The 43446-nt window shown below is 74.1% G+C and carries 38 protein-coding genes; 19 read left to right on the top strand and 19 right to left on the bottom strand.

From position 1 onward, the window contains the following. The 8 genes from KDL28_RS24785 to KDL28_RS24750 form a co-directional block, all read right to left on the bottom strand. Positions 1 to 1178, bottom strand: a 1178-nt coding sequence (locus KDL28_RS24785) for a glycosyltransferase family 4 protein (protein WP_252441983.1), incomplete at its 3' end; no start/stop codon positions are given. Positions 1179 to 1248: 70 nt separating this feature from the next. Then, positions 1249 to 2376: a glycosyltransferase gene (locus KDL28_RS24780; protein ID WP_252441981.1), complete on the bottom strand. Its 1128-nt coding sequence runs from the start codon at positions 2374 to 2376 to the stop codon at positions 1249 to 1251. Beyond that, positions 2373 to 3827, bottom strand: a complete 1455-nt coding sequence (locus KDL28_RS24775; protein WP_252441977.1) for an oligosaccharide flippase family protein — start codon at positions 3825 to 3827, stop codon at positions 2373 to 2375. Before KDL28_RS24775 ends, KDL28_RS24780 begins: the two co-directional genes overlap by 4 nt. Before the next feature lie 73 nt (positions 3828 to 3900). Next, positions 3901 to 5244 carry a glycosyltransferase family 87 protein gene (locus tag KDL28_RS24770; RefSeq protein ID WP_252441974.1) on the bottom strand — a complete coding sequence of 448 codons (1344 nt, stop codon included), beginning with the start codon at positions 5242 to 5244 and terminating at the stop codon, positions 3901 to 3903. Beyond that, positions 5241 to 7256 carry a glycosyltransferase gene (locus tag KDL28_RS24765; protein WP_252441973.1) on the bottom strand — a complete coding sequence of 672 codons (2016 nt, stop codon included), beginning with the start codon at positions 7254 to 7256 and terminating at the stop codon, positions 5241 to 5243. Before KDL28_RS24765 ends, KDL28_RS24770 begins: the two co-directional genes overlap by 4 nt. Beyond that, entirely contained in the window at positions 7253 to 8527 is a 1275-nt protein-coding gene (locus KDL28_RS24760; RefSeq protein WP_252441972.1) for an O-antigen ligase family protein, read from the bottom strand. The genes KDL28_RS24765 and KDL28_RS24760 overlap by 4 nt, the downstream gene beginning before the upstream one ends. Before the next feature lie 73 nt (positions 8528 to 8600). Further along, positions 8601 to 9584, bottom strand: a complete 984-nt coding sequence (locus KDL28_RS24755; protein WP_252441971.1) for a polysaccharide deacetylase family protein — start codon at positions 9582 to 9584, stop codon at positions 8601 to 8603. Beyond that, the gene (locus KDL28_RS24750; RefSeq protein ID WP_252441947.1) at positions 9581 to 10558 is read right to left on the bottom strand and encodes a DMT family protein; all 978 of its coding nucleotides are present in this window, start codon (positions 10556 to 10558) and stop codon (positions 9581 to 9583) included. Before KDL28_RS24750 ends, KDL28_RS24755 begins: the two co-directional genes overlap by 4 nt. 245 nt (positions 10559 to 10803) lie before the next feature. Here KDL28_RS24750 and KDL28_RS24745 point away from each other — a divergent pair, with 245 nt between their 5' ends. From KDL28_RS24745 to wecB, 3 genes are all read left to right on the top strand, one after another. Continuing rightward, positions 10804 to 11706, top strand: coding sequence for a YveK family protein (locus tag KDL28_RS24745; protein WP_252441945.1), 903 nt, complete (start codon positions 10804 to 10806; stop codon positions 11704 to 11706). Positions 11707 to 11849: 143 nt separating this feature from the next. Beyond that, positions 11850 to 13061 carry a heparan-alpha-glucosaminide N-acetyltransferase domain-containing protein gene (locus KDL28_RS24740; protein ID WP_252441943.1) on the top strand — a complete coding sequence of 404 codons (1212 nt, stop codon included), beginning with the start codon at positions 11850 to 11852 and terminating at the stop codon, positions 13059 to 13061. A gap of 29 nt (positions 13062 to 13090) precedes the next feature. Then, positions 13091 to 14284 carry a non-hydrolyzing UDP-N-acetylglucosamine 2-epimerase gene (gene wecB / locus KDL28_RS24735; RefSeq protein WP_252441941.1) on the top strand — a complete coding sequence of 398 codons (1194 nt, stop codon included), beginning with the start codon at positions 13091 to 13093 and terminating at the stop codon, positions 14282 to 14284. A gap of 85 nt (positions 14285 to 14369) precedes the next feature. Here the strand turns inward: wecB and KDL28_RS24730 are convergent, their stop codons facing one another. The 5 genes from KDL28_RS24730 to KDL28_RS24710 all read right to left on the bottom strand — a co-directional run bounded on the left by KDL28_RS24730 (position 14370) and on the right by KDL28_RS24710 (position 19194). Next, on the bottom strand, positions 14370 to 15725 hold the full coding sequence (locus tag KDL28_RS24730) for a sugar transferase (protein ID WP_252441939.1): 1356 nt from the start codon (positions 15723 to 15725) through the stop codon (positions 14370 to 14372). 229 nt (positions 15726 to 15954) lie between these two features. Next, entirely contained in the window at positions 15955 to 16587 is a 633-nt protein-coding gene (locus KDL28_RS24725) for a TetR/AcrR family transcriptional regulator (protein ID WP_252441987.1), read from the bottom strand. Positions 16588 to 16663: 76 nt separating this feature from the next. Beyond that, positions 16664 to 17089, bottom strand: a complete 426-nt coding sequence (locus KDL28_RS24720; protein WP_252441937.1) for a Zn-ribbon domain-containing OB-fold protein — start codon at positions 17087 to 17089, stop codon at positions 16664 to 16666. Beyond that, a complete protein-coding gene (locus tag KDL28_RS24715; RefSeq protein ID WP_252441935.1) occupies positions 17089 to 18276 on the bottom strand; it encodes a thiolase C-terminal domain-containing protein in 1188 nt (395 codons plus the stop codon). Before KDL28_RS24715 ends, KDL28_RS24720 begins: the two co-directional genes overlap by 1 nt. 69 nt (positions 18277 to 18345) lie before the next feature. Next, positions 18346 to 19194, bottom strand: a complete 849-nt coding sequence (locus KDL28_RS24710; RefSeq protein WP_252441934.1) for a MaoC/PaaZ C-terminal domain-containing protein — start codon at positions 19192 to 19194, stop codon at positions 18346 to 18348. A gap of 192 nt (positions 19195 to 19386) precedes the next feature. Here KDL28_RS24710 and KDL28_RS24705 point away from each other — a divergent pair, with 192 nt between their 5' ends. The 12 genes from KDL28_RS24705 (at position 19387) to KDL28_RS24650 (ending at position 33989) form a co-directional block, all read left to right on the top strand. Next, positions 19387 to 21642, top strand: a complete 2256-nt coding sequence (locus tag KDL28_RS24705; protein WP_252441932.1) for an acetate--CoA ligase family protein — start codon at positions 19387 to 19389, stop codon at positions 21640 to 21642. 14 nt (positions 21643 to 21656) lie between these two features. Continuing rightward, the gene (locus tag KDL28_RS24700) at positions 21657 to 22946 is read left to right on the top strand and encodes an acyl-CoA dehydrogenase family protein (RefSeq protein ID WP_252441931.1); all 1290 of its coding nucleotides are present in this window, start codon (positions 21657 to 21659) and stop codon (positions 22944 to 22946) included. Continuing rightward, the gene (locus KDL28_RS24695) at positions 22943 to 23851 is read left to right on the top strand and encodes an SDR family NAD(P)-dependent oxidoreductase (RefSeq protein WP_252441929.1); all 909 of its coding nucleotides are present in this window, start codon (positions 22943 to 22945) and stop codon (positions 23849 to 23851) included. Before KDL28_RS24700 ends, KDL28_RS24695 begins: the two co-directional genes overlap by 4 nt. A gap of 11 nt (positions 23852 to 23862) precedes the next feature. Continuing rightward, positions 23863 to 24987 carry an acyl-CoA dehydrogenase family protein gene (locus KDL28_RS24690; protein WP_252441927.1) on the top strand — a complete coding sequence of 375 codons (1125 nt, stop codon included), beginning with the start codon at positions 23863 to 23865 and terminating at the stop codon, positions 24985 to 24987. Between the two features lie 47 nt (positions 24988 to 25034). Beyond that, positions 25035 to 26552, top strand: a complete 1518-nt coding sequence (locus KDL28_RS24685; RefSeq protein ID WP_252441925.1) for an MFS transporter — start codon at positions 25035 to 25037, stop codon at positions 26550 to 26552. A 23-nt stretch (positions 26553 to 26575) separates the two neighbouring features. Then, positions 26576 to 27373, top strand: a complete 798-nt coding sequence (locus tag KDL28_RS24680) for an SDR family NAD(P)-dependent oxidoreductase (protein ID WP_252441923.1) — start codon at positions 26576 to 26578, stop codon at positions 27371 to 27373. Next, complete coding sequence (locus KDL28_RS24675) at positions 27370 to 28095, top strand: PHP-associated domain-containing protein (RefSeq protein WP_252441921.1); 726 nt, start codon at positions 27370 to 27372, stop codon at positions 28093 to 28095. Before KDL28_RS24680 ends, KDL28_RS24675 begins: the two co-directional genes overlap by 4 nt. 109 nt (positions 28096 to 28204) lie before the next feature. Continuing rightward, positions 28205 to 29281 carry an ABC transporter ATP-binding protein gene (locus tag KDL28_RS24670; protein WP_252441919.1) on the top strand — a complete coding sequence of 359 codons (1077 nt, stop codon included), beginning with the start codon at positions 28205 to 28207 and terminating at the stop codon, positions 29279 to 29281. Next, positions 29281 to 30330, top strand: a complete 1050-nt coding sequence (locus KDL28_RS24665; protein ID WP_252441917.1) for an ABC transporter ATP-binding protein — start codon at positions 29281 to 29283, stop codon at positions 30328 to 30330. Before KDL28_RS24670 ends, KDL28_RS24665 begins: the two co-directional genes overlap by 1 nt. Continuing rightward, positions 30327 to 31277, top strand: a complete 951-nt coding sequence (locus tag KDL28_RS24660; RefSeq protein WP_252441914.1) for an ABC transporter permease — start codon at positions 30327 to 30329, stop codon at positions 31275 to 31277. The genes KDL28_RS24665 and KDL28_RS24660 overlap by 4 nt, the downstream gene beginning before the upstream one ends. A gap of 90 nt (positions 31278 to 31367) precedes the next feature. Further along, the gene (locus KDL28_RS24655) at positions 31368 to 32270 is read left to right on the top strand and encodes an ABC transporter permease (protein ID WP_252441912.1); all 903 of its coding nucleotides are present in this window, start codon (positions 31368 to 31370) and stop codon (positions 32268 to 32270) included. A 57-nt stretch (positions 32271 to 32327) separates the two neighbouring features. Continuing rightward, positions 32328 to 33989, top strand: a complete 1662-nt coding sequence (locus tag KDL28_RS24650; protein WP_252441910.1) for an ABC transporter substrate-binding protein — start codon at positions 32328 to 32330, stop codon at positions 33987 to 33989. A 447-nt stretch (positions 33990 to 34436) separates the two neighbouring features. Here the strand turns inward: KDL28_RS24650 and KDL28_RS24645 are convergent, their stop codons facing one another. The 3 genes from KDL28_RS24645 to KDL28_RS24635 are packed head-to-tail and all read right to left on the bottom strand — an operon-like array spanning position 34437 to position 37358. Then, positions 34437 to 35570, bottom strand: a complete 1134-nt coding sequence (locus KDL28_RS24645) for a cystathionine gamma-lyase (protein ID WP_252441909.1) — start codon at positions 35568 to 35570, stop codon at positions 34437 to 34439. A gap of 38 nt (positions 35571 to 35608) precedes the next feature. Further along, a complete protein-coding gene (locus KDL28_RS24640) occupies positions 35609 to 36622 on the bottom strand; it encodes an NAD(P)H-dependent glycerol-3-phosphate dehydrogenase (protein WP_252441908.1) in 1014 nt (337 codons plus the stop codon). Positions 36623 to 36647: 25 nt separating this feature from the next. Further along, on the bottom strand, positions 36648 to 37358 hold the full coding sequence (locus tag KDL28_RS24635; RefSeq protein ID WP_252441907.1) for a lysophospholipid acyltransferase family protein: 711 nt from the start codon (positions 37356 to 37358) through the stop codon (positions 36648 to 36650). 116 nt (positions 37359 to 37474) lie between these two features. Between KDL28_RS24635 and cofC the strand changes: the two genes are divergently transcribed. The 3 genes from cofC (at position 37475) to KDL28_RS24620 (ending at position 41543) form a co-directional block, all read left to right on the top strand. Further along, on the top strand, positions 37475 to 38143 hold the full coding sequence (gene cofC, locus KDL28_RS24630; protein ID WP_252441985.1) for a 2-phospho-L-lactate guanylyltransferase: 669 nt from the start codon (positions 37475 to 37477) through the stop codon (positions 38141 to 38143). A gap of 192 nt (positions 38144 to 38335) precedes the next feature. Beyond that, complete coding sequence (locus KDL28_RS24625) at positions 38336 to 40603, top strand: RNA degradosome polyphosphate kinase (RefSeq protein ID WP_443698377.1); 2268 nt, start codon at positions 38336 to 38338, stop codon at positions 40601 to 40603. 25 nt (positions 40604 to 40628) lie between these two features. Continuing rightward, entirely contained in the window at positions 40629 to 41543 is a 915-nt protein-coding gene (locus KDL28_RS24620) for an NUDIX hydrolase (RefSeq protein ID WP_252441904.1), read from the top strand. A gap of 183 nt (positions 41544 to 41726) precedes the next feature. Here the strand turns inward: KDL28_RS24620 and KDL28_RS24615 are convergent, their stop codons facing one another. After that, the gene (locus KDL28_RS24615; RefSeq protein WP_252441903.1) at positions 41727 to 42041 is read right to left on the bottom strand and encodes a calcium-binding protein; all 315 of its coding nucleotides are present in this window, start codon (positions 42039 to 42041) and stop codon (positions 41727 to 41729) included. Between the two features lie 109 nt (positions 42042 to 42150). Next, positions 42151 to 42852 (bottom strand): TetR/AcrR family transcriptional regulator C-terminal domain-containing protein, encoded by a 702-nt coding sequence (locus KDL28_RS24610; protein ID WP_252441902.1) that lies wholly within the window; start codon positions 42850 to 42852, stop codon positions 42151 to 42153. 75 nt (positions 42853 to 42927) lie between these two features. On the opposite strand from KDL28_RS24610, the gene KDL28_RS24605 reads away from it, so the two are divergent. After that, positions 42928 to 43146 carry a hypothetical protein gene (locus tag KDL28_RS24605; protein ID WP_252441895.1) on the top strand — a complete coding sequence of 73 codons (219 nt, stop codon included), beginning with the start codon at positions 42928 to 42930 and terminating at the stop codon, positions 43144 to 43146. 122 nt (positions 43147 to 43268) lie between these two features. Here the strand turns inward: KDL28_RS24605 and KDL28_RS42195 are convergent, their stop codons facing one another. Continuing rightward, entirely contained in the window at positions 43269 to 43436 is a 168-nt protein-coding gene (locus KDL28_RS42195; protein WP_372496859.1) for an HNH endonuclease, read from the bottom strand. Between the last annotated feature and the right edge of the window lie 10 nt (positions 43437 to 43446).

Raw genomic sequence — 43446 nt, 5'->3', positions numbered from 1 at the left:
TGGGGGGGGTGTTTTGGGGGGTGTTGTTGTTGGTCCCCGGGGGTCTGGTCGTTCCACCCCCCCCACGACCCGAGCAGGCGCTGGTAGAGGCGCAGGTGCTCGGTCGCGCAGACGGCCGGGGCGAAGCGGGCGCGGGCCCGCTCGGCCAGCAGCCGCCCGGTGCGGCCCGGGTCGGGTTCGGCGAACAGCTCGCCCAGCGCCGCGGCGAGCCCGGCGGTGTCGCCCGGCTCGGCCAGCCACGACCCGGCGCCGGGCACGTCGAGCATGTCGGCCACGCCGCCGCAGTCGGTGGCCAGCACCGGCTTGCCCGCCGCCATCGCCTCGGCGACCACGAGCGGCTGCTGCTCCATCCGCGAGGGCAGCACCAGGGCGTCGGAGCGCGCCAGCAGGTCGGGCACGTCGGAGCGGAAGCCGAGGAACTCGACCCTGGCGCCCAGCCCGGCCTGCGCGGCCTGCTTCTCCAGGCGCTCGCGCTCGGGCCCGTCGCCCGCGACGACCAGGGTGGCGTCAGCGGGGAAAGCTCCCGGGCGCTCCAGGGCGGCCAGCAGGTCGGCCACGCCCTTGCGCTCGACGAGCAGCCCGACGAACAGCAGACGGCGCACCGGCCCCGTCGGCGCGCTCTCGGCCGGCAGGGTGACGGCGTTGTCGATGTGCACGATCCGGCGGGCGGGCACGCGCAGGCGCTCGCGCAGGAACCGCCCCATCGACGGCGACGGCACGACGGTGGCGCCGATCGACCGCGCCACCACGGCGTCGGCCCCCAGCACGACCTTCGTGTAGCGCGACGGCCCGGCCGCGCCCGCGCGGCCGCGGAACCACGGTTCGGCGACGTCGTCGGGCACGCCGTGGTAGGTGTGCACGACCGCCCGGGGGTTCCCGCGACCCGCGGCCATGCCGGCCACCACCAGCCCGGAGCGCCGGTCCTGGGCGTGCACGACGTCGGGCCGCCAGGCCCGCAGCGCGGCCCGCGCGGCCCGGGTGGCGCCGACGGCGGCCTTGCTGGGCACCTCCAGCTCCTGGAAGTGCTCCCGGACCAGTTCGGCGTCGCGGGCCGGGCGCGGCCCGAACACCCGCACCTCCGCCCGCCCGGACGCGGCCAGCTCGGCGGCCAGCCGGACCGTGACGTCGACGGGACCACCGCGGTCCTGGGTGAGCAGGTACGCGACCCGCGGCGTCATCGGGCTCCTCCGGTCGGGATCGGCGTCGGGATCAGTGTCGAGATCAGGATCGCCGCGTCGGCTCGCGCCGTCACCGGGTTACTCCGGTCGGCCCTGCGGCCAACTCGGTGACCAGGTCGGCGACCCGGCCGGTGGTGGCGCGCCGGTCGAAGCGCTCGACGGCGCGGGCCCGCCCGCGCCTGCCCTCGGCCTGGGCGGTGGCGGGGTCGATCAACCGGGCGGCCAGCTCCTTGGCCAGGGACTCGACGTCGCCCGGGGTGACGACGGCCCCCGCCGCATCGGCCCCCTCGCCCAGGCTCTGGCGCACCCCGCCCACGTCGAAGGCCACCACGGGGCGGGCGCTCGCCATCGCCTCCAGCGGCACCAGCGCCAGGCCCTCGGCGCGCGAGGGCAGGGCCACGACGTCGGCGGCGGCGTACCAGCGGCCCGGGCGGTCGGTGCCGCCCGCCCAGTGCACGGACGGGTGGGCGGCCATCGCCTCGCCGGCGCGCCACCCGTGCTCCGCGGGGCCGCTGCCGACCAGCTCCAGCCGGGCATCGGGCACCTGGGCCAGCACCGTCGGCCACGCCCGCAGCAGCAGGTCCTGGCCCTTCTGCTCGGCCAGCCTGCCCACGCAGACGACGGTGGGCGCGTCGGCGAGCCCGAGCTCGCGGCGGGTGTCGGTGCGGTCGGCGGGGACGAGGGCGTCGGTGTCGACGCCGTTGGGCACGACGACGGCCGCCTGCCCGATCCCGTTGGCGCGGGCCACGGCCAGCTCGTCGTCGCCGACGCAGAGCAGCCGGGTGGTCCAGCGGGCCGCGGCCCAGCGCTCCCAGGCCAGCGAGGCCCGGCCGAGCGCGCCCCCGGCCACCTGGAACGACCACATGTGCGGTTGGAAGATCGTCGGGACGCGCCCGCGCACGGCGAGCCGGCCGGCCAGCCCGGCCTTCGAGCTGTGCAGGTGCACGACGTCCGGGCGGACCTCGCGCAGCACCCGGCGCAGCCGCAGCGCCTCCGACGGCGTGGACGGCCCCGGCGAGCGCACCGCCGGCCAGGCGTGCACGCGCGCGCCCGCCGCGACGCGCTCGGCGAGCGGCCCGGGCGGGCAGGCGACGCGCACGTCCCAGCCGCGTCCGACCTGGTCGGCGACCAACTGGGCGACGACGGCGGCCACGCCCTCGGTCGTCGGCTGGCTGACGTGCAGGACGGTCGGGCTCACTCGGCCACGCTCTCGGACCGGTTGCGCAGCAGGCCGCGCATCTGGGCCACGGCGGCCCGGTCGACCAGCGAGACGACGCCGGCGTAGGTGGCCAGCAGCGCCACCCCGAGCCCGAGGGCCACCGGCAGCGACGACGGATCGTCGAGCAGGCCGATCGCGGCGGCGCCGCGGGAGACCGCGAGGCAGCCCAGCGCCCCGGCCGCCGGCCCGAGCAGCGAGCGCGCCATGACCGACACCGGCGGCGCCACCCCGGCCCCGCGCAGCGCGAACCAGGCCACCGGCAGCAGCACGATCGCCGCGGAGGCCTGCGCGATGGCCGCGGGGACCAGCCCGAAGGGCGCCGCGATCGACAGCCCGACGGCGAGCAGCACCAGGTGGGTGGCCTGCAGGGCGAGGTACCACTTGGGCTTGTCCGCCGCCCGGATCGCCTCGTACCACGTCTGCAGCACGCACAGGGCGAGCCCCCACGCGCACAGCAGCATCAGCACCGGCACCGCGGGCTCCCAGCGCTGGCCCAGCACGACGATGTGGTCGGCGAGCAGCAGCGCGACGATGTAGCAGCCGCCGACGATGACGAGCAGCAGGTGGGTGAACATCCCGACCGCGGCCGACATCCCGGCGTTGAGCTGCTTGAGCCGGGTGTAGACGGGGAACGCCACCGCGCCCAGCACGACCGCGATCATGATGTAGGGCACCCAGGCGATCCGGAACGCCAGCGAGTACACGCCCACCGCGTCCGCGCCCAGGCTCCTGGCCAGGATCGGGTAGTGCACGTTGATCAGCAGGATCGCCACCACGGCCGCCGGGCCGACGACGGCGGTCCAGCGGCCCGCCTCGGCGGCGGCGGCGCGGTCCCAGCGGGGCCGGATTCGCACCCCGGCCAGCACGCCGAGCAGCGGCTGCAGCACCGCCGTGCACAGCACGCCGATGGCCAGCGAGTACTCGCCGACGCCCGCGCCCGCGAGCGCGACGGTCACCGCCGCACCGGTCACCGCGCTGCCGGCGTCGGGCAGCATCCGGCGCTTGAAGTCCAGCGTCCGGTGCATCACGCCCATCTGCACGCCGCCGGCCGCGGTGAACGGCAGGCTCAGCGCGGTCAGCACGATCAGCGGGGCCGCCTCCGGCGCCCCGAGGAGGCCGGCGATGACGTCCGAGCCGAGGACGCCGGCCACGGCCAGCACCAGCCCGATCGCCACGCTGGCGGTGAAGATCGTGCCGGCCATCGCGTCCGGGTCGCGCCGGGTGCGGGTGATGACGTCGTAGACGCCCATCGACTGCACGACCTGCCCGATGTTCGCGAGGGACACCGCCAGCGTGACCAGCCCGAGCTCGTTCTCGGTCAGGAACGCGGCGAGCACCACGGTGACCGCCATCTGGCTGCCCTTGCTGATCAGGTTGACCAGGCCGAGCCAGAGCGTCCCCCGCGCAGCGCTGGCCCCGAGGGTGCTCACGCAGCCTCCTCGCCAAGGCTCGTCGGCAGCGCGAGCGCGGCTGCTGCGTTGGATGGTGAGCTCGCGAGCTCGCTCACGAAGAAGCCACCTCGTCCTGGCGCGTCCCCCGACGGCCGGTGTTGCGGACACGGACGACCACGTAGCCGACCAGCACCAGCCAGGCGGCGATGATGGCGATGCCGTCGACGGTGAGCGCGAACTGCTCACCGAACAGCCCACGCAGCACCGTGTCCAGCGCGAACAGGTGCGCGAACGGGAACGCGAACAGCACCAGCGCGAGCGGGAGCGGCCACGCCGGGCGCTCGGTGCGCCGGGTCCACCACCAGCCGGCCGCGCCCGCCGCCGCGGGCAGCGCGACCAGCACGTCGCCCGGCTGGTGCACGATCGCGATCGTGATCGACAGGCCGATGAGCAGGTCGGCGAGCACGGAGTCGCCGTCGTCGCCGGTGCGGTCGAGCGCGCGGACCAGCAGCGCCGCGACGACCATGACCCCGACCAGCGTCACCAGTTCGGCCATCGGCGGCAGCAGCCCGGTGGTCCGGAAGAGCACCGCGGCCACGTCGACGCGCTCGGCGACCGGCGAGTCGACCGCGCCGTAGGCCGTCTGCTCGGCCCAGTCGAGGTTGGCCCGGATGTCGGCGATGAAGTTGCCGACGCCGCCGGCGTTGGAGACCAGCACACCGACCACCGGCAGGCTGGCCGCCGCGGCGATGCCGGTGCCGCCCAGCGCCACCCGCCACGAGCCGCGCACCAGCAGGAACGCCACCAGCGGGGCCCCGAACTGGGGCTTGATCCAGGCCAGCCCGACCAGCACCGCCGCCCACACGGGGTGCTTCTTGCGCAGCATCAGCGCGCCTGCCGTGGCGACCGCGATCTCCGGGTTGATCTGGCCCAGGTAGAGCTGGGCCTTGCCCAGCTGGCTCGACAGCAGCAGCGCCGAGATGACCGCGGCGCCGGTCAGCACGGGCACCGGCACGAACCGGCGCAGCTCGATCGCGGCCAGCACCGCCAGCACGATCGTCAGCACCAGCAGCACCAGCGTGAACGCGACCGCGCCCGTCTTGTACGGCAGCGCGCCGAACGGCATGTGCAGCACCAGGTGGTAGGGCTGGTACAGGTTGAACGTCTGGCGCACCGGCCAGTTGTCCAGCATGGCCTGCGGCAGGTACGGGTCGCGCCCGGCCAGGAACTCCTGGACCGGGTAGTACAGCGCGTCCCGGAAGTCCTGCATCTGGACCAGCGCCTTGTTGGCCGCGGTCGGCTGCTCGACCTGCAGCGCGGGCAGCAGCGCGCGCAGCCCGCCCGCCACCGCGGCCAGCCCGGCCAGCACCGTCACGACCAGCGCGACCGGCACCCGCCGGCCACCGCCGGGAGCGGCCCGCCGCAGGCCGGGGTTCGTCTCCGTGTTCGAGCTCATGTGATCACCACCGCGATGAGCGCCGAGGCGTCGGGCAAGGCGGCCACGGCCGCCGTCACGTCGTCGGGACCGGTGCGGTTGCCGTCCAGCAGGGCGACGACCGCGGCGTCGCCGGCGTGCCCGTTGACCTGCATCACCGCCCCGGAGGCGCGCAGCTCCCCGGTCAGCGACCGCACCCGGTGCGCGTCGCCGGGAGCCGTGCCGATCAACCGCAGCGGCCGGGTCGAGGCGTTCTGCAGCACCGTCAGCCGGGCCACGAGGTCGGGGTCGGCCATGTCGAGCACCGTGACCGGGCGGGACGCGCCCGCCAGGGTGAGCGCGTCGGACAGCCGCGACCGCCGCGAGACGGTCGGGCGGGTCAGCCTGCGCAGGGCCAGCACGCCCACGGCGGCCACCGAGGCCGCGGTCAGCGCCAGCCCGGTGGCCAGCAGCCGGTCCGGTGCGGCCTGGCGGACGTCGGCGTGCTCGTCCAGGGTCCGCAGCCGGGCCACCGGCGCCAGCACGTCGGCGTCCACGACGCCCTGCGCCACGCGCATGGCCAGCGCGTCGGCGCCGTCCGGGGTGCCGGCGACCACGGTGATGCGGGCGACCCCGGTCTCCGGGATGTACTCGACCGCGATCGCGTCGGCCAGTGCCTCCGGGTCGGCGGGCGGGTCGACCGCGCCGACCGCCCCGGCCAGCACGCTCGGGGCGCGGACCAGCTCGTTCACCGCGGGCATGCCCAGCTGCACGACCTCGCCGAAGCTGGCCTGCGACGTCGGCGTGTCCGGCCCGGGTGTCACCGGACCGGCGACCAGGCCGATCCGCGCCTGGTAGGCGGGCGGCTGCGCGGCGATGATGCCGAACGTGACGCCGCCGACCAGCAGCGCGGCCAGCCCGGTGAGCAGCGCGGTGACCATCGTGCGCGAGCGCCGCCGACCGACCGCGTGCACCCGCTCGAACAGCTCGCCGTAGCGGTCGGCCATGGCCAGCGGGTCGTAGTGCCGGGCGACGGTCTGCCGCCCGGCCCGGCCCATGGCCGCGAGCTGGGTCGGGTCGGCCAGCAGCCGCTCCAGCGCCTCGGCCACGGCCGCCGGGTCGCCGGGCGGGACCAGCCGGCCGCCGCCGTGGGCGAGCACCTCGGACAGCCCGTCGACGTTGCTGGCCACCACCGGCACCCCGGCCGCCAGCGCCTCCAGCACCGAGATGGGCAGGCCCTCCCAGTCGCTGGTGAGCACGTTGACGTCGGCCGCGCTGAGCAGCTCGGGGATGTCGTCGCGCTGGCCCAGGAACCGCACCGAGCCGCTGACGCCCAGGTCCTCGGCGCGCTTCCGCAGCGCCTCGCGGTCGGGGCCGTCGCCGGCGAGCAGCAGCAGCGCGCCCTTCTCCGCGCGCAGCTTCGGGTCCATCCGGGCCCACGCGTCGAGCAGCACGTCGTGGCGCTTCTGCGGGACCAGCCGCGCCATGCACAGCACGACGGGTGCGTCGGGCGGGATGTCGAGCGCCTTGCGCGACTCGTCGCGCGGGGGCGACCGGCGCGGCGACACGGCGTTGCGGATCACGATCGGCGTCGGCTCCTGCAGGCCGTTCTCCCGCAGCCGCCCGGCGATCGCCGCCGAGACCGCGACGACGGTGTCCGCGCGGCGCAGCAGCTGCGCCGCGCGCGGGTAGTCCTCCTCGGCGACCCCGTGGAAGACGGTGATCACCGGGATGCGGCGGCCGACGGCCAGCCGGGCCACCACCGTGGCCCCGACGTTGTGCGCGATGACGACGTCGGGCTGCGCCTTGCGCACCGCGAGGTGCGTGGCCAGCGCGGCGCGCGCGACACCGCTCGCGGAGCGGCGCGCCATGGGCACCGGGAAGATGGCCACCCCCTCGGCGGCCAGCTCGTCGGCGCGCACGCCCCCCGCACTGGCCACCGAGGAGATCCAGCCGCGCGACCGTCCCCTCCGCACCAGCTCGCACACCAGCGACTCGGCGCCACCGACGCCCATCTCGCTGATCACGTGCAGCACCCGGACCGTTGGACTCACCGACCATCCCTCCGCATGCGGAGCTCCAGGCCGCACATGGCGGCGACCAGGGCCCACATCGACAAGTAGTACTGCTCTGACAAGAAGATCGAGGCGACCAGCACCGCGACCAGCGCGGCCTGCGAGGCCAGCACCAGCTGCCGGTCCGCCCCGATGCGCAGCGCGCGCTCGGAGGCCACGAAGCCGCACGCGATGAAGGCCAGGAACAGCACCAGCCCCGGCACCCCGAACTCGGCGGCCACCTCGAGGTACATCGAGTGCGCCACCGGCGTCTGCTCGGCCAGCTCGGCCACCCCGGACGCGGCCGCGTACTCCGAGCGGAAGCCGCCGGGCCCGACGCCGAGCACCGGGTTCTCGGCCAGCATCCGGGCGGCGGCCTGCCAGCGCAGCTCCCGGGTGTCGATGTTCTCGCCGGCGATGTGCACCTTCTCGCCGATGGCCCGGTCGACCGTCTCCGGGGCCAGCACGACGAGCAGGGCGGCACCCAGGGCCACCAGCACCCCGGCGCCGACCATCACCCGCACCGGCACGGCCCGGCGCACCGCCAGGTAGACCACCGCCGCGGCCAGCGCGAAACCGGCGCCGCGCGACAGCGTCACCGCGGCCCCGATCGCCAGCACCGCGGCCACCACCAGCGCCACCAGCGCCATCGGGTGCACGCGCCTGCCTGGTCGCGGCGGTGGGATCAGCGCCAGCAGCAGCGGCAGCGCGGTGACCAGCACGCAGGCCAGGTCGTTGGGGTCGTCCAGCGGGCCGGACGCACGCGTCTCGCCGTCGACCAGCACGCTCTGCAGCGCGCCGATGGCCGCCCAGGTGGCCCCGGCCACGGCCGAGGCCAGCACCGCGCGCATCGGCACCTCGCGGCCGATGACGTCGACCAGCAGCGCGGACAGCACCAGGAACGGCAGCCAGCGCTGCACGTACTCGCCGGCGTAGGGCTCCTCGAGGTGCACCGCGTAGGAGGCCAGGATGACCGCGGCCAGCCCGGCCAGCACCACCTGCGCGGCGTGCAGCCTGCCGATGGCCTTGACGTGGACGCGCACGATCAGCCAGGCCACGACGAAGACCACCGCGGGCAGCTTCGCCAGGTCGGGCTGGACGTCGATGAGGTAGCCCTCGACGGGCGCCAGCCCGACCACCGCGCACGCCGCGACGCGCAGCAGGTGGATGTCGGGCGAGGTGCGCTTGGGCCGGGCGGGGTCGAGCACCGCGACGGAGCTGAGGCCGACCGCGCTGCGGGCCCTCGTCGCGAGCCCCGTCGCGATGCTCATCGCTCTCCCTCGCTGCGCTCGGTCGGCGCTTCGCGCAAAGGCACTGTGCTGGATGATCCGCTCGCACGCTCGCTCAACGCTTCAACCTGCCTATCGCGCGGGTCCGCGACACCGAGGCGGCGACGCGCTCGGCGTGCACGCCCGTGCCGACCACGTCGAACGCGCGGCACAGCGCCGTGAGCGCCCGATCCATCAGCGCGGCCTTCTCAGCTCCGGGCACCCCCATGCCCGGGAAGAACTCCATGCCGGGTGCCTCCCCCAGGTCCAGCACGTCGGTCGGGTGCAGCAGCAGCGACGGTTGCACCCCGCGCAGCCGGCACAGCCGCAGCGCGGTGGCGAAGTACGCCCGCGCCACGCGCGGCGAGACCTGGTGCAGCTGCAGCAGGTACGAGCCGTGGATCGGCACCCGCAGCAGCGGCATCGTCGTCACCGGCAGCTCGACCATCCCGCCCGCGCCCTCCCAGCGGTAGGGCCGGATGGGCGCCATCACGTCCGAGACCGGGCCGAACAGGTCGCCCGGCTCGGCCTCACCGGGGCGGACGGCGCCGTCGGCGGCCGCCGTGGCCGAGCGATCGTGGTAGGCCCGCGCGAGGGGGCCGATCCAGGTGGGCAGCGTGGTGGCGTCGTAGCGGTACCCGCGCTCGTCGAGCAGCGCGAGCATCTGCCTGGTCAGGCTGAAGCCCGGGCCGCGGAACCCGACCGGCTTCGGCGCCCCGGCGGCCACCAGCGCCTCCTCGGTGCGGGCCAGCTCGTCGTCGAGCTGGGCCCGCGAGAACCGGTGCAGCCAGGGCTGGTGCAGGTAGGAGTGGTTGGCGACCTCGTGGCCCGCCGCGACGATCTCGGCGACCGCCTTGGCCCCGTCCTCGCGCTCGGCGTCGGCGCCGACGACGAAGACGGTGGCGGTGAGCCGGTGGCGCCCCAGCAGGTCGAGCAGGCGCTCGGTGGCCGGGGCGATGAAGCTCGGCATCGCCTCCCACCCCGGGTCGCCGTGGGTGCGCAGGTAGGACCAGAGGTTGTCGAGGTCGACCGAGACGCTCGCGGTGGGTCGTGCGTTCACCGGCCGCGTGCTCCTCCGGGCCGGGGCTCGGCCGGCCCGGCCGGCTCCGCTCCCACGGCCTCGTGGGCGGCGTCCTGGACGGCCTCCTCCACGATCGCCGCCTCGGTGCCGGCCGCCGGGACCGGGGCGGTGGCCCCGGCCGCGCCGGCGGGCGCGGCGGTGTGCTGGCTGGAGAACAGCCCGAAGCCGATCACTGCCAGCACCACCAGGACGAGCCCGACCGCGACCCACGCGCCCTGGCCGGCGACGATCTGGTCGCCGAGCACGGTGAGCCCGACGATCGAGGAGACGACCGCGGTCACCGCGTCCATGGAGGCCGCCGCGGCCGGCGCCGAGCCGCGCTGCAGCGCCGCGGCCAGCAGCCACTGCCCGACCAGCGCGGACACCACGACCAGGTAGAACAGCGGCTGCAGCGGGATCTCCAGCAGCGGACCCGCGGCCAGCGGGCGGCTGGCGATGGCCAGCACCGCGAACGCCACACCGGCCAGCACGCCGTGCGCGACCGCGCCGGTGGAGCCGTTCAGCTTGCCGACCGGGATGGCCGCGAGCGCGACCAGCACGACGGTGCCGACCAGCATCCAGGCGACGGCGGTGGGCATCTCCCGGGCGACCCCCGGCTCGGCCGCGGACACCAGCATGATCAGTCCGATGGCCAGCACCACCAGGATGCCCAGCTCGATCGGGCGGGGGCGCCAGCCCAGGACCAGCACGCCGATGAGCGTGGCCACGCCGACCGCCGAGGTGGACGCGGCCTGCACCAGGAACAGGGGCAGGTCGGCACGGGCCAGGAAGGCCAGGCCGAAGCCGACCACCTGGGAGGCGAAGCCGAACAGGTACACCTTCTGGCCGGCCAGTCTGACCAGCAGGCCGGGATCGACACCCGATCGTTGTTCGGTCTGGCGCGCGGCGTAGGACTGCGCCACGATTCCGGTCGCGTAGGCGAGTACGGAGACGATCAGGATCAGGTAGCTCATTACCGCTGGGGCCTCCCCCGGGCCGTGAAGATGGCGGGCTGCGCGATGCGCGCGCCGTGAAGGTACGTCGTCACGCCTACCGTCCTTGTTAGCCCACTGGTGGCGAATAGGTGTGACACTTACGACCGAACGGCGGTACGCACCGTGGTCGAGATCGGTTCGGCAGCGACCTCTATGGTGGGGGACGCCATGCCTGAACACCTAGCCACTACACCGATCAGGTGAACCGCCTGCGCGCACGCCGCTTGCGTGTTCTTGCTCTCGCCTCGATCTGCGGGCTCGCCGTCGGAGCCGTCGTCGTCGCGCTGCTGCTCAACCGGCCCGCGGTCTTCGCCGCCCAGAACAGCCTCATCGCCAGGCCGGCCGCGGCCAGCGTCGAGAACCCCGACGCCGCGGGTCAGTTCGGCGAGGTCGTGGCGCTGGGCCTGCCCGCGCTGCCCGACCTCGCGGTCAGCTCGTCGGTCCTGCAGGCCGCGGCCGACGCCGTGCCCGGCGGACCCACCGCCGACGAGCTCGCCTCCCAGGTCGAGGTGACCCTGGTGCCCGGGGCCGGGGTGGCCAAGCTCACCGTCCGCGCCGGCGATCCCGACCAGGCGGGCAGGCTGGCCACTGCCCTCGTCGGGGCCCTCGTGGCGACCGACATCCTGCAGCCGGCCGCCCGCCTCGAGCCGCTGGACGCCGAGCCCCAGGTCGTGCGGGTCGACACGTCGATCCCGACCGTCGGCGGCATCGGGCTGGTCGCGGCGCTCGTCGTCGGGGCGGCCACCTACGCCGCGCTGCGCCGCATCCGGCCCCCGGGCACCGACGTGCACGAGGTCCACACCGCGATGAGCCGGGCGGGCCGCCCGACCGTGGCCATCCTCGACGGCAAGGACCCCGCGCTCACCGACCGGCTCTGCGCGCTCCAGCGCGCCGGCGGCCTGCCGCTGCGCATCATCACCATCGGACCCGGTCAGAGCGACAAGGCCGACGAGCTGCGCACCGCGGTCAACGGGCGCGGCGTCCAGCTGTCGTCGGCCTCGACGAACTCCGCGCCGACGTCGGTCGTCGCCGTCTTCGACGCGCGCTCCACCCGGCCCGACGAGCTCACCGCGGTGGCCGCCGCGCTGCCCGAGCGCTCCCGGATGCTGGCAGTCGTCCTCACCTGAGCGGGACCGTTCGGAGCAGCACCGCGGGCGGCCGTCACGTGATCGTGTCCCGCGGTCCACCGACCCGTGACCGGCGGGGCCGGATCGTCACCGGCCGGGCACGTCGATAGCCTCGAACGGGCGCAGAGGGAGGCCGGAAGCGGATGGTCGAGACGACCCGACCCCCGCGGGTCACCGGGGTCGACGCGGCGCGCGCCGTCGCGCTGCTGTGCATGGCCCTCGCCCACATGCACGCCACCACGCTGCCCGGGGGCGGCGCGACCCCCATCGGGTCGGCCGTCGCCGGCCGGGCGTCGGCGCTGTTCGCGGTGCTGGCCGGGGTCGGGGTGGCGCTGTCGACGCGCTGGGTGCGCGACCGCCGCGACCACGCGGGCGCCGCGGCCGGGTTGCTGGTGCGCGCGGTCCTCCTCGGCGTGCTCGGGCTCGGCCTGGAGCAGCTGCTCGACACCCCGCCCGCGGTGATCCTGGCCCAGTACGGGCTGCTGTTCGCGGTGGCCGCGCTCCTCGTCCGGCTGCCCGCCACGGCCTGCTTCGCCGCGGCCGGCGCGTGGTGCGCGCTCTCCCCCGTGCTGAGCCACGTGCTGCGCGCGGGCGGGCCCGCCGAGCCCGGGCCCCAGCCCGACCTGGCCATGCTCGCCGACCCGGGCCCGCTGGTGAGCACCCTGGCCCTGACCGGCTACTACCCGGTGCTCACCTGGATCACCTACCTGCTGGTCGGCCTGGGCATCGGCCGGCTCGACCTGCGCTCCACCCGCACGGCCGTCCGGCTCGTCGTCGCCGGGGCGGTGGTCGTCGCGCTCGCCTACGCGTCCTCGGCGCTGCTGCGCGGCCCCGGCGGCATCGGCCCGGCCGGCGTCAGCGACGTCGTCGCCGGCACCCAGCGCGCCGGCACCACGCCCCCCGACGACTGGGGCTGGCTGGTGGTGATCACCCGGCACTCGGGCACCGCCTTCGACCTGGCCCACACCTGCGGCAGCTCGATGGCGGCGATCGGGCTGCTGATCCTGCTGACCGGGGTGGCGACCCGCTGGGTGGCCGCCCCGATGGCGCTGCTCGCCGCGACCGGCTCCGCCTCGCTCACCCTCTACACCGCGCACATCCTCGTCACCGGCTCGACCGGCGCGTTCGGCACGCCGTGGTGGCTGGGGCAGGCCGCGGCGATGCTCGCCGTCGGGGGTGTGCTGCTCGCCACCGGACGGCGCGGACCGCTGGAAGCCCTCGTAGGCCGGTTGTCGCGAGCCGCGCGCGACGCCGTCGCCGGGCCACGCACCGGAAACGGATCAACCCGACCGGACGACAACCGAAGTGAGCCGTTCCCGAACGGCGAGGCGCGGTCCGCGTCCGGACCGACCTGACCACCACCACCCCGCTGGAGGACCCGCCCATGCCGCTGCCGACCGTTCACCTCGTGGTCGGAACGCGTCCCGAAGCGATCAAGATGGCGCCGCTGGCGCTCGCGCTGCGCCGGGCCGGGCTGCTCGAACCCGTGGTCGTCGCCACCGGGCAGCACCCCACGATGGTCGCCCAGGCGCTGCTGGCCTTCGGGATCTCCCCCGACGTGGTCTGCCATCTGCACCGCACGACCGGCGAGCAGTCCGAGCTGGTCGCCGAGCTGGTCCCGGCCCTGGACACGGTGCTGGCCACCAGCTCCGCCGTCATCGTGCAGGGCGACACGACCTCCGCGCTCGTCGGCGGGCTGGTCGCGATGTGGCGCCGGATCCCGGTCGTGCACCTGGAGGCCGGACTGCGCTCCGGCGACCTGGCCGCCCCCTTCCCCGAGGAGGCCAACCGCAGGCTCATCGGCGTCTTCGCCGACCTGCACCTGGCCCCCACCCCGCGCTCCGCCGCCGCCCTGCGCACCGAGGCCGCCGCGGCGGCCGAGGCGGCAGGCACCGCCCTCGCGGGCGACGACCGCATCCTGCTCACCGGCAACACCGTCGTCGACGCCGTCGTCGCGGTCGCCGCCGACGTCACCGGCCCCACCGCCGCCGAACCCGACGACGAGCGCCTCGCCGCCGTGCACCGCGAGGTCACCGCGGGGCGCAGCCGCCTGCTGCTGGTCACCGCGCACCGCCGGGAGTCCTGGGGCGAACCCCTCGACCGCGTCCTCGGCGCCGTCCGCCAGGTCGTCGACGACCACCCCGACGTCCTGTGCGTGCTGCCCGCCCACGCCAACCCCGCCGTCCGCGGCCAGGTCGACACCGCCCTCGGCGACCACCCCCGCGTCCTGGTCACCGACCCCCTCCCCTACCCGGAGCTGTGCCGCCTGCTGGCCCGCGCCTCCCTGGTCCTCAGCGACTCCGGCGGCATCCAGGAGGAGGCCCCCTCGTTCGAGGTACCGGTGCTCGTGCTGCGCGAGGTGACCGAGCGCAAGGAGGCCGTCGAGTCCGGGTGGGCGCAGCTCGTCGGCACCGACCCCGACCTCATCGTCGGCGCCGCCAAGGGCGCGCTCGACGGCGACTGGCTGCGCCCGACCACCGGCAACCCCTTCGGCGACGGCAGGGCCGCGGAGCGGGGCGCGCAGGCGATCGCGTGGCTGCTCGGGCACGCTGGGCGCCCCGCCGACTTCACGCCCTGACGACACCCCGTGACATGAACCTCATGGGGCTCACCCGCGCTCCTGAGCCCCATGAGGTTCATGTCACGGGCGTGAGGACCAGCCCTCACCGTCCCCGCGCGAAGAACACCTCCGAGAACGTCCTCAGGATGATCTTGATGTCCAGCCAGAGCGACCAGTTCTCGATGTAGTAGTTGTCGTAGCGCGCCCGGTCGGCGATCGACGTGTCCCCGCGCAGCCCGTTGACCTGCGCCAACCCGGTCAGCCCCGCCTGCACCCGGTGCCGGTGGGCGTACCGGTCGAACTCCTGGGAGAAGCGGCTGACGAAGTGGGGGCGCTCGGGGCGGGGGCCGACGAGGGTCATGTCGCCGCGGACGATGTTCCACAGCTGCGGGAGCTCGTCGAGCGACGAGCGGCGCAGGAAGCGGCCGACCGGGCCCACCCGGCGGTCGTCGGCGACCGTCCAGGTGGTTGCGGCCTCGTGCTCGTCGACGGGGCGCATGGAGCGCAGCTTGAGGCAGTCGAACTCGCGGCCGTCGCGGCCGATGCGCGGCTGGCGGAAGATCACGCCGGGGCCGCCCTCGATGCGGACGGCGAGCGCGCACACGGCGATGACCGGCGCGACCAGCAGCAGCGCCGGCCCGGCCACGGCCACGTCGAAGACCCGCTTCACGACGCGGGCGGGGCCGCGCAGCGACGGCGTCCGGATCCGCATGATCGGGATGGAGCCGATCTGGTCGGACAGGCCGGTGTTGCTGTTGAAGTACCGCAGCCGCGGCACGACCAGCAGGTCGGACGGCTCGCAGGCCGGGGTGCGGACGACGTCGAGGAGGTCGCGCTCGGAGAACGCGCCGTCGGCGATGAGCAGGACGTCGGCCTCGTGGCGGCGCACGACGTCGTCGAGGTCGGCGAGCTTGCCCAGCCGGGGGGCGGCGGTGGCGGCGTCGTGCAGGTCGCCGTCGTCGACGAAGCCCTCGACGCAGAGGCCGTAGCGCTGGTCCGCGTGCAGGGCCTGGACCAGCTCCAGCGCGACCGGGCCGCCGCCGATGATCACCAGGCGGTGCCGGGTGAGGCCGCGCCTGCGGCTCCACGAGATGACCCCGGTGGTCAGCACCCGGCCGGCGACGACCAGCCCGATGGCGATCGCGACGTTGCTCAGGAACGTGGTCACCGACTCGGCGGCGTAGCGGGTGCCGATGAACAGCGCCACCGCGGCGGCCGCGGTGAGCAGCTTCCCGATGAGGGTGGGCAGCTCGTCGAGCACGCTCAGGTGCAGCCGGGCCCGGTAGCGCCCGCCGCCGGTGAGCAGCGCCAGCGACAGCGCGGTCATCGCGACCGTCGCCTTCCACTGGTGCGGCGTCCACAGCACCGGGAGCAGCAGCAGCGCGGCGTCGACCGGCAGCACGAGCATCCAGGCGCGGATGCGGCGCAGCACCGGCAGCAGCCTGCCCCGCGCGGTCACCCGACCCGCGTCGGCGCCGGCGCTCCCGGTACGACCGGGAATCGATCTCGGCGGGATCGGAACGTGACCGGCGACACGCTGGTCAGTGGCACTCACATGGGTCCCCTCAGCAGAACTCCCCGACCCTCACCCACGTTGTCGATCGTTCACCCGAAGGCGTTTCGTTGATCGAGTAACAGGGCTGTTTCGTCAGCGGGGAGTGAGCTGGGACCTCCGTTCGGGTGACTGGTCAGCCGGCGACGTCGGCCATCAGGTCGGACTCCATGACGGCGCGTAGCCGGGCCAGGACGGCCATCATCGTCTCGACCATCTGCCGGGCCTCCTTGGCCGAGCGCGCCGAGGCGATCTCCCGGCGGGCGTCGCCCATGAAGCTGGTCAGCAGGGCCACGAGCACCCGGTTGACGGGGCTGTCGGGCGCGCCGAGGAGGCGGAAGTTGTCGCGGACCCACTTCTTGCTGCTGACCCGAAGCAGCTTCTGGAAGCCGGGCGGGCTGTCGCCGTCGTAGAAGACCTTGACCATGTCGCGGTTGCCCCACGCCGCCGTCATGTACGCCCGGGCGCCCGCCTCGAACAGCTCGAACGGGTCGCTGACGCCACCGGACTTGGCCTCGGCGACGGCCGCGGCCGCGGCGGCCTGCTGCTCGTCGCGGTAGCGCTCCCAGAGCGCGGTGAACAGCTCGGCCTTGCCCCCGAAGTGGTGGTACAGGCTGCCGACGCTGGACCCGGCCCGCTCGACGACCTCCGAGACCGAGGCCTCGGCGAAACCCCGTTCGGCGAAGACTGCACGGGCGGCGTCGAGGAACTGGGCCCGGGTCTGCTCCGTGCTGCTCCACTGACGGGCCGCACGACCGTCGCTCCGCATCGCCACCGCGCCTCCTCGAACCCACGACGCAACGGGCTCTCACCCGCCACGGTACGGGGCCGCGAACCGGCCCATCCTACCCGGCAGGGGTGAACACCGGGATCGCCAGCCGCTCCGACCCGACCTCGTGATCCTCCCAGCCCACCCGCACGCGCTGTCCGATGTGGACATCGGCGGGGTCGGCGTCGACCTCGGCCATCAGCCGGAACCCCTCGTCCATGTCGACGAGCGCGACGACGTACGGCGCGTGGGCCCGGAAGAACGGGTGCCCGTGCCGGCGCACCACCGTGTAGGTGTAGACCTCGCCGAGCCCGGCCGAGTCGCGGACCCGCCCGCCGCCGTGGCGGCGCGGGAAGAACACGACGCGCCCGTCCTCGCCCTCCTGGTAGGTCAGCCGGTGCTCACCGGTGGCCCGCCAGAACGCGGCGGTGTCGGGGTCGGCGAGCGAGGGCAGCGGGCGCTGCGGGGCGGGCCCGTCCGCCGCGGTCTCGGTGCTCGTCATCAGTCCCTCCCCAGGATCACGGTGGCGGCGGCGTGGCGGGTGCCGAGCAGCCCGCCGTTGCCGTGCGCGACGGCGGTGCGCGCGCCGTCGACCTGCGAGGTCGACTCGCCGCGCAGCTGCCGGGCCGCCTCGATGAGCAGGAAGATGCCGCGCATGCCCGGGTGGTTGGACGACAGGCCGCCGCCGTCGGTGTTGAGCGCGGGGGCGCCGGGGCGGTCCCAGCGCAGCCTGCCGCCCTCCACGAACGGCCCGCCCTCGCCCTTCTTGGCGAACCCGAGGTCCTCCAGCAGCGTCAGCACGGTGATGGTGAACGAGTCGTAGATCATCGCGATGTCGACGTCCTCGGGGCGGAGACCGGCCTCCGCGAACGCGGGCGGGCCGCTGAGCACCGCGGCGCTGGTGGTGATGTCGCGGTCGTTGCCCGGGTAGCCGACGGCCTCGCCCGCGCCGAGCAGCCAGACCGGCGCCGTGGCGCAGTCGCGGGCGACCTCGGCCGAGGCGATGACGACCGCGCCGCCGCCGTCGGAGACCAGGCAGCACTCCAGCAGGTGCAGCGGGTCGGCGATCATCCGCGAGCCCAGCACGTCGTCGACGGTGATCTCGCTGGTCTTCCTGATCCCCAGCGCGGTCAGCGCGGCCACGGCCTCGGGGTTGCGGACCGCGTGCGCCCGGGTGGTCACCGCGATCTCGGCGAGCTGCTCGGGCGTGGTGCCGTACTGGTGCATGTGCCGCTGCGCGACGAGCGCGTAGTTGGCGATGAGCGGCATCCCGAAGGCCGCCTCCATGTTGGTGCCCGGCGCGGGCGCGGCCACCGGCCGCGGGCCGCCGGTGCCGATGGAGCGCGACTCGCTCTTGGCCGTCGAGCCGTAGGTCAGCAGCGCGACGCTGGCCTTGCCCGCGGCGATGTCGCGCATGGCGTGCGCGGCGTGGAACTCATACGAGCTGCCGCCCACCCCGGTGGTGTCGACCAGCCGCGGGCTGATCCCGAAGTACTCCGGCACCGCGATGCCGGCCATCGGGCCGGTCTCCCCCGCGTCGTAGACGGCGTCGACGTCGGCGAAGGTCAGCCCGGCGTCGGCCAGCGCGGCGGCCGCCGACTCGCCCTTGATCTGCCAGGGGGACAGCCCGTCGACGCGACGGGACGGGTGCTCGTGGATGCCGACGATCGCCGCGGCGCGCGGAGCCATGCGGACCTCCGGGAAGGAGTGGGGTCGTGCGAGGAGCCCCCGGACGGGGGTACGCGGGGAGGGCCCGGGCTAGTGGAAGGTGGCCCGGCCCTTGTCGATGACGACGGTGCCGTCGCCGGTGGCCGTGCGGAACAGGGCCGACCCGTCGCCGTCGCGCCAGATCGACACGACGAGCTCGTCGCCGGGCAGGACGGGCCGGGAGAACCGGCCGTACATCGAGTCGAAGCGCTCCGGGTCGGAGCCGCAGAGCGCGTGCAGCAGCGCGCGGCCGGTGAAGCCGTAGGTGCACAGGCCGTGCAGGATCGGGCGGGGGAAGCCGCCGCGGGCGGCGAACTCCGGGTCGGCGTGCAGCGGGTTGCGGTCGCCGGAGAGCCGGTAGATCAGGGCCTGGTCGGGTCGGGTCTGGTAGCGCACCACGTGGTCGGGCTCGCCGTCGGGCGCGGCCCAGGTGTCGCTCGGGCCGCGGTCGCCGCCGAAGCCGCCCTCGCCGACGATGAACACCCCGCTGCGGCTGGTGACCAGCGCCTTGCCGGTCTCCGCGTCGGCCGCCGTCGCCTCGGTGGTGACCAGGGCGCCCTTGCCCTTGTCGTACATGCCGGTGATCGTCGAGGTGACCGACACCCTGCCGTCGACCGGCAGCGGGGCGTGCAGCTCGAAGCCCTGCTCGGCGTGCACGAGCTTGGCCGGGTCGAAGTCGCCGAACTTGCGCCCGCCGCGGGCCTGGGCGGCCAGCACGGCGTAGGTGGGCAGCACCTTCAGCTCGACGCCCGCGGTGTTCTCGGTGGTGAACTCGAGCTCGCGCAGCGGGTCGTCGGCGCCCGCGCCCAGCCCGAGCGCGTAGAGCATCACGTCCTTCGAGTCCCAGGTCTTCTCGACCGGCTCGGAGGTGGCTCCCACCAGGGTGTGGTCCAGCGTCATCGCTGCTCCCGATCACAGGCTCGGTACCCAGTGGGCACGATTTGGAACGAGGTTCTAGGACAGCATTGGCGGCGCCGGGCACCCCTGTCAAGACCGTTGACAACGCCGACGACGGCGGGTGTCATGAGGACCGAACGCGATTCTAGGACGCCGATCCAGCATGCACGGACGCCGTGGTCCGGGAGGACAGACATGCCGCAGTCCACACGATCAGCGACGCTCGACGCGGGGCCTGCCGGACCCGGCGCCGGGCCCGACCCCACCACCGCCGCGGAGCTGGCCGCCGCCCGCCGCCGGCTCGCCACCCCGGAGCGGTTGAGATCCTTCTTCGCCCCCCGCAGCGTCGCGCTGGTCGGCGCGTCGGACTCCTCCGGCTGGGGCCAGTTCATCGTGGCCAGCCTGGCCACCTCCGGGTTCACCGGGCCGCTGCGCCCCGTGCACCCCACCCGCCCCACCGCCTTCGACCGCCCCACCGTGCCCAGCCTGCGCGACCTCGACGAGCCGGTCGACCTGGCCTACGTGCTCGCCCCGACCCGGGCCGTCGAGGGCGTCCTGGAGGACGCCGCCGCGGCCGGCATCCGCAACGCCATCGTGCTGGCCTCCGGCTACGGCGACGGCGGCGGCGAGCAGGGCCGCGAGGCCGAGGCCAGCCTGGTGCGCCGGGCCGTCGAGCTGGACATCACGCTGCTGGGGCCCAACTGCCTCGGCTACGTCAACGCGGCCGCCTCGGTCGCCCCGTTCGGGCTGGGCATCGTGCCCCCGCTGCGTCGCGGCCCGCTCGGGATCGTGCTCCAGAGCGGCGCGCTCACCAGCAACGTCCTCGCCTTCGCCCGCGCCCACCAGGTGGGCATCAGCCTGCTCACCTCGATGGGCAACGAGGCCGTCATCACCACCGCCGACGTCGTCGAGCACCTGATCTCCGACGACGACACCGAGGTCATCGGGCTGTTCCTGGAGTCGGTGCGCGACGCCCCGCGGTTCGTCCAGCTCGCGGCCAGGGCGCTGGAGCGGGGCAAGCCGATCGTGGCGCTCAAGGTGGGCCGCACCGAGGCCGGGCAGCGCACCGCCCTCGCCCACACCGGCGCGCTGGCCGGCGACGACGCCGTGGTCGACGCCGCGTTCCGGCAGTTCGGCGTGATCCGGGTGGGCAGCCTGGAGCAGCTGCTCATCACCTCGGGGCTGTTCACCTCCGGGCAGGTGCCCAAGGGCCGCCGGGTCGGCGTGGTGACCGCCTCCGGCGGCGCCTGCGACATCATCGCCGACCGCAGCACCGACGAGGGCGTGCGCATCGTCGACTTCGCCGAGTCCACCACGGCGAAGCTCAAGGCCGCCCTGCCGCCGTTCGCGGCGGCGCACAACCCGCTCGACGTCACCGGCATCGTGCTGGCCGAGCGCGGGTCCGCGCAGGCCGGGCTGGGCGACGTGGCGCTGGAGGCGGTGGTCGACGACCCGGGCATCGACTTCGTGTTCAACATGCTGGCCCTGCCGGCCGCCGAGCCGCCCGACCCGTCGATCATCGAGCGGCGGATGGCGCAGATCGCCACGACGACGCAGCGCTCGCCCGTCCCGATCGTCAACTTCTCGGCGACCTGCTCGGACCTCTCGCCGTTCGCGCAGTCCCTGCTGGACAAGCACGGCCTGCACACGCTGGCCGGGATCGAGTTCGGGCTGACCGCGATCGGGCAGGCCCTGCGCTGGCAGGAGACGCGCGCGCTCGACCCCCGGCCGCCGTCCACGGAGCAGGTGGCCGCACCGGCCGGGCTGCCGTCGGGCCCCTGGTCCGAGGCCCGCTCCCGGGACCTGGTCGCGGCGTCCGGCGTGCCGGTCGTCCCGGCGGAGCTGGTCGCCGACGCCGACGCCGCGGTGGCCGCGGCCGCCCGGTTCGCCCGCCCGGTGGCGCTGAAGATCTGCTCGGCGGCGATCACCCACAAGTCCGACATCGGCGGCGTCGCCCTCGGCGTCCAGGGCGACGACGACGTGCGCGCCGCCTACGAGCGGGTGCACGCGGCCGGCCGGGCCGTCGCGGACGACATCGAAGGCGTGCTGGTCAGCCCCATGCGCGCGCCGGCGACCGAGCTGTTCGTCGGCGTCACGGTCGACCCGTCGTTCGGGCCGGTGCTCGCGGTCGGGCTCGGCGGGGTGTTCATCGAGGTGCTCGAGGACGTCTCGCTGCGGCTGCTGCCGGTCGACGCCGCCGAGGTGCGCCGGATGCTCGGCGAGCTGCGCGGCGCGGCGGTCCTGCGCGGCGCCCGCGGCACCCGCCCGGCCGACCTGGACCGGGTGGCGGAGGTGGTCGCGCAGGTCGCGGCCGCGGCGGCCGGCCTCGGCCCGGCCCTGCAGACGTTGGAGATCAACCCGTTGCGCGTGGACGGCGACTCGGTCGAGGCGCTGGACGTGCTCGTCGTGACGAACCCAGTGACCCACGACCCGGCCGGCGCCGGGTCCTGACGGGAGGGAAGGACATGGAACTCGACCTCGGTCCCGAGGCGGAGGCCTTCCGGGAGGAGGTCCGCGGCTGGATCTCCACCGCGGCCCCCACGGGCCTGTCCCAGATGGTCGACTGGACCAGCACCCCGCTGACCGGTGGCGACCGCTCGGCCTTCGAGAAGGCCGAGCGCTCCGACGAGTACGCGCAGTGGACGCAGCGCGTGCTCGACGACGGGTGGATCTGCCCGACCTGGCCGGAGAGGTTCGGCGGGCGCGGGCTGGGCCCGGTGGAGAACGCCATCTACTCCGAGGAGCTGGTGCGGGCGAACCTGCCGCGCATCCGGCGCGGCTTCGGCGAGGGCATGGTCGGCCCGTCGATCATGGTGCACGGCACCGAGGAGCAGCAGCGGCACTTCCTGCCGCGGATCATCTCCGGCGAGGACGTGTACTGCCAGGGCTTCTCCGAGCCGGGCCATGGCTCCGACCTCGCCGGCGTGACCACCCGCGGCGTCGTCGACGGCGACGAGATCGTGATCACCGGCCAGAAGATCTGGACCTCCGGCTTCTACCGGGCGAACATGATCTTCATCATCTGCCGGACGGACCCGGACGCCCCCAAGCACAAGGGCCTGTCCTACGTCCTGACGCCGTTCACGGACAACAACATCGACGCCCGCCCGGTCAAGCAGCTGACCGGCTCCGCGGAGTTCGGCGAGGAGTTCATCGACGGCGCCAGGGCCCCGCTGTTCAACGTCATCGGCGGGCTCAACAACGGCTGGCGGGTCGCCATGACCACGCTCGGCCACGAGCGCGGCGGCAGCGCCACCACCGGCTACCTCAAGTACCAGCGCCAGTTCACCGAGCTGGTCGAGCTGGCCAGGGAGGTGGGCCGCGACGAGGACCCGGCCGTGCGCGACCGGCTGGCCTGGTGCCACAGCCACGTGGAGATCATGCGGTTCTCCGGCATCCGGCTGATGTCGCAGCTGGCCCAGGGCAGGGAGCCGGGACCGGAGGCCTCGATCAACAAGCTGTTCTGGAGCGAGTACGAGCAGGCCGTCGGCGAGCTGGCCGCCGACCTGCTGGGCGCGGCCGCGCTGGTCCGCCCGGACGGCGAGGGCTACCGCACCAGCAAGTGGCAGAACATCTTCCTGGCCAGCCGGGCGGGCACCATCTTCTCCGGCACCAGCGAGATCCAGCGCAACATCATCGCGGAGCGGGCGCTGGGCCTGCCGCGCGAGCCGCAGGCACCGGCGCCCGCGCGGGCCGCCGCCGCGACAGCCACCCCGGCCGCCCCGGCCGCCGCCGCCGTTGGAGGAGCGCGATGACCGCCCACCCCCTCAAGGGCCGCCTGGAGGGCCGGGTCGCGGTCGTCACCGGCGCGGGCCGCGGCATCGGCGCCGGGATCGCCAAGCTGTTCGCGGCCGAGGGCGCCGCCGTCGTCGTCAACGACCTCGGCGCCGAGCTGGACGGCAGCGGCGGCGGCGACGCCACCCCGGCCGCCCAGGTGGTCGAGGAGATCACCGCGGCCGGCGGCACGGCCGTGGTCGACGGATCCGACATCTCCGACGTCCAGGCCGCCGAGGGCATGGTCCGCGGCGCGATCGACCGGTACGGCTCGCTGGACGTGCTGGTCAACGTGGCCGGCATCCTGCGCGACCGGATGATCTTCAACCTGGCCGAGCCGGAGTGGGACGACGTCATCCGGGTGCACCTCAAGGGCCACTACGCGACGACCAAGCCGGCCGCCGCCTACTGGCGCGAGCAGCGCAACCCCGACGGCCACTACCGGATCATCAACTTCACCTCGGTGTCCGGCCTGTACGGCGCGCCCGGCCAGCCCAACTACGCCGCGGCGAAGATGGGCATCGTCGGGCTCACCTACTCCTGCGCCAACGCGCTGGGCAAGTACGGCGTCACCGCGAACGCCATCTCCCCCGGCGCGGCCACCCGGATGACCGGCTCCATCCCGACCGAGCGCAGGCGCAGCGCGATGAGCGAGAACGACGAGATGGCCGCGGACAACATCGCCCCGATCGTCGGCTACATCGCCGGTACCGCATCGGACTGGCTCACCGGGCAGGTCATCGGGGCCCGCGGCTACGAGGTGCAGCTGCTCAGCAAGCCCGCCCCGATCCGCCAGCTCAACTCCGACGCCCCGTGGGACCCGGAGAAGCTGGCCGAGCTCGTCGAACGCGTCTTCAAGCCCGCCGTCTCCGGCCAGACCCGTTAAGGAGGCACGCCATGCAACTCGTGTTCGACGCCGAGCAGGAGGAGCTGCGCCGGTCGGTGCGCCGCTTCTGCGACAACGAGATGACCAGCGAGACCGTCCGGGCGCTGATGGACACCCGCGACGCCCACGACCCGGCGCGCTGGAAGCGGATGGCCGAGCAGCTGGGCCTGCAGGGCCTGGTCATCCCCGAGGAGCACGGCGGCAGCGGCGCGACGTTCGTCGAGCTGGCCGTGGTGCAGGAGGAGTTCGGCCGGGCGATCTTCCCCGGGCCGTTCCTGTCGACGCTGTTCGCCACCTGCGCGATCCTCGACGCGGGCGACGAGGAGGCGGGCAAGGACCTGCTGCCCGGCATCGCCGACGGTTCGACGATCGCCACGGTCGCCGCCACCGAGCCCGACGGCCGCTGGGACCTGGCGGCCACCTCGACCACCGCCCGCGCGGACGGCCAGGGGTTCGCTCGGGAATTCGCACTGCACGGCACCAAGGCCTACGTGCCCGACGGCGCGCTGGCCGACCTGCTGCTCGTCGTGGCGCGCAGCGACGCCGGGCTGTCGCTGTTCGCGGTGGACCCGACCGCGGCCGGGGTCACCCGGACCGCCGTGAACACCCTCGACCAGACCCGCCCGATGGCCACCGTCGAGCTCGACGGCGCCGCGGGCCGGCTGGTCGGCACCGACGGCGGGGCCGGCGCGTCCATGGCCCGCACGCTGGAGAAGGTGGCCGTGCTGATCGCCCTGGAGCAGGTCGGCGGGGCGCAGCGGGCGCTGGACATGGCCGTCGAGTACGCCAAGCAGCGCCGGCAGTTCGGCCGGTTCATCGGCTCGTTCCAGGCCATCAAGCACAAGGCCGCGAACGTGATGCTGCGGGTGGAGTCGGCGCGGGCCGCGGCCTACTACGCGGCGTGGGCAGTGGCCGGCGGCTCCGACGAGGTGCCCGCGGTGGCCAGCCTGGCCAAGGCCTACTGCTCGGACGCGTACTTCTTCGCCGCCACGGAGAACATCCAGATCCACGGCGGCATCGGGTTCACCTGGGAGCACGACGCGCACCTGCACCTCAAGCGGGCCGAGGCGTCCAAGCTCTGGCTGGGCGACCCGACGTTCCACCGGGCGAAGCTGGCCGACGCCGTCGGCGTCTGAGCACCGGGCGGGCAGCAGTCGCTGAAGGGACGGGGGTCGGGCGATCGGTGGTCGGGGTCGAGGCGACGCGGGCGGAGCAGGGCGCGGAGGGGGACACCGAGCGCACTCGCATCCGGTACGCGTACCGGCTGCTGTCGGTGGTGTGCCTGGCGTCGTTGATGAGCGGGATCAACAACAGCTCGCTCAACATCGCGCTGCCGGCGATCGTCTCCGGCCTCGACGCCACCCCGTTCGAGGCGAGCTGGGTGCTGATGAGCTTCCAGCTCGTGCACGTCACGCTGATGATCTTCTTCGGGCGGCTGGCGGACGTGTTCGGGCGCCGCTCGATGTACCTGACCGGCGTCGGGCTGTTCACCGCCGCGAGCCTGGCCGCCGGGATGGCCCCGGGCGTCTGGCTGCTGATCGGCTGCCGGGTGCTCCAGGCGATCGGCGCGGCGATGATCATCACCAACAGCGCGGCGCTGTTGACCACGGCCTTCCCGCGCCGGCTGCTCGGGCAGGGCCTGGGCATCTACATGGCCTCGTTCTCGCTGGCCCAGATGCTCGGCCCGACCGTGGGCGGGGTGGTGGCCACCGAGTTCGGGTGGCGCTGGACGCTGCTGCTCAACGTCCCGATCGGGGTGGTGTGCCTGCTGTGGGGCCTGCGGGTGATGCGCAAGGTGCCGCGCTCCACCGAGCCGGTCAAGCTCGATCCGGTCGGCAACGCGCTGGTGCTGATCGGGCTGGGCGGGCTGCTGGTGGCGCTGTCGCTGTCGGGCACGACGGGCTGGCTGGACCCGTGGGTGGTGGCCGGGCTGGTGGCGTTCGTCATCGCCGTGCCGGTGTTCCTGGTGGTGGAGCGGCGCGTCGCGGCACCGGTGGTCGACGTGGGGCTGTTCCGCGAACCGGTCGTCGGGATCGGCGTGCTGTCGGGCTTCCTGGGCACGATGTCGCGGTTCGCGGTGGTGCTGCTGATGGGGCTGTACTTCCAGGCCGCGCAGGGCGACACGCCCAGCGAGGCCGGCATCAAGATCCTGCCGCTGGCGGTGGCCTCGATCGTGTCCTCGCCCGGCGCGGGCCTGCTCATGCGCTGGGTGCGCGCCCGCACGGTCGCGGCGATCTCGTCGTCGGTGTCGCTGGTCGGGATGGTCTTCCTGCTGGTGGTGATCGACGTGGACACGCCCTACTGGCTGGTCCTCGTCGCGGTGCTGGTGATCGGGCTGGGCTCGGGCGGGTTCATCCCGGCCAACAGCACGGCCATGCTGCAGGACGTGCCCCCGGAGCGGCTCGGCATCACCAACGGCGTGCGGCTGATGGCGCAGAGCTCCGGGGTGGTGATCAGCACCGCGGTGTCGCTGACCCTGATCAGCATGCCGCTGCCGGTGCAGCTGCGCGGGCAGGTGCTGGAGGGCTCGATCGCCCAGCTGTCCCCGGACGCGCTGGGCGAGCTGGTCACGGGCTTCCGCTGGGCGTTCGGGGTGATGGCGGTGATGACCGCGCTGTGCGTGCTGACCTCGCTGGTCGGCAGGCGCACCGCGGCCCCGGTCGGCAACGCGGGGCCGGTGTCGACCGGTCCCGACGACTGAGCGACGAGTGCGGAGGAGAACTGGTGGGAGACCTGGACGGGAAGGTCGCGCTGGTGACCGGCGCGAGCCGGGGCATCGGGGCGGCGATCGCCCGCAGGCTGGCCGCGGCCGGGGCCGCGGTCGCGGTGTCGGCGCGCACGGTCGCCGAGGGCGAGTCCCGCTTCGCCGGCACGATCGCCGGGACGGTCGCGCAGATCGAGGCGGCGGGCGGGCGGGCGATCGCCGTGCGCGCCGACCTGTCGAAACCGGCCGAGCGGGAGTCGCTCGTCGAGCAGGTCGCCGGGCGCCTCGGCCCGATCGACGTGCTGGTCAACAACGCCGCGGTCACCTGGTTCACCCCGGTCACCGAGTTCAGCGAGAAGCAGTACGCGCTGATGTTCGAGGTCCAGGTCACCGCGCCCTTCGACCTGTCGCGGCGGGTCGTGCCGGGGATGCGCGAGCGCGGCGGCGGGGTGATCCTCAACATCTCTTCCCGCGCCGCCATCCACCCACCGCCCACCAGGGCCGGGCGCGGCGGCACCGTCTACGGCATGTGCAAGGCCGCGCTGGAGCGCTTCAGCACGGGCCTGGCCGCCGAGCTGCACCCCGACGGCATCCGCGTCAACGCGCTGTCCCCGGTGAAGGTCGTGCCCACCCCGGGCACGCTGTTCCACCACCTGACCACCGAGGACGACCCGAACGCCGAGCCGGACGACGTGATGGCCGACGCGGCGTACGCGCTGTGCCGCCCCACCCCGGCCGGCGCCGAGCCGCTCACCGGGCGGGTCACCTACTCCCAGGACCTGCTCGACGAGCTCGGAGCGGCCGGCGCCCGGTCATGAGCCGGCTGCCGCCCGGGTGGGTCCGGGTCGACTGCCACCTGCACACCGTCGCGTCCGGGGACGCCGTGCTCGGCCTCGAGGAGCTGGCCGAACGGGCCGTCGCCGAGGGCGTCGACGTGGTGTTCGTGACCGACCACCACGAGGTATCCGCGGCCCTGGAGCTGCGCAGCCGCGACCTCGGGGTGCGCGTCGAGGTGGGCGAGGAGATCCGGACCCCGGACGGCGAGCTGCTCGGGCTGTTCCTGCGCGAGCGGATCCCGTACGTGCTGCCGACGGAGGTCGTCATCGAACGGGTCCGCGCGCAGGGCGGGCTGGTCGGGCTGCCGCACCCCTACGACCCGGTGCGCTCGGGCGCCGGCGCGGTGGCCGACGAGCTGTGCGCGAGCGGCGCGGTGGCGTTCGTCGAGGCGTTCAACGCCAAGGTGGGCGACGCCGCGCACAACGCGGCGGCGGCCGAACTGGCCGCGCGGCACGGACTTCCCGTCACCGCGGGCTCCGACGCCCACGACCCGGCCGGTGTCGGGGCCGCCTGGGTGGAGATGCCCGACTTCGACGGCCCGGCCGCGTTCGTGGACGCGCTGGGCCGCGGACGCCTGGTCGGGGAGCTCCGACCGCACGCGCTGCGCTATCCGCGGGCCGTGCGCGCCACGCCTCCCAGCCCGCGGGATAACGGTTCAGCCGCAGTTCAGCGGCCATCCGGACGCCCCTGCGGGGAGTCTTGACAGCACGCGGTGGCGTGCATCACGATCGAGATACGTTCTAGAGCCAGATTCTAAACCGGCTTCGGACCGCTCGCACCCCGCGAGCGCACCGCCCCAACGAGGAGGCTGCGTGCACCCGCAACCCCTGCTGGAGGTCGACGACCTCCACGTCGAGTTCAGCACCGCCGACGGACCGGTCGAGGCCGTTGCGGGCGTCAGTTTCACCGTCGGTCCCGAGGAGACGGTCGCCGTCGTCGGGGAGTCCGGCTCCGGCAAGAGCGTGACGGCGCTGGCCGTGCTGAAGCTGCTCGACGGGGGCCGGATCAGCGGGGGCCAGGTCCGCTTCGACGGCGAGGACCTCGCCTCCCTGGACAACCGGGCCATGCGCCGGGTCCGCGGCAACGACATCGCGATGATCTTCCAGGACCCGATGACGTCGCTGGACCCGCTCTACTCCATCGGGCACCAGATCGTCGAGGCGCTGCGGCTGCACCGGCCGGTCTCCAAGAAGGCCGCCCGCGAGCGCGCCGTCGAGCTGCTGGAGCAGGTGGGCATGCCCGACCCGCGGCGCAGGCTCGCCTCCTACCCCCACCAGCTCTCCGGCGGCCAGCGGCAGCGGGTGATGATCGCCATCGCGCTGGCCTGCTCGCCGCGGCTGCTGATCGCCGACGAGCCCACCACCGCGCTCGACGTCACCATCGAGGCGCAGATCCTGGAGCTGCTCCACGAGCTGCAGCGCGAGTACCGCACCGCGATGCTGCTGGTCACCCACGACATGGGCGTGGTCGCCGAGATCGCCGACCGGGTCGTCGTCTTCTACGGCGGGCAGGTCGTCGAGCAGGGCCCCACCGCCCAGGTCCTGCGCGACCCGCAGCACCCGTACACGGCCGCGCTGCTGGCCGCGATCCCGCACCCCGACTCGGCCAAGGAGCTCCAGCTCCCGGCCATCCCCGGCGCCGTCCCCGCCCTGCGCGACATGCCGACCGGCTGCCGGTTCAACCCCCGCTGCGCGATGGCCTGGGACGACTGCACCCGCGAGGTCCCCCCGCTCTACGAGCTGCCCGGCGGGCGCACCAGCCGCTGCCTGCTGCACCGCGACGGCGGGGGCAGCGCCGTCGTCGCCCCGCCCGCACCCCCGCTGACCGCCGAGCTCGCGCCGGCCGGGCCGCCCGCCCGCGCCCCGCTGACGACGCAGAAGGGGATCTGATGGCCTCCCCCGCGGCCCATCGCGAAGACACCGCCCCGGCCCCCGGGCCGCCGCTGATGGAGGTCACCGACCTCGTCAAGCACTTCCCGATCACCAGGGGCCTGCTGCGCCGCACCGTCGGCCACGTCCGCGCCGTCGACGGCGTCAGCTTCACCATCGGCGCGGGCGAGACCGTGGGCCTGGTCGGCGAGTCCGGCTCGGGCAAGTCCACGGTCGCCCGGCTGGTGCTGCGGCTGCTCGACCCGACCAGCGGCTCGGTCAAGTTCGACGGCCAGGAGATCGCCGCGCTGAGCCAGCGCGAGCTGACCCCGCTGCGGCGCAACATGCAGATCGTCTTCCAGGACCCGGTCAGCTCGTTCGACCCGCGGATGACGATCTGCTCGGTGATCACCGAGCCGCTGGAGGCGCAGGGCATCTCCTCGGGGCAGCAGGCCCGCGACCGCGCCGCCGAGCTGCTCGACCTGGTCGGCCTGTCCAGCCGCGACCTCGACAAGTACCCGCACCAGTTCTCCGGCGGCCAGGCCCAGCGCATCGGCATCGCCCGCGCGCTGGCCACCAACCCCCGGCTGCTGGTCTGCGACGAGGCCGTCTCGGCGCTGGACGTCTCGGTCCAGGCCCAGGTGCTCAACCTGCTGCGCAAGCTGCAGGTCGAGCTCGGGCTGAGCTACCTGTTCATCGCCCACGACCTCAACGTCGTGCGCTACATCTCCGACCGGATCTGCGTGATGTACCTGGGCCGGGTCGTCGAGCAGGGCCCGGCCGACGCGGTGATGACCGACCCCAAGCACCCCTACACGCGCACCCTGGCCGGGGCCATCGCCGCCGACCCGCGCACCGGCGGGGGCACCCGCCGGGTCGTCGTGCGCGGCGAGATGCCCAGCCCCAGCAACCCGCCGCCGGGCTGCCCGTTCCACCCCCGCTGCCCGCAGGCGTTCGACCGCTGCTCCACCGAGGTGCCGGCCCCGCTGCCGGCGGGCGAGGGCGGCCGCACCGCGTCCTGCCACCTGCTGGACATCACCGCGGTCAACGGGAAGGCGGTCGGCCGGTGATCGAGTACGTCGTCCGCCGGGTCCTCTACGGCCTGCTGGTGATCGCCCTGGTCACCGTGTTCGTGTTCCTCACCCTGCGGCTCATCCCCGGCGACGTGGTCCGCCTCCAGCTGGCCGACGCGCCCGGCGTCACCCAGGAGCAGCTCGACGCACGGGCCGCCGCGCTCGGGCTGGACCAGCCGCTGGTCGCCCAGCTGCTCAAGTTCCTCGGCGACGCCTTCACCGGCGACTTCGGCATCTCGTTCCAGAGCCAGCAGCCGGTCACCTCGATCATCGCCGAGCGGCTGCCGATCACCCTGCAGCTCGGCCTGATGGCGCTGATCATCAGCATCGCTCTCGGCGTCCCGCTCGGCCTGCTGGCCGCCTACAAGCAGAACAGCTGGCTCGACCAGTCGCTGCGGGTGGTCTCGGTGGCCGGGCTGTCCATCCCGAACTTCTGGCTGGGCCTGCTGCTGGTCACCTACCTGGCGATCTGGTTCGCCTGGTCGCCGCCGCTGGTCTACCGCAGCCCGACGGAGGACCTGGTCAGCAACCTGACCCAGATGGCGCTGCCCGCGCTGGCGCTGGGCGTGTCCGGCATGGCGGCGATCGCGCGCATGCTGCGCTCGTCGCTGCTGGAGGTCATGCGCTCCAACTTCGTGCGCACCGTCCGGGCCAAGGGCGCCCCGGAGCGCACCGTGCTGCTCACCCACGCCGTGCGCAACTCGCTCGTGCCGGTGTTCAGCCTGATCGGCGTGCAGGTCGGGGGCATCCTCGGCGGCACGGTCATCCTCGAGTCGATCTTCGCCATCCCCGGGATGGGCTCGATGATCTTCCAGGCGGTGCAGATGCGCGACTACCCCGTCGTGCTCGGCGCCGTCGTCGTGTTCGGCGCCGTGTTCGTCACCGTCAACCTCGTGGTCGACCTGCTCTACGGAGTGATCGACCCGCGGATCCGGTACGCGTGAGCGAGGAGGAGCGACCGTGAGCGAGCTTGCGAAGCGAACCATCGACACAGCGCCCGCGCAGCGCCGACCGAGCGCCGGCGGGGGAGAGCGATGAGCGAAATCGACGCCGGACCCGCCACCGTCGTGGCCCCGCCGGCCGTGCGCGCCCGCGCCGGCCGCCGCGGCTTCGGCCGGCTGCTGCGCACCCAACCGCTGGGCGCCATCGCCGCGGTGGTCATCGTGCTGTTCGTGGCCGCGGCCGCGCTGGCCCCGTTCATCGCCCCGTTCGACCCCACCGCGCAGCACCGCGACGCGTTCCTCGCGGTGCCCGGCTCGCCGTACCTGATGGGCACCGACGACCTCGGCCGCGACATCTTCAGCCGGGTGCTCTACGGGGCCCGCACGTCCCTGCTCGTGGCGGTGTGCACGCTGGTGGCGGGCGGCGTGATCGGCATGGTCATCGGCGTGGTGTCCGGCTACTACGCGGGCGGCTGGGTCGACACCCTGCTGCAGCGGATCATGGACACGCTGATGGCCATCCCCGGCATCGTGCTGCTGCTGTTCATCGCCGCCCTGCTGGGCCCGAGCATCCGCAACACCGTCATCGCGCTGTCGCTGCTGGTCATCCCGACGTTCAACCGGGTCTCGCGCGGCGAGATGCTGCGCATCCGCGAGGAGCTCTACGTCGAGTCGGCCCGGGCCAGCGGCTGCAGCACGTGGCGCATCCTGCGCCGGCACGGCCTGCCCAACCTGCTGGCCCCGATCCTGGTCGTGGCCAGCCTGACGTTCGCGATCATCATCATCGCCGAGTCGGCCCTGTCCTTCCTCGGCATCGGCACGCCCCCGCCCACGCCGTCGTGGGGGGCGATGCTCAGCGACGGCTCGCGCTACATGGAGATCGCCCCGTGGATGGTGGTCTTCCCCGGCGGCGCGCTCACCCTCGGCGTCCTCGCGTTCAACCTGCTCGGCGACGCCCTGCGCGACTTCTTCGACCCCAAGCAGTCCACCCGCTAGCCCTCACCCCGCCCAGTCCCCACTGACGCACGTTCGATCCCAACGTCGGGAGTCCTCATGCGCCGCCTCAGCCGGATCAGAGTCGCTCTGGTCATCCTCATGGTCGCCCTGCTGGGCACCGCGTGCTTCAGTCCCGCCAGCACCGGCGGGGGCGGTGGTGCGCTCGAGCAGGAACGCCCCCTCCAGCAGGACGCCGGCCCGCCGCAGCCCGGCGGCACGTTCCGCTACACGCTCCCCTCGGACGCCAAGTCGCTCGACCCGCACACCCAGTCCTCCTACAACACCCACATCGCCATCGGCTCGACCTACAGCAAGCTGGTCGACTACAAGACCGGCCCGGACATCCCCTACGGGGCCTCCGAGCTGGAGGGCGACCTGGCCGAGTCGTGGGAGGTCTCCCCCGACGGGCTGACCTGGACGTTCACGCTCCGCCAAGGCGTCAAGTGGCACAACACGGCCCCGGTCAACGGCCGCGAGTTCACCTCCGCCGACGTCATCTGCACGATGGACCGCATCCGCGCGCTGCCCGGCCAGCAGGTCGGCCAGCTCGCCACCGTGGACAGCTGGACCGCGCCCGACCCGTACACCGTGGTGTTCACGCTGAAGACGCCCTACGCCGAGTTCGACACCAACATGGCCGGGCACTTCATGTGGATCCTGCCCTGCGAGGGCACCTCGGGGCAGTTCGACCTGAACACCCAGGCCATCGGCACCGGCGCCTACGTCATGGAGACCTGGGCCCGCGACCGCGAGCGCGTCCTGGTCAAGAACCCCGACTACTTCGTCGAGGGCCAGCCCTACATCGACAAGATCCAGATCTCGATCGTGCCCGACCAGGCCGCCTCGCTGGCCGCGTTCCGCACCGGGCAGACCGACTTCCTGTCCACCCTGTCGCTGGACAAGACCCAGGCCGAGAAGGTCCTCGCCGAGGACCCCACCGCCATCCTGTTCCGCGAGGCCGGGCTCACCGAGACCCGGGTGTTCATGAACCAGGCCAAGGCCCCGTTCGACAAGCTCGAGGTGCGCCGCGCCGTCGCGCTCGCGATCGACCGCAAGGCGATGGTCGCCGCGATCCGCGCGGGCGGCAACGAGACCGGCCCGGTCAGCCCCACCCTGTTCGGCGGCCTGCCCGCCGAGGAGTCCGCCCGGCTGCAGCCCTACGACCCCGAGCAGGCCAAGCAGCTGCTCGCCCAGGCCGGCCTGCCCGACGGCTTCACCGCCAAGATGATCGTCACCGACGGCTACGGCGCCAACGTCGTGCGCGAGGCCCAGTGGGTCCAGGAGGACCTGGCCAAGGTCGGCATCAAGCTCGAGCTGGACGTCCAGGACTACGCCACCTACTTCACCGAGAGCTGGGCCCAGAAGAACTACGACATCGGCTACGGCCTGCAGACCCCCTTCCTCGCCGCCGACGACTACCTGACCGGCGAGTGGCTCTCCACCGGCGCCCGCAACTGGTACAACATCAACGACCCGCAGCTGGACCAGATGATCAACGCCCAGCGCGGTGAGCTGGACGAGGCCAAGCGCGAGCAGATGCTGCTCGACACCCAGCGCTACATCATCGAGAACGTCTCCAACCCGGTCCCGCTCTACGTCTACGACGGTCTGTCCATCTACAAGGAGTACCTGCACGACACGTGGTCGCACCCCGACTACGGCACCCGCCACCAGGCGCGCATGTGGCTGGGCCCGGAGGCCCCGGGGCGCACGGGCTGACACCGGCACGCGCTCGGACAGCGTGGTCCGGGCGCGCTCGGAGAGCCGCCGCTCCTCTCGAGTGGCGGCTCTCCTGTGCCTGTGGCCCGGCCTCGTCGGACGAGAGTCACTCTCGCCCAGCCAGAGGGGCGATCCGGGCCGCTCGGCATGATCAACGCCGTCGAGTGGCACACCAGCGGGCTTCCACCGGCCCGCGAGCCCGCTGGTGTCCCACTCGCGCCGGTGGACACCCGCCATCCACGCCAGGCCGGCGCCGCCGATCGGACATCGGCGCCGTGCACGCCACGCACCGCCAGACGAGCGGCGATCACAAGTCGGGGGACACCAGCCGCACGAGCGCGGCGAATTCCATACCGGCGAGTAGCCCCCTGACCAGGAGCCGGGGCCTCCCCCGAGCCCCCGGCCGTCTGCCCTTCACCCGACGCAGCCGGGTCACCCGCCGCACCGTCACCCGGCGAGCACCGCGTCCAGCGCCCCCCGCACATCAGCCACCAGGTCGGCGGTGTCCTCGCACCCCGCCGAGTACCGCAGCAACCCCGGCGCCACCGCGTCCCCCCACCGCTCGCGCCGGTCGGCCGTCGACTGCAGCCCGCCGAAGCTCGTCGCCGACCCCGTCAGCCTCGACGCGGCCAGGAACCGCCCCACCGCCTCCGCGGAGGGCAGCGTGAACCGCAGCACCCCGTTCCACCGGCGCATCTGCCGGGAGGCGAGCGCGTGGGCGGGGTCGGCGGGGTGGCCCGGCCAGCGGACGTCCGTCGCGGCCGGGTGCGCGAGCAGCACGTCGACGAGCGCGGCGGCGTTGGCGGCCTGGCGGGCCAGGCGCAGGTCGAGGGTGCCCAGGCCGCGGTGGGCCAGCCAGGTCTCGAACGGGCCGGGGGCGGCGCCGCCGCGGGTGCGGGCCGTGCGCAGCGCCGCGGCCAGCTCGGCGTCGCGGGTGCTGACGTGCCCGAGCAGCACGTCGCCGTGCCCGGAGAGCGCCTTGGTGTCGGAGGCGACGGTGAAGTCGGCGCCCAGGGCCAGCGGCGACTGGCCCAGCGGCGTGGCCGTCGTGTTGTCGACGGCGAGCAGGGCGCCTGCCGCGTGCGCGGCGCCCGCGACGGCGGCGATGTCGCAGACGTCCAGCCCCGGGTTGGACGGTGTCTCGGCCAGCACCAGCCCGGCCCCCTCCAGCGACGGCCGCTCCCCGACCGTGGGCGCCTCGCCGATGGCGACGCCGAGCGGGCCCAGCTCGCTGTGCGCCAGCGCGCGGGCCTGGTAGTAGCCGTCGGAGGGCAGGACGAGCCCGCCGCGGGTGGCGCCGATGCGCAGCACCGCGGCGATGGCGGCCATGCCGGAGGCGAACAGCACGCACTCGCCGCCGTCGAGCTCGCCGATGGCCTCCTCGAGGGCGCGCCAGGTCGGGTTGTCGGCGCGGCCGTAGAAGTCGGTCGGCGTCGGCTCGCCGGGCAGGCCGAGGTGGAACGGCGCGGACAGCACCGGCCCGGGGTGCAGCGGGGCGCCGGTCGTCGCCTCGCGCCGCCCCCCGTGCACGCACCGGGTCCCGTCGCCGTCGGGAACGGTGTCGTCGTGATCAACAGCCACGGACGACCACGATAACGCCGTCCTCGACGGCGGGCCGGTCACTCGTGGCGCGGGGCGCGGGTGATGAGCTCCTTGCCCATCTCGGCGGGCGAGAGGCCCTCGTGGCAGACGCGGCGCACGGCGTCGGCGATCGGCAGTTCGACGCCGTGCCGCTCGCCGAGCGCGCAGATCGACGTGCACGACTTCACGCCCTCTGCGACCTGCCCGTGGTTGGCCTCCTCGGCCTCGGCCAGGCTCTGCCCGCGGCCGAGGCGCTCGCCGAAGGTGCGGTTGCGCGACAGCGGCGACGAGCACGTCGCCACCAGGTCGCCCAGGCCGGCCAGGCCGGCGAAGGTCATCGGGTCGGCGCCGAGCGCCACGCCCAGCCGGGCGGTCTCGGCCAGCCCGCGGGTGATCAGCGAGGCGGTGGTGTTGTGGCCGTAGCCCATCCCGGCGGCCATCCCGCAGGCCAGCGCGATGACGTTCTTGCCGGCCCCGCCGATCTCGCAGCCCACGACGTCGGTGTTGGTGTAGGAGCGGAAGTAGCCGGTGGTGCAGGCGTGCTGCAGGGCGACCGCGCGGTCGTGGTCGGTGCAGGCGATCACGGTGGCGGTGGGTTCCTCGGCGACGATCTCGCGGGCCAGGTTGGGCCCGGAGACGACCGCGACGCGGTCCGGCGTCACCCCGGCGACCTCGGTGATCACCTGGCTCATCCGCTGCAGCGTGCCCAGCTCGACGCCCTTGGCCAGGCTGACCAGCGTGCTGCTCGGCGGCAGCAGCTCCCGCCACCCGACCAGGTTCCGGCGCAGCGTCTGCGACGGCACCGCCAGCACGACCGCGTCCGCGCCGGCCAGCGCGGACGCCGCGTCGGTGGTCGCGGTGAGCAGCCCGGGCAGCTCGACGCCGGGCGCGTAGTCGGGGTTGGTGCGCCGCTCGTTGATCGAGGCCGCGACCTCGGGGCGGCGGGCCCACAGCCGCACGTCGCGGCCCGCGTCGGCGATCACCTTGGCGAACGCCGTGCCCCACGACCCGGCCCCGAGCACGGCCACCCGGCGGACCTCGCCGCCGCTCATCGCTCTCCCCTGCTCGCGAGCCCGCTCACGTGGACGCCTCCCGGCGGTAGAACTCGGTGGGCGCCGGCTCGCCGCGCACCTCGGCCAGCAGGGCGCGGACGCTGCTCATCACCAGGTCGGTCACCTCGCGCAGCACGACGGCGTCGACCGGGCGGCCGCGGTAGGCCGTCAGGTCGACCGGCTCCCCGCACCGCACGGTGATCGGCTTGCGGGGCAGCGGCCGGAACCGCTTGCGGTAGCCGTCGAGCACCTCGCGGGTGCCCCAGTGCACGGCGGGCACGACCGGGACGTCGGTGGCCAGCGCCATCCGGGCGACACCCGTGCGCGAGCGCATCGGCCAGCCGTCGGGGTCGCGGGTGATCGTGCCCTCCGGGTAGATCACCACGACCTTGCCGTCCTGCAGGGCCTTGATGCCGTCGCGCAGGCTCTGCTGGGCGTCGGTGGTCTCCCGGTAGACGGGGATCTGCCCGCTGCCGGCCAGCGCCCAGCCCAGCACCGGGGCCTTCCACAGGCTGTGCTTGGCCAGGAACCGCGGCACCCGTTTGGCCCGGTGCACGACGAGCCCGCTGAACACCGGGTCGAGGTGCGAGACGTGGTTGGCCACCAGCAGCGCACCGCCGGTGGCCGGGATGTGCGTCAGCCCCTGGAAGCGCGATCGCCCCACCAGCCAGCCGATCGGGTAGAAGAAGGCCGCGCAGAACGCGATCCAGAATCCGCCCTTCTCACGCTTTCGCACACGTTCCTCCCACATCGGTGGCACTCCCGCAGAGTCTTCCGGTCCCGCTCTGTCGGGTCCACCACCGGGGTCTCACCTCTGGCCGTCACGACGGGCACCATGGAGGGGTGAGCCCGATGATCGCGGCGGTCGACCTGGTGGTGCCGGTCAAGCCGCTGCACGCGGCCAAGACGCGGCTGCGCGGCGCGGCGGACGGCGGGCTCGGTGAGCCCGCCGCCCACGCCCGGCTGGCCCTGGCGCTGGCCCACGACACGGTGGCCGCGGTGCGCGGCTGCCCCGCCGTGCGGCACCTGCTGGTGGTCAGCTCCGACCCGGTCGTCGCCGCCGAGCTGGGCGCCGTCGGCGTCGAGGTCGTGCCGGACGGCCCGGTCAGCGGGCTCAACGCCGCCTACCGCCGCGGCGCCGCGCTGCTGCGCGGCCGCGATCCGGAGGCCGTGGTCGGCGCCCTGCAGGCCGACCTGCCCGCCCTGCGCCCCGAGGAGCTGTGCGGGGCGCTGGGCGCCGCGGCCACCCTCTTCGCCGAGGGCGTCGCCGGTCGCGCGTTCGTCGCCGACGCCGACACCACCGGCACGACGCTGCTGCTGGCCGCCCCGGGCACCCCGCTCGACCCGCGGTTCGGCGCCGGCTCCGCCGCGGCCCACCGCGAGTCCGGGGCCGTCGCGCTCACCGGCGGGTGGCCCGGCCTCCGCCGCGACGTCGACACCTCCGACGACCTGCGCGGCGCCGCCGACCTCGGGCTCGGCGCGCACACCACCGGGGTCCTCGACCGGTCGAGCACCCCGTGAATGTTCACCCGGATGACCGTCGACAGATGGGCGACCGGGGGTCACCGGTGAGCGAGAATCACCACCGTGGGTGATCCAGGTGAGGGGCTGAGCAGGAAGTCGGCGGCGGGGTCCGGCGAGCCGGACGACCGCCCGATCCCCACCCGACGCGGCCGACCCGCGCGCCGGGCGCCCCGGCCGTCGGCGCGCCGGGTGCACGTGGCGAGCACACCGGTCGTCGCCCCCCGCGCCGCGACGCCCGTCGACGACGGCACCGGCACCAACCCCGGCCCGGCCGCCCCCGCGACCGCCGCCCGCACCTCCGAGGTCCCGGCCGCGGCCGCGGTCCCGGTCAACCCCCCGGCGCGCACCCCCAGCCCGCCCTCCGAGCTGCCCGACGACCGCTACCTCAACCGCGAGCTGTCCTGGCTCGACTTCAACGCCCGGGTGCTCGCCCTGGCCGAGGACACCAGCCAGCCGCTGCTGGAGCGGGCCAAGTTCCTGGCGATCTTCGCGTCCAACCTCGACGAGTTCTACATGGTGCGGGTGGCCGGGCTGAAGCGGCGCAACGACACCGGGCTGGCCGTGCGCAGCGCCGACGGGCTCTCCCCGCGCGAGCAGCTGTCCCGCATCGCGGTCCGCTCGCAGGCCCTGGCCGATGCGCACGCGCGCGTCTTCCTCGACGAGGTCCGCCCGCAGCTCGACGCCCAGGGCATCCACATCCTGCGCTGGGCCGACCTCGACGACGAGCAGCGCGCGGGCCTGTCGGAGTACTTCCGGGCCAAGGTGTTCCCGGTGCTGACCCCGCTCGCGGTCGACCCGGCGCACCCGTTCCCCTACATCTCCGGGCTCTCGCTGAACCTGGCCGTCACGGTGCGCGACCCGGAGGGCGGCACCGAGCGCTTCGCCCGCGTCAAGGTGCCCGACAACGTGCCGCGGCTGATCGAGGTGCCCAGCCCGGACACCTCGCCCCGCGAGGGCCGGGTCACCTTCCTCCCGCTGGAGGACCTGATCTCGGCGCACCTGTCCGAGCTGTTCGCCGGCATGGTGATGGCCGAGGTGCACGTCTTCCGGGTCACCCGCAACGCCGACGTGGAGGTCGAGGAGGACCGCGACGAGGACCTCCTGCAGTCGCTGGAGCGCGAGCTGGCCCGCCGCCGGTTCGGCCCGCCGGTGCGCCTCGAGGTCACCGACACGATGAGCGAGCACGTGCTGGAGCTGCTGCTGCGCGAGCTCGACGTCGACCCGGCCGACGTGATCACCGTCCCCGGCCTGCTCGACCTGACCGCGCTGTGGGCCGTGCACGGGGTGGAGCGCCCCGACCTCAAGGACGACCCGTTCGTCCCGGCCACCCACCCGGCGTTCGCCGAGCGGGAGACCCCGCGCAGCGTGTTCGCGACGCTGCGGGAGGGCGACGTGCTCGTCCACCACCCGTACGACTCGTTCTCCACCAGCGTGCAGCGGTTCATCGAGCAGGCCGCGTCCGACCCGAACGTGCTGGCCATCAAGCAGACGCTCTACCGCACCTCCGGCGACTCACCGATAGTCGACGCGCTGATCGACGCGGCCGCCGCGGGCAAGCAGGTCGTCGCCCTGGTGGAGATCAAGGCCCGGTTCGACGAGCAGGCCAACATCCGCTGGGCGCGCGAGCTGGAGAAGGCGGGGGTGCACGTCGTCTACGGCCTGGTCGGGCTCAAGACGCACTGCAAGACGTCGCTGGTCGTGCGCCAGGAGGGCAACACGATCCGGCGCTACTGCCACATCGGCACCGGCAACTACAACCCCAAGACCGCCCGCCTCTACGAGGACATGGGCGTGCTCACCGCCGACCCCACCATCGGCGCCGACCTGACCGACCTGTTCAACTCGCTCACCGGCTACTCCCGCCAGACGTCGTACCGCAGCCTGCTGGTCGCGCCCTACGGGGTGCGCCGCGGCATCGTGCGGCGCATCGAGGACGAGGTCGAGGCCCACCGCGCGGGCAACCCCGCCGCCCGGGTCCGGATCAAGGTCAACTCGCTGGTCGACGAGCAGGTCGTGGACGCGCTGTACCGGGCGTCGCAGGCCGGGGTGCCGGTCGACGTGGTGGTCCGCGGGATCTGCGCCATCCGGCCTGGCCGCGAGGGGCTCAGCGAGAACATCCACGTCCGCTCGATCCTCGGGCGGTTCCTGGAGCACTCCAGGGTGTTCCACTTCGGTGCCGCCGACGAGTACTGGATCGGCAGCGCCGACATGATGCACCGCAACCTCGACCGCCGCGTCGAGGTGCTGCTGCGGGTGGCCGAACCGCGGCTCGCGGCCAAGCTCGCCCAGGTTTTCGACTCCTCCCTCGACCCGGCCACCCGCTGCTGGACGCTGCACCCCGACGGCTCGTGGGAGCCGTCGCCGCCCGCCGACGCTGGGCAGGACGTCACGGTGCGCGACCACCAGGCCGAGATGATGCTCGCGCACGCCGTCTCGGCCGTCCTGGAGACCGAGTGACCCGCACGACCTCCTGGAGCACGTTGTGAGCCCGTTCGGCCCCCGCGACGACACCACCCCCGCCGACGTGCTCGCCGCGGGCGCGGTGCTGTGGCGCCGGGCGAACGACGGCCTGCGCGTCGCGCTGGTCCACCGCCCCCGCTACGACGACTGGGCCTACCCCAAGGGCAAGATCGACGACGGCGAGGACCTGCCGGCCACCGCCGTGCGCGAGGTCGCCGAGGAGACCGGCCACCGGTGCCGGCTCGGCGCCCTGCTCGGCGACGTCCGCTACCCGGTCCCCGAGGGCGACAAGCTGGTCCGGTACTGGGCGGCCGAGTCGCTGGGCGGCGACTTCGACCCGAACTCCGAGACCGACCGCCTGGAGTGGGTCGACATCGACCGCGCCGCCGACCAGCTGTCCTACCGGCACGACCTGGAGGTCCTGCGCCGCTTCGTCGACATCGGCCCCCCGACCGCCACCGTCGTGCTGGTCCGCCACGCCAAGGCGGGCAGCCGCAGCCGCTGGGACGGCGACGACGCCCTGCGCCCCCTGTCCGGCGCCGGCCGCCGCCAGGCCGAGGCCCTGGCCCCGTTCCTGCCCCTCCTCGGCCCCGACCGCCTGTTCACGGCCGTGCCCCTGCGCTGCCGCCAGACCCTCGTCCCCGTGGCCGAGCGCCTCGGCGGCGCCCCCATCGACGACGAGCCGCTGTTCGGCGAGGACCACTACTGGGACGACCCGGCCGCGGCCCGCGAGCGCCTGCTGGCCCTCGCCGCCCTCGGCGGCGTCACCATGATCGCCAGCCAGGGCGGCGTCATCCCCGACCTGGTCGGCACCCTGGCCAAGTCGGCAGGCATCGACCCCGACGACGTCCCCGCCAAGAAGGCCAGCACCTGGGTACTGACCTTCGTCGACGGCGTCGTCCACGCCGCCGACCACTACCCCCCGTCCAACGTCTGACGGCCTGCACGGCCAGGCCGCGAGCCGTGGATCCGTTCTCAGAACGGCGGATCGGCGTCGGTGACCGGTGCGGCTGTGGGCGCGGGTCGGGCACCCGGGATGTAGGTGTCCATGAACCGGGGGCAAGACCGGGAGCCGCGGCCGGCTACCTCGCCACCACCGCGTGCCCCCGGCCGGGTGGGGTCAGTCCAGCTCGCAGAACTTCTCGGTCTCCGCGATGCACCGATCGGTGCCGGCCGCCGCGTCGGCGAGGTCGGTCCCGGGACCGCCGAGGAGTTCGTCGCTTCCCAGACCGCCGAACAGGATGTCGTTGCCGCGTCCGCCGTTGAGGGTGCCCGGCAGGGAGGGGCCGCCGCCGAACTCCGTGTCGTTGTTGATGAAGTCGTCGCCGTCGCCGCCGTTGACGTTGAGGTTCACCACCCCCGAGCAGCTGACGGTGTTCGAGTTCACCTGGGAACAGCCGGGCCCGGCGATGACCTGGGCCTTCGTGTCGGTCATCACTACCGTGCTGCCGGAGGACCGCGTGAACCGGATGTCGTTGGCCCGAACCGGCCCGTACCGCAGGCGCGCCGGCACCGAGGAACGGGAGCGGCGCGGCGGCGAGAACTCACCCACCCGACCCAACACCCAGGATCACGTCCAACCCCGAGTCGAACAACTCGTCGTCACTCCACCGCGAGTCATCGAGATGCCCCGACCCATCGAGCGTCGGATAAGCAGCACGATTGACCGCGATGTGCCGCCGCGCCTCCGCCCGCACCCCCGCATCCCCGGCCCGACGCCACGTCGCCTCCGTCAGCGCAGCACCGATCACGTAGTTGGCCACCACGCGGGTGAGGACGCTGAGCCGAGCCCCCGACAGCCCCCCGCGGACGAGCGCAGCCTGCAGGAACTCGGTGCGCGCGAGCACGTTCGGCCCCAGCATCGGTCGCCCGACCAACCCCGGCGCCCACGGGTGCCGCAGCATGGCCGCCCGCCACCCCCGGGCCAGTGCCCGGACGTCGTCCCGCCAGTCGTCGCCGGGGCCCGGGAGCTCCACCTCCGCGAAGACGTGGTCGAAGGCCAGGTCGAGGAGGTCGTCCTTGGTCCGCACGTGCCAGTACAGCGCGGTCGAGGTGACCGCCAGGTGCTTGGCCAGCCTGCGCATCGTCAGCCCGTCGGCCCCGTGCTCGTCGAGCAGGGCCACCGCGGCGTCGACGATGCGCTCCCGGGTGAGGGGTGCCGGGCGGCGCGGCCGCCCGGGGTCGGCGCGCAGCCAGACGGTGCCGCCGCGCCGGTCGTCGGGGCCGTCGAACTCGGTCGCCGTCACCACCCCACCCTATTACGGTGCACAGCTGGCTTAACGTTGGTAAGTCACGGGAAGGACCGCGCGACCATGCCCCTGATGCGGATCCAGCTGGACAGCGACCGGTACACCGCGCGCCGCGTGCGCGAGCTGCACCGGGCCGGGAAGACCCACCACGAGTCCCGCGACGCCGCGCGCGAGGAGGTCTGGCGGCGCGGTCGCACTCCCGCCGCCGAGCCCGTCTTCGTCGGCGTCACGAACGGCGAGCCGGTCCGGCTCCTCTACGACGTCGAGGTCCACCCGGAGACGACGCCGTGAGGCGCGCGCCGGGTGCCCCGGTAGGCCGCCGGCGAGGTGCCCGCCGATGTGGCGGGTCCTTTTCCGGCGGCCCCCGGCCCGAACCGGACGTGCGGGTTTCCTCGCATCCGGCTCTCTGGTGATTACTGCGTGGATTTCGTGGTTGGGATCGGCGCGTGGATGGTGTCGTGGCAGGGAATGCAGACGATGAGTGTCTTTCGCCGTTTCTCTGTCATGAGTTGTGCCCACGCGGGTTGTGGCTGTCCTGTCCGGACGAGGTCTGCGAGTGCCGGTATCTGGTGGATCTCCACCGTCGCTCCT

It is taken from the genome of Pseudonocardia humida, assembly GCF_023898865.1.
GTDB lineage: Bacteria > Actinomycetota > Actinomycetes > Mycobacteriales > Pseudonocardiaceae > Pseudonocardia > Pseudonocardia humida.
This window is presented reverse-complemented; position numbering and strand designations above follow the sequence as displayed.

Bases quoted from the DNA above. Each gene is read 5' to 3' on its own strand.
- KDL28_RS24705 (WP_252441932.1), top strand. From the start codon at position 19,387: ATGCCGCAGTCCACACGATCAGCGACGCTCGACGCGGGGCCTGCCGGA.
- KDL28_RS24725 (WP_252441987.1), bottom strand. From the start codon at position 16,587: ATGCGGAGCGACGGTCGTGCGGCCCGTCAGTGGAGCAGCACGGAGCAG.
- KDL28_RS24640 (WP_252441908.1), bottom strand. From the start codon at position 36,622: ATGAGCGGCGGCGAGGTCCGCCGGGTGGCCGTGCTCGGGGCCGGGTCG.
- KDL28_RS24740 (WP_252441943.1), top strand. From the start codon at position 11,850: ATGGTCGAGACGACCCGACCCCCGCGGGTCACCGGGGTCGACGCGGCG.
- KDL28_RS24695 (WP_252441929.1), top strand. From the start codon at position 22,943: ATGACCGCCCACCCCCTCAAGGGCCGCCTGGAGGGCCGGGTCGCGGTC.
- cofC (WP_252441985.1), top strand. From the start codon at position 37,475: ATGATCGCGGCGGTCGACCTGGTGGTGCCGGTCAAGCCGCTGCACGCG.
- KDL28_RS24615 (WP_252441903.1), bottom strand. From the start codon at position 42,041: ATGACCGACACGAAGGCCCAGGTCATCGCCGGGCCCGGCTGTTCCCAG.
- KDL28_RS24720 (WP_252441937.1), bottom strand. From the start codon at position 17,089: ATGACGAGCACCGAGACCGCGGCGGACGGGCCCGCCCCGCAGCGCCCG.
- KDL28_RS24665 (WP_252441917.1), top strand. From the start codon at position 29,281: ATGGCCTCCCCCGCGGCCCATCGCGAAGACACCGCCCCGGCCCCCGGG.
- KDL28_RS24655 (WP_252441912.1), top strand. From the start codon at position 31,368: ATGAGCGAAATCGACGCCGGACCCGCCACCGTCGTGGCCCCGCCGGCC.
- KDL28_RS24715 (WP_252441935.1), bottom strand. From the start codon at position 18,276: ATGGCTCCGCGCGCCGCGGCGATCGTCGGCATCCACGAGCACCCGTCC.
- wecB (WP_252441941.1), top strand. From the start codon at position 13,091: ATGCCGCTGCCGACCGTTCACCTCGTGGTCGGAACGCGTCCCGAAGCG.
- KDL28_RS24770 (WP_252441974.1), bottom strand. From the start codon at position 5,244: ATGAGCTCGAACACGGAGACGAACCCCGGCCTGCGGCGGGCCGCTCCC.
- KDL28_RS24675 (WP_252441921.1), top strand. From the start codon at position 27,370: ATGAGCCGGCTGCCGCCCGGGTGGGTCCGGGTCGACTGCCACCTGCAC.
- KDL28_RS24760 (WP_252441972.1), bottom strand. From the start codon at position 8,527: ATGAGCATCGCGACGGGGCTCGCGACGAGGGCCCGCAGCGCGGTCGGC.
- KDL28_RS24700 (WP_252441931.1), top strand. From the start codon at position 21,657: ATGGAACTCGACCTCGGTCCCGAGGCGGAGGCCTTCCGGGAGGAGGTC.
- KDL28_RS24650 (WP_252441910.1), top strand. From the start codon at position 32,328: ATGCGCCGCCTCAGCCGGATCAGAGTCGCTCTGGTCATCCTCATGGTC.
- KDL28_RS24690 (WP_252441927.1), top strand. From the start codon at position 23,863: ATGCAACTCGTGTTCGACGCCGAGCAGGAGGAGCTGCGCCGGTCGGTG.
- KDL28_RS24750 (WP_252441947.1), bottom strand. From the start codon at position 10,558: ATGAGCTACCTGATCCTGATCGTCTCCGTACTCGCCTACGCGACCGGA.
- KDL28_RS24710 (WP_252441934.1), bottom strand. From the start codon at position 19,194: ATGACGCTGGACCACACCCTGGTGGGAGCCACCTCCGAGCCGGTCGAG.
- KDL28_RS24605 (WP_252441895.1), top strand. From the start codon at position 42,928: ATGCGGATCCAGCTGGACAGCGACCGGTACACCGCGCGCCGCGTGCGC.